This is a genomic window from Pelistega europaea (assembly GCF_013133775.1).
GTDB classification, from domain to species: domain Bacteria; phylum Pseudomonadota; class Gammaproteobacteria; order Burkholderiales; family Burkholderiaceae_B; genus Taylorella; species Taylorella europaea.
Genome location: NZ_JABGBO010000013.1, coordinates 1 through 42,448, shown reverse-complemented (window position 1 = coordinate 42,448; position 42,448 = coordinate 1). Strand labels below are relative to the sequence as shown.

Here is a 42,448-nt window from a genome sequence, read left to right as displayed (position 1 = left end):
CTGTTAGCTTATAACCATCATGACTATTTAGATAGTGCAATACGGCATCTATCTTCTGTTGAACACTATATTTTTTGCTCATATTTAACCCCCATAGTTGGTGTCCAACTTATGGGGGTCAGTTCATACGGGGATTGAGACACAGAAGGTTTTTTCACTAGCAGTAGTAAAATTACTCAGCCACAGGGGTTTGAAAAAGGATGGGTACGATTTATAATTAAAGGGAAAACAGGCAAAGTGATTGAAAAACTGTCTAAATACCCTAAACAAAAAGAAGTGTTATTTAAGTCTGGGACCCGATTTAAAGTAAAAAGCAGACAAATAATTGGTGACGTCCTAGTGATATGTCTAGTTGAAGAGTGATGAGATGGATAACGAAGAAGCATTTAAAAGCGAATTGGATATGCCTTTGGAGTACCAAGCACATCAAGCCAAGAAATGGGGCATGACCCTTGAAGAGTGGCAAGAAGATATGCGTGCTACAGAGGAGATTGTACGTCGTGATTTTGAAATGATTCGCAATCCTCCTCCGCCTGACCGTGCAGAGATAGAAGAGCTTATCCATGATTTACGCACTAAGCCTGGCTACTTTAACTTTTACAGTCGCTTGCAGGGAGACCCTAACCTAACGGTTGAGCAATACATTGCCATGCTTGAAGCGGATTTAGCTGAGTTAGAATAACCCACAGCCACTCTTTTGAGTGGTTTTTTTATCTCAAGACCATGATTGATATTTACCTAGAAATCCCGACCGAAGACTTAAACACTGTTGTTGAGAAGCTCAAGCATACTGCACCGCTTATGCAAGAGATTTCCAGTCAGAAAAAACTACCCCACCATACGGGGATTGAGACAAAAATAAACATTTTTGTTTATAATGAAACTATCTTAACAACTTAAGGATTTCTTAATGAAACAAAGTGAGTTTTTAAGATGGCTGAAAGCTCAAGGGGTAGAAACAAAAGAAGGTGCTAACCATCTTAAGCTTTACCTAAACGGCAAACAATCAGTATTACCTCGCCATCCTAGCAAAGAGATAGCAAAAGGAACTGAAATTGCCATAAAAAAGCAACTAGGTCTTAAATAAAAATCCTCTCCTGTAATTGGGGAGGTACCCTTACAACGGAGAACAATACTATGTACTATCCAGCAACCTTCGTAAAAGAAGATAATGGTTTATACAGCGTTACGTTTAGAGATATACCAGAGGCAATTACCTGCGGCGACAACTACGAAGACGCAGTTGCTATGGCACACGATGCCTTAATCACTGCATTAGATTTTTACTTCGAAGATCGCCGTACAGTGCCACTTCCAAGCAAAGCTAAAAAAGGCGATGTCTTAGTGGAATTACCTGCCAGCGTTTATGCCAAGGTTCTTTTGCTAAATGAGATGATTAAACAAAATATCTCAAACGTTGAGTTGGCTAAACGTATTCATGTTAAACCGCAAGAAGTGCAACGCATAACCAATCTCGAGCACTCTACCAAGATTGATACGATAGCAAAATCACTTGCAGCGCTAGGCAAACACTTAATGCTATCAGTTGTCTGATCACATAATTACCGACCTCCTTGCGGTCTTTCAAAAAAATCCCTGCTCATCAAAGGCAGGGATTTGTCAATAAAAAACTTAAAAACTAAGAAATGAAATTTAAGTTGGATAACTTTTTATCTCCACTTGCTGTCGCTAGTTTTATTTTTTCTTGTAAAGCTAGGCATTTTTCTTCGAGCTTTTTAATACTATTTGATGTTCTGATATTACGCTTATTTGCTTTTCGCAAGCTATCGCCTAACTGTTTGATTAGCTTATCTGTTCGAGTAAAAGTAGTTGTAAAACCACTCTGTAGGGTTGATCCAATTGCTAATCTGATAAGTAACTTTTTGCCGTTTGATTTTCCTACATTTTGATTTATACTGAACGTTCAAGCAAGAGAGATTTCACATGGATTTAGCGGAAAAAATCACGACAAGCATCGCGGCGATAGTGATAGCAGTACCTACAGTTGCCTTTGCTTATTATTTCTTTAGCTTTCTATGGCCTTTTATTACCAGTGGAGGCACATTTACAACGCTGATACTCTTTTGCTTATCTACCGTAGTATTCTCATTCATCGTGTTTGCGGCTAGCATTCTGCTAGCCCTACCACTAACAATCCTCGGGTATATTGTTGGTTTTTTCATTTTGATTGGGCAGTATCTCTGTCATCAAAAAAAAACGTCAGGAAAAACTACCCCACCATACGGGGTGAGACTTAGCTGCTGAGGGCAAGATTGACCCGCTTATCGGTCAGGAAAAATTACCCCACCGCATGAGTGTTGAGACCAAAGGTAGTCAATCTTTCACAGAAAGTTAGTGAGCTAACTCTTAGTCTTTTAATTATTTTTTAACCTTATGAATAGTATCCACTCTGGTGGCAGGTATGCCAGATGCCCAACGGATTGTAGTATTGCTAGATATGTTATATCCTTTAAAAGTGGTTAATCTATGAAAGGTGAGAAATGCTTGCTCGCTTAAAACTATCCATTATTTATGAGTGGCCTGCTATTAGTTTTATAGTAGCCGTTGGATTTGTGGCTCATTTAATTGCACCTATCCATGATGATTTACTGGTGTGGGTGTTGATTAATTTGTTACTTCTTACCATCATTACTCCTGCGCTTTATATATTGTGGTACTTGCGTATTGGTAGACCTTTAGTTTTTTTGTGGATATTTCCTTTTTATCTGCTGTACTATCTGATTACATCCCCTGATGAAAGGGAGTCTATATAAAATCTCTTGTAGGGCGGTTCTGCTATATCTCGGTTTAAACTGACGATTAATTTATTGCAGCCAAATACTGAGCCAGAAAGGACTACCCTGCCATACGAGGATTGAGCCTTAAAAGATTTTACTGGGATTGAATGCCTGAAAGTATATGGGGGAACACTCAAATGATGGGTGGGACTCGAACCCACAAACATATCCAGACAAGACCAAAAGAACAGTTCCCTATTTGCTCATTTAGATTTAACGCCTGACTGCTTAGCCACCTTGTTAAAGCCCCTACATCATTTGAGTTGGGATGTAGTGTATACGGAAATTGCGTTATGGTCAAAATAGAGCTAGAAAAAACTACCCCACCATACGGGGACTGAAATTTTTCACGTATTGTTCTAGACTATAGGCGGAGTCTGGTGGGCGGGTGTGACCCGGCGTTTGTGACTCGTTTGCAAAGGTCTCGTTCACTCATGAGGCACTAGACTCTTCATTACTCCCCCTCCTGCCTTTGACAGCACAGGGTGAAATTAGCAAAGCTATCCCTCTAACCTATTCCTTATATTGTGCAAGAGTTGGCTGAAATTCTTAGAATTCTAAGTTTTTAGCTAGAGTGCTACCTTATCTGTGATGATAGAGTGTAGGTTTCCAGAAAGTGTAAAATTTACAGTTTTCTTGGTTAGGAAAATCACCTTATCATCGAGAATTGAGGGTGGTGTATAATGAAAGTGTACGCAGGAGGCAGCTATGTTTGACACTTACTATACCCCCGAAGAATTAGAAAGAAAGCGCAGGCGTGATGCTATTCTTAAAAAGGATATGGCTGATATGACTGATGCTGACTGGGATGAGTTTGTTCGTATGGTAAAAGCAGATGAGGATGATAAGCGCTTGAAGAAACGTGTTTTGTTGGGGTTTATCATTGCCATTGGACTCGCTGCAGCTTATCCCTTACAGGCTCTTATTGTATTCCCTGTTTTTTTAGCAATTTTCTTTGTTGTATTCATACTGGTTTTCTTCAGTATTTTCTAACTGATTGTTTTCAAGGATATTCTCCATGACCTAAATTCCCCTCTTGGTTTGAGACGCTCAATACCAAGGTGGGGAATATAGCTAATGCTAATGCAGAAACATTGTAGGGCGAACCCGTGGCTACCCCTGATAACAGGTAAGTATTAAGTCACTGTTAGTTGTCTAACCTTTAATGGCAAGATTAGGCGCATTTATTTCAATACACAATTAGCAATCAACTTATCAAATTGTCGAACATCAATTCCTTTTAATAATTCTATTTTGATATGGCCAGCACGTGTCCATAGTTCGACTTCTGCGGTGAAGTCAAGAAAGCCACCTGCGTTTTCAGTGGACCACATATTGATGTTTGCATAGGGTAATGAATATATTTCTACTTTTTTGCCACGAATTCCCTGTACGTCTCTGACAATTAGGCGACGGTCAGTAAAAATTGCACTATCGCGTACTGTTTTATAGGCCTTTAGTGCAACCTCCCCCTCGACCAATAAATCAGTTACGTCATCAGGAATAGCAACTTCTTCGTGAAATACCCATGTAAGCATAGGACTTAATTCTGCTGTCATAACACCTCCTACAACCCCAACTCTTGCCAAATACTATCCACTTTTGCTTTAACGCTATCATCCATCACAATAGGTCGTCCCCATTCACGAGTGGTTTCACCAGGCCATTTGTTGGTGGCATCCATGCCCATTTTTCCTCCTAATCCAGAAATAGGGGAAGCGAAGTCAAGATAATCAATGGGGGTATTTTCCACCAAGACGGTATCCCGCACAGGATCCATGCGTGTAGTCATCGCCCAGACGACTTCTTTCCAATCACGGATATTAATGTCGTCATCTACGACCACGATAAATTTGGTATACATGAATTGGCGTAGGATACTCCATACTCCAAACATCACGCGTTTGGCGTGTCCTGCGTATTGTTTTTTAATCGATACCACCGCAAGACGATAGCTACATCCCTCGGGAGGTAAGTAGAAATCCACAATTTCCGGGAGTTGCTTGCGCAGTAATGGGACAAACACCTCATTCAGTGCTACCCCTAACACAGCAGGCTCATCAGGTGGTTTGCCTGTATAGGTACTGTGGTAGATAGGATTCTTACGCATGGTAATGCGTTCTACTGTGAATACAGGAAACCAATCTTGCTCGTTGTAATACCCAGTATGGTCGCCATAAGGTCCTTCTAAAGCCATTTCATAGCCAGTATCGCGTGGTTCAGGAGCACCCTCAGGCACTGTAGGAGCAATAGCATCAGGGTGATTGGCAGGTAGAATATGTCCCTCTAGCACAATCTCTGCGGAAGCGGGCACGGATAATTCATTGCCAATAGATTTCACCAATTCAGTACGAGAGCCACGTAATAAGCCTGCGAATTGGTATTCAGATAAGCTATCAGGGACGGGAGTCACAGCACCAAGAATGGTTGCAGGGTCTGCCCCCAAAGCGACAGAAATAGGAAAAGGTTTACCGGGGTTGGCAAGTGTATGGTCTCTAAAATCCAATGCCCCACCACGGTGGGAAAGCCAACGCATAATGAGTTTATTTTTGCCAATCAACTGTTGGCGGTAAATGCCTAGATTCTGACGTTTTGCATTAGGACCTTTGGTAATTACCAACCCCCAGGTTACTAAGGGTGCTATATCACCTGGCCAGCATTTTTGGATAGGGAGCCTATTCAAATCAACTTGCTCACCCTCTAACACAATCTCTTGGCAAGGGGCTGTACGCACCATCTTGGGTTGCATATCCCACAAGGCAGATTTCAGCATAGAGACTTTACCAAAGGCATCTTTAAGATTACGAGGAGGCTCGGGTTCTTTAAGACTAGCGAGTAATTCACCTACATCTTTTAAGGCTGAAATATCTTCTGCACCCATACCCCAAGCGACACGATTAGGTGTCCCAAAAAGATTGGTTAGCACAGGCATATCGCTACGTTGCCCATTGTGTTGAACATTGGTAAACAGTAATGCTGGACCCTCTTTGCGAAGAACTCGATTGCTAATTTCTGTCATTTCTAAATGAGTAGAAATAGGCAATTCAACCTTTTTAAAATCATTCTTTTTTTCGAGTTGGGTAATAAAATCGCGCAGGTCTTTGTATTTCATGCCGTCGCTCCAGATAAATAAAGAATAAATTGTACCTGTTTTAATATCAGAATAATGGCGTAGCGGAGATAAAGTGATTTGTTTACCTCAGCTACGCCGTTATTAATCAATAAGAATATGTCTTATAAAAGAACGTTCTGTTTTTTTAATGTGAGTAGAGGTCTTATAAAAGAACGTTCTGTTTTTTAAGGTGAGTAGAAGTCTTATAAAAGAACATTAGGTTCTTAATGTAGGTAGAAACTTCTCTAGCCGTGCAATAGCTTCAACAAGTCTATCCATTGCTGTTGCGTAGGAAATACGTGCCATTTTATGTGCCCATGCTGGTCCGAAGTCGACACCAGGGGTCATGGCAATACCTACTTCCTTAAGTAAAAGCTGGCAAAAGGCGACACTATCATTACTGTAATGTGTCACATCAATGTAGATGTAAAATGCCCCATCAGGTTTAACAGGAACGGGTAAATTTAAACGGGGTAATTCTTTGAGTAAGTAATCTCGACGCTCTTTAAAGGCTTGTTTGCGTTGCTCGTATAAAGCCATGGCTTCATCGCTAAAGCAGGCAATCGCGGCATGTTGAGCGAGTGTAGGGGCACAAATATTTAAGCTAGATGTTAGTTTTTCGATATGGGGTACAAAATATTTAGGGGCGATAATCCATCCTAGACGCCAGCCAGTCATATTAAAGAATTTAGAAAAGCTATTGATGACAATAATATCTTTATCATAAACCAGACCTGATTGTACATCTCCCTCGTAATGTAATCCTAAATAAATTTCATCGAGGATAACAAATCCATTTTTTGATTTAACAAAAGCGAGAATTTTTTGCAATTCTTCTGCAGGAATTGAAGTGCCTGTAGGATTGCTAGGTGATGCAATTAAAATGCCACGAGTATGCTCACCCCAATGTGCTGCAATTTTATCAGCGCTGAGTTGAAAATTTTCTTCAGGTGAACTAGTAATCAAGCGTGTTGTAGCACCTGCACAGAGGATAAAATTAAAGTTTGCAGGATAATAGGGGTCTGGCATAAGCACCTCATCCCCTGGATTTAGCAAACTAAGACAAGCTAATGATAATGCACCTGAACCACCAGTAGTCACAATTACCTGATCGTAGGAAATGTGGGTACCAAAATTCTTATTGTAGTATTCAGCAATTTCCATGCGTAGCGGTGTTAATCCCAACGCCGGACTATATCCACTTAAACCTGCCTCAGCAGCTTGTGCCATGGTTTTAACAACGATGGGTGGAGCGGTAAAATCAGGTTCACCAATACCTAAGCTGATGATGTCATGCCCTTGTTCACGTAATGCTTGGGCTTGTTTCGTAATTTCGACAGCTTGAAATGTCACTGCCTTACTGATGCGAGAAGCTGCTGTTAACATAATAAACGTGGTAAGTAAAAGATAGAATTTTCTAATTGTAGACTGTCAATATGGTCATGTCATATATTATTCTTAAAATAATTGAAAAACTTTAAAATATATTAAGAATACACATAAAAAACATCGTTACTTGGTTATATGGACTGGGTATAGTAGCCCTTATGGATAACTGACAAGCACAAAAAAGTTTTCTTCTTAAACAGTGATTTTGGATGGTTAACGAATTGGAATATTGTGCAAATCGTATATTACTACCCAATAAAAGCGTTGAATTTATAGGTTGACTTTTGACTTACCAACGGTGTCAAGGGTTCTGTAGTTTATCGTAAAATAGCTGTATTGATGATGCTAGAATAGCAATCTTCTTTGGCAGCATTAACTTACTGTATGTGGATTATTTCAAGACATGGATCGCCGTTCTTTTTTTAATTTTGGACGCTCAGGGGTATTACCACAAACACCTTGGGATGCTTTTTGTCATCGTGTGCAGCGTGTTGTACGAGGACGTTTTCAGGATATTTCCTTATCTCATTATTCAACTAAAGCTGCCGAGATTGTGATTGAGCGATTGGAGGATATTCAACACCTTTATGTTTGTTGCCAAGAGTATGGGGTCGTAATGGCTTTGTCGGGTTTAACCATGGCAGAGCAGATGCATTCGCGTCATGTATTGATTATTCGTTTTTCTTCTCAATTAAATCAACTAGAGCCCATGGGGGACTATGCATGCCTTGTACAGCCAAGTGTATTGGTAGGTGATTTATACCAGCAAGGATACCAACAATTTGCCCGCGTTCCCAAGCATTGGACTATTGCCCAGTGGTTTGCCAGTCCTTTGTATCATGATTGTCGCCCCTATCATAGTTTTTTATCTGGTGTTGAGCGGATTAGTGTGCTTTTTGCTGATGGCTCTCAAGCAGTATTAGGGGGATTTGGGGTCAATGACCGTTCCGCCTTATCGGTTCCAATTTTGAATCGATGTATTCCTAATTTGTTTGAGTTATTACGAGAAGATTTGGTTGAGCAACAATTAGCGATGTCTTACTGGCCTTATGCCTATCGTATTGATGCATTGAAAAAGCATTTTGTAGATATTAATTTAGCAAGAGTATTTCAAGGGCATCAAGGTAAGTTGGCATGGATTCAGCAATGGGTGATTCGTAAAATTCCGGAGGATGTATTGCTATTCCCTGGTGATAAGGGGGGACGCTCGGTTGTACAGTCAGGGATTATTGATAATACAGACATTCAAGAGCAATACGCCATAGAACAAAGCGTTGTACGGGTGAATCAACGAGTCAAAGATCTTTTTGATGCCGAAGGGGTATTTCTCAATGATGATGAGGTTATAAATGATGATGAGGGGATGAATGATGGAGAGTGTGGTGTAGAAATATACGAGTGATGTATAGAGATGCATAGAAAGAGGCTTTCAGGTAGAGGTTATCTAAAAAGAATTTTTGTTCATCGACTATACACGTATTATCAGATAATCGGGTATGATTAAGGCATCTATTAAGTCTAACTGAGTTAGGGATTGAGTATGAAAGAAACATTACGTCAAGCCGCTTTGGAATATCACAAAGCAGGTCGTCCAGGCAAAATTACTGTGATGCCAACCAAGCAATTATCCAATCAACGGGATCTTGCCTTGGCTTATTCTCCAGGGGTGGCTGCTGCCTGTGAAGAAATTGTGGCAGATCCAGCCAATGCTGTGCAATACACTGGTAGAGGGAATTTGGTTGGTGTGATTACCAATGGTTCTGCTGTATTGGGATTAGGGAACATTGGTGCATTAGCTTCTAAGCCAGTGATGGAAGGTAAGGCTGTTCTATTTAAAAAATTTGCTGGTATTGATGTTTTTGATATTGAAATCAATGAAAGTGATCCGGAAAAACTTGTGCAGATTATTGCTGGTTTAGAGCCAACCTTTGGTGGTATTAATTTGGAGGACATCAAGGCACCAGAGTGTTTTTATGTCGAGCGAGAGTTGCGTAAACGCATGAATATTCCAGTTTTCCATGATGATCAACATGGTACGGCGATTTGTGTGACTTCAGCTTTTATTAATGGGTTGTCTGTTGTCGGCAAAGAAATTGACAAGGTTAAGGTTGTTGTGTCAGGAGCAGGAGCGGCCGCTTTGGCTTGTCTGGATTTAATGGTTGATATGGGACTGCCTATTGAAAATATTTGGGTGACAGATATTGAAGGGGTAGTATATAAGGGACGTACTACTTTGATGGATCCAGATAAAGAGCGTTTTGCTCAAGAGACTGACAAGCGTACGTTAGCAGATGTTATTCCGGATGCAGATGTTTTCCTTGGTTTGTCAGCGGGTAATGTCTTAAAACCAGAAATGGTCAAACAGATGGCTAATACCCCACTGATTCTCGCTTTAGCTAACCCTAATCCTGAAATTCTTCCTGAAGATGCAATGGCGGTACGTGATGATGTTGTTATGGCAACGGGTCGTTCTGATTACCCTAACCAGGTGAATAATGTCTTATGCTTCCCTTATATTTTCCGTGGGGCCTTGGATGTTGGAGCAACGACAATCACACGTAATATGGAAAAGGCTGCTGTTCTTGCAATTTGTGCTTTGGCCAAAGAAGAGCAAAATGAGGTGGTAGCAGCAGCCTATGGTACTATCGGTTTGTCCTTTGGTTCAGAATACTTTATTCCTAAGCCATTTGATCCCCGTTTAATTGTACGGATTGCCCCAGCTGTTGCTAAAGCGGCGATGGAAGAGGGAGTGGCGACACGTCCTATTGATGATTTAGAAGCCTATGCCGAGCAATTACAGCAATTTGTCTACCATTCTGGTTCATTTATGAAACCATTATTCTCCATGGCGAGACGTTTTAGAAAAGAGGGTGGAAAATCGCGAATTGTCTTTACTGAGGGAGAAGATGAGCGTGTGCTACGTGCAGTGCAGGTGCTTATTGATGAAAAGGTATGTACCCCTATTTTGGTAGGTCGTCCAGCGGTGCTACGTACACGTATTCAACGTTATGGCCTGCGTTTTGATTTAGACAAAGATGTAGAGGTATGTGATAGTGAGCATGATGAACGCTTTAATCGCTATTGGACAACATACTGGGAAATGATGCGTCGTCGTGGTGTGACTAAAGAATATGCACGGTTAGAGTTGCGACGTCGCACTACACTGATTGGTGCGTTGATGGTGCATTTTGGTGAAGCAGACGGTATGATTTGTGGCACGATTGGTCGTTATACTAATCATTTAGAGCTAATTGATCAGGTCATTGGTAAAGCGCCAGGTGTAAGCACCTATGCTGCAATGAATATTATTTTGACTGCAGAGTCGATGATTGCTGTTGCTGATACTCATGTCAATGCTCAACCCAATGCTCAAGAATTAGCTGATATTGCTATCATGGCTGCACAGGAAATGCGCCACTTGCGCTTGGATCCCAAGGTTGCCTTGGTTAGTAGTTCTAATTATGGTACGGATACCCCTGTATCCGGTCGTGTGATGCGAGAGGCTCTAGAGATGGTGCGAGAGCGTGATCCTTCGTTAGAGATTGACGGGGAGATGCATGTGGATACGGCATTAGATGAAACTTTGCGTGCCAAGATGATGCCAGACAGTCCGCTAAAAGGGGCGGCTAACTTACTTATCTGCCCCAATGTTGATGCGAGCAATATCGCGTATAACTTGCTAAAAGTGAGTGCGGGCAGTAATGTGGCGATTGGTCCTTTCTTATTGGGTATCAATGCTCCAATCCATATTCTTACCCCTAGCTCTACTGTCCGCCGTATTGTCAATATGGCAGCATTAGCCGTGGTGGATGCAAATACGCGCAAAGAATAAGAATACAGTTTTATCTTTAATTTATCCATGCCCTTGTTGTTTGTTCAGCAAGGGCTTTTGAAATATTAAGAACAGTATTATGAGGATATTTTCTTTTTGAAAACATTTTCTTTGTGTTTTAGCATCGTAAGTGTGGTATGAAAAGCAATAAAATCGTTGAATTATGGGTTTGATACATTTTTTCTCTTGACGAAAAATCCAACTCAATATAAATTCTCTGTCAATTTGCATTATCAGATGGTAGTTATTGTTATGAGCAAGAAAATAAATATTGAACAAGAGCTGTCACAAGGGGGAGAGTTACCCAAGGCGTTACTCTCTCGCGAAGAGGAGGTGATGGATCAGGCACGAGCTTTAGGTCTGGCTGTATTTGTTGCAGACTGTTCTAAAGCACGCAATTTATCTGCTTTATTGCGTGCTTTTGCTAAGGCGGTAGATTATCCTGTCTTCTTTGGCAAGGATATGGATGCTTTATTGGACTGTCTTAATGAAACAATGGAAGACCAGCGAGTGGGATATCTGGTGTGGATTAAGGAGCTTCATTCAGGTGATCCTAGCCTTACAGAAGACGCTTATGGTGTTCTGGAAGTACTTAAAGAAGCACAGTCTCATGCTGCAGATAAGAAGAAAATTCTGTCTTATATTGTGGAGCATGTGGGTAAGCATAGCGCTCCAGATTTAGGTCGTCCTCCTAGCTCATATGTGGATATGGGTGAGTAAAATATTAGACTCGATTGTCAGTATCTGGATAATCGAGTCTTTTTAATGAAATGTAATCATCTGCCATTTTTTTAATAAAATATTCATCATGAGAGGTGATTAAAAGTGGTAACTGTAGTTCTTTAAGTAGTTGCATAAGTTTATCGCGATTTCTACTATCTAAACCATTGGTTGGTTCATCAAGTAATAGCACATCTGGTTTCATAGCTAGTGCTCCAGCGATTGCTGTAAAATTCTGTTCACCTCCCGATAGAGTATTAACACTACGGTTTTGTAGTGTTGCTATTCCCAGACGAGCAAGTTGTTCATGGGCTATTTGGTAAGCCTGCTCTTTAGCTAATCCTTGGTTTAGTGGTCCAAATGCTACATCATCTAACACAGTAGGGCCAAACAGTTGTTCTGACGCGTTTTGGAAACAAATTCCCACTTTACTACCACGCAATGTGACAAAATCCTGTTCTTTTTTGTAGGGATTACCAAACCAATAAATTGAACCAGTTGTGATGGGGACAAAGCCTAATAGACTAAGTAATAACGTGGTTTTTCCAGATCCGATTTCTCCTCGTAGGCATAAACACTGTTGTTCATCTAGAGTGAAAGATAGTTGGTGAATAACCGGATGTTGATGGTAATGGATAGAAAGTTGTCGAACGTCTAGAACTGTCATATTGTAATTGACTCAATTAAAGTTTAAATCCCCTAGCCTTCAGTGCAATCTGGCTTTTTTCTATTTTATCCAAGGCATGGATAAGAAGTAAGGCTATTTTCTGAGAAAAAACAGATAAAGTGCGTTTATTACAGGAGGCTTGAAACCCCCGGGCTTTCATCGCTCTATCCATGGCATGATTAAGCTCACTTAATACCACAATATAGCGTATAGTAAGAATAAACAAGCGTTTTAGTTTGAGAGGAATAGGAAGTCGAAGAATACCTTGTAATAACAACAATTCATTGACATTAAATAATAGTATCCATAGGGAAAATAATAGTAGATTCATACGCAGAACGATGATTTTAGCGAGTGCGAATCCTACATCATAAAATTGCACGCCATACGCAGTGATATGCCAGCTAAGCATCGCAAAAATGGCTAAGTAGAATAATGTGAATTTACCCCATCTTTTTGCATAACTCTTTACAGACTTATGGTTAGATTTAAGCAAACCGATAAATACCAGCGTAGCAATAATATTAAGCCAGCATAACCAGGGTATATATGTTATGAAACTTATTCCGAATCCCCATAAGGTTGCGTAGATAAGACGATAATGGACTTGATAAAGACTATTTAACTTCATGAAAAATTTGTGGGCGCATTTTTGCTAAAGCTAACAAAATACCGATACTAATTAATGGATCAATAATGAATACGGGGATATGAGAGATGAGCAAAAGCCAAATCAAATCGAGATAGGTTTTCCCTCCCTCCATGCTTAAAAAAATAGCAGCTATAAGTGCGGATCCAGCTACTCCGATAATACCAGCGAGAGTACCTATGATAATCAGAGAATAACGGGTTTGCTGCCGTTGAATATAGGGGGTCAGCAAAATATGTACCACTATAGCAGGTAGTGCCATAATACATAAATTGACCCCTAGAACTGAAAAACCTCCGAAAGCAAATAGCAATAACTGCAAAATTAAAGCAATTAAAAAGGCTGGGAATACTGACCATCCCAGAAATAGACCTGCTATACCATTGAGTATGAGATGTACACTACTAATCCCTACAGGGATATGAATAGTACTAGCAACAAAAAAACTTGCTGAAAATAGGGCGACAAAAGGTAATTTGGCATTATCCATTTTGCGTAGCCCCACAGTAATACCCATGATAGCCACAGCATAACCGATAACAAGAGTACTTGGGCTTAAAACACCTTCAGATAAGTGCATAACGAAATCTCTGCTAAAGCATAATGATTTTATTTGTTGATACGAGTAGAGGATTTATTTAAACGACGTGCTTGCCATAAAGCCCATAATCCTACAATCCCCAGAATATAACCTACACCACCTAAAATATCGCGAATAAACATTTTATCGCGCAACTGAGCAATATCTTCGCGAACAAGTGCCAATCCTGTGCTTGAATTACTGTCTGGAGTTATTTTATCAGCAATGGTGGATGCTCTATGGCCTTCCTCTCCTTCAACAATGACTTCCACTATATGTCCATCAGTAAGAGTATAAGAGAACTTTCCTTGTTGATCTGTTTTGCCTTCAATGACTGGTTTGTCCTGGTGATTCTTAATAATTTCCAGGTAGGTTTCTGCGGCAGGAGTCATATCAGAGTAGTAAGCTTTGCCTGTCACCGTATTACCATCATATTGGGCAAAGATATGCAAACTATGAGCATATATACTAGAAGAGAAGAGTGAAGCAATGACAAAGATAAAGTAGCGCAACATTATTTCACAGTAAAGGTTAATAGATATTCAATGCTTTTTTTATCATAATTGGGAGATGTCGATTTTTCTTCAAAACCAGCCCATATGCGATTTTCACCCAATTTTACTTGATTAAATAAGGCGACACCCTTGTCATCGCTTAGTTGAGCAGGCATATCTTCTGAGACAGAAACTTTAGCCCCTGATATGGGTTTTCCGTCATGTAATACTAGTACTTGTAAAGGTTCACCTACTTTAGGTTGGGTAAGAGGTATGATTTCATAAGCCTGCTGATGTGGCTTAAAAGCCTGCTCATTCCATTTCAAAATCGCTTTACCGTACTTTATAGGATTGGTACTGCTTACGGCGCTGGGTTCTTGTTGTTTAGTCTTTTCTACATATTTACCGTTAGGAAGTTTAGACCAAATACCGTTATTGAATTCTACAAAAATTATATTGGCATCATTAACAGTAAAATACGCTTCTCCTTTGGAAAAAAACACATTAACCGATTTTAATTCACCTCCTTGATTGAGGTATTGTACTTTTTTGAGTTTATTCTCAGGGTAGCTCTCTGTGGTTTCATGTCCAAACTTCACCACATATTGATTTTGTTGAGAAGGAACACTCTCTACCCAAATGTTGTGGGCAGAAGCTAGGGTTGCTGTACTTAATAATCCCAGAGCAAGAAGATATTTTTTCATCAGTGATGGCACTCCATAACATGAACAGTTTAATTTGATGAGTCCAATAGCGAACAATAAACGTTTATCTAAATAAGTAATTCTTATATGTCAAGTTTTTATAAAGTTGAAAAAACAGCAAATATACGAAATTTACTTGTGTAGAAATGTACGTAAAAAGCTGTTTTTTGTCAAAAAATCCCCTTTTAAGGAGATGCCTTAGATGACAAAATTTTAGGCTTTGCAATTAACGCACTAAAAATAGTCATTTTTTGCACCAAAAATAACATTTCTCAAAAAGTTTGCACCGTTAAAAATAATTCCTGAAATGACTTGGTGCATTGAGCAAACAAGTTTGCGTTATGGAACATTTTTACCATAGAATGATTCCCGTTATGTCATGTTGGTTTTTTAAAAAATGACATATAAATCAAATGGTTATGAATAATCTAGGAGAAAGTTGTGAAAAAGCTATCTTGGTTAAAAACACTTGTTTGTAGTGCATTAATTTCGACATCACTGTCTGCTGTTGCAGCAGAAGATACTATTAAAGTGGGTGTTTTACATTCATTGTCAGGGAGTATGGCAATTTCAGAGTCTGCATTAAAAGATACTGTTTTAATGTTAATTGATGAACAGAATAAAAAAGGGGGATTATTAGGTAAAAAACTTGAACCTGTAGTTGTAGACCCAGCTTCTAACTGGCCTCTTTTTGCGGAAAAAGCTCGTGAATTGTTAGCCAAAGATAAGGTAGCAGTAACTTTTGGTTGTTGGACTTCAGTATCTCGTAAATCAGTGTTACCTGTTTATGAAGAGTTAAATGGGCTACTGTTCTACCCTGTGCAATGGGAAGGTCAAGAGTCTTCCAAAAACATTTTCTATACAGGTGCCACTCCAAACCAACAAGCAATTCCAGCAGTAGATTATCTATTGAAACAAGGGATTCAACGGTTTGCTCTGTTAGGTACAGATTATGTATATCCTCGTACTACTAATAAGTTATTAGAAGCTTATCTCCTTTCCAAGGGAATTAAGAAAGAAGACATTATGGTGAATTACACGCCATTTAGTTTCTCTGACTGGCAGTCTATTGTGGCTGATGTGAAAAAATTCGCAGGAGAGGGTAAGAAAACTGCTATTGTTTCTACTATCAATGGTGATGCCAACGTACCTTTTTACAAAGAGTTAGCTAACCAAAATGTCACTCCAGAACAATTGCCTGTGATTGCTTTCTCTGTTGGTGAGCAAGAGTTGCAAGGGGTGGATACTAAACCGCTTGTTGGGCATTTGGCTGCATGGAACTATTTCCAAAGTGTAGATACTCCAGAAAACCAAAAATTCATCGCAGACTGGAAAGCCTTTAAGAAAGATGATAAGGCGGTGACTAATGACCCAATGGAAGCAACTTATATTGGCTTTAATATGTGGGTAAAAGCAGTTGAAAAGGCAGGTACAACAGAGCCTAACAAAGTTGAAAAAGCTATTATTGGTGTAGAAGTACCAAATCTTAGCGGTGGTGTAGCAAAAATGCTTCCTAGCCATGATATTTCTAAACCTGTGTTAATTGGCGAAATCCAAGATGATGGTCAGTTTGCGATTGTAGAGCAAACAGGTTTGGTAGATGGTGAGGCATGGTCTCCTTATCTACCAGAGTCTAAGAATTTAATTGCAGATTGGACAGACCCGATTAATTGTGGTGCTTACGATAAAGTGGCTAAAAAATGCACTAGCCAAAAATAATTATTAAATAAAAACTCCCATCTACTTATTTGTTGATATATTAGGTAGATGGGATTCCTGCCAACGCATTTGAGGGAAGCATGATGGCAAGTTCCAGTTCTTATTCTGCTTTTCGTAGTTTTTTTCTTTTTGTTTTGGTCTCATTGTGGCTGATAACGATAGGCTTAGCAAAAGCAGATACTATTTCTGAGTCCGACACAAGCTTGACTCAACAAGTTTCTATTCTTCGTGGTAATAATTTTGCTCAGAAAAAACAAGCGGTAGAAAAAATCGCTAATATACAAGATGAAAAAGCACATGATATTTTGCTAGCGTTACTAGATGGTCGTTTATTTGTAGATGAGCAGGACTATTATGTGCGTAGTGCAAGTGAAAGCAATCTATACCAGCAAGTACTTCAACCACAACAGCTTAATAAATTACCCTCGCAAGCGAAAAAGGTGGTCATCAATAATAGTATTCGCTCATGGTTACGTAATTATCAGGCACAGTATCAGTTGACGCATGGAAGTAAAAACCAACGTATAGCAGCCATGCAGCAAATCTTAAGAACTAATGATGTGACACAAATTGATAATGTAAAAAAAGCCCTAACCCAAGAAAAGGATAAGTCCATCCAAGAGTTGATGCATTTGTTTGTTGCTCGTGTTGATCTTAGACAAGATGATAGCAGCCGTCATAGTGCTGCAATTGCAGTGCTAGCGCAAAGTACACTTCCTGAAGATTTAAGTTTATTGCAAGATTATGCACAAAAAGCACCTACAGAAAACTTACAAGATCAGGCGAATCAAGCGATTAGTAGCATTAAGAATAAATTATTGTTTATTGATGGTGTACAAACTTTAAGTTACGGTTTGAGTTTGGGATCTATTCTGATTCTCACAGCTATTGGTTTAGCCATTACTTTCGGTGTGATGGGTGTCATTAATATGGCACATGGAGAGCTGATGATGTTAGGAGCTTATACCACTTATGTGATTCAACAGCTCATGCCCAATGATATTACTGCATCATTATTTGTATCATTGCCAGTTGCTTTCTTAGTGAGTGCTTTTGTAGGCATTTTGATTGAGTCTTTAATTGTGCGTCATTTATATGGACGACCTTTGGAAACTTTGTTAGCTACATTTGGTGTTAGTTTAATTCTCCAACAAGCCGTAAGGACGATTTTTTCTCCTCTCAATCGTCTTGTGCAAACACCAGAGTTTATGCGAGGCGAATGGGTGATTATGCCTAATCTTTCCATTACCCTCAATCGTGTTTATATTTTTGTCTTCTGTTTAGTGTGTTTTTTTGCATTGCTACAAATTATGAAAAGAACGCGTATTGGTTTAGAAGTCAGCGCTATTTCCCAAAACAGAGCCATGGCAAAAGCGATGGGAATTAATGATAGAAAAGTTGATATGCTTACTTTTGGACTAGGTTCAGGTGTGGCAGGATTAGCTGGGGTTGCCTTATCGCAATTAACTAATGTAGGACCTAACTTGGGTCAACAATATATTGTCGATTCTTTTATGGTAGTAGTGACTGGTGGGGTCGGTAATCTATGGGGTACTTTCTTTTCTGGTTTGGGACTAGGAATTATTAATAAATTTATGGAACCTGCATTTGGTGCAGTGCTTGCCAAAGCATTAGTCTTGGTTCTTATCGTACTCTTTATCCAGAAATATTCACGTGGTTTATTCCCACAAAAAGGCAGGGCAGTAGAATGAGTAACTCCATTATCCTTAAGTTTTTTAAAGGCGAACCCCTACTAGGCAAAATTACGCTGGCCTTTATCATCGCCCTGTTGATTTTAGTACCTATAGGAAATCTATTTATCCCTGTATCTAGTAGTTTACATGTTTCTACTTACACAGTGACTTTATTGGGTAAATATTTAGCCTATGCTTTATTGGCTTTATCTATTGATTTGTGCTGGGGATATTTAGGTATTTTAAGTTTGGGTCATGGAGCATTTTTTGCTTTAGGTGGTTATGCTATGGGTATGTATCTCACTCGTGAAATTGGGGCAAGAGGTAGCTATGGCAATAGCCAATTACCTGATTTTATGGTGTTCCTCAATTGGGATCACCTTCCGTGGTTTTGGCAAGGTAGTGATACAGTAGCGTGGCTACTATTTATGCCATTGCTTGTGCCTGGTTTGCTAGCTCTAGTCTTTGGTTGGTTATGCTTCCGTTCACGAGTATCGGGAGTCTACCTTTCAATCATTACTCAGGCAGTAACTTTTGCACTATCACTTGCTTTTTATCGTAATGAAATGGGTTTTGGTGGTAATAACGGTTTGACTGATTTCAAGGATATTTTAGGCTTTTCTTTGCAAGCTGATAGTACCAGAGTAACCCTATTTGTTTTAAGTGGTATTACGGTGTTAGCAACTTATGTTTTCTTGCGCAGCATTCTATATTCACGTCTTGGTAAGTTAGTCGTTGCAGTAAGAGATGCTGAGATGAGAACACGGTTTGTAGGATTTAAAGTTGAGCATATTAAACTCATCATATTTGTGCTTTCAGCGATGATTGCAGGGGTGGCTGGTGCTTTATATGTCCCACAAGTTGGTATTATTAATCCAAGTGAATTTGATCCTATTAACTCGATTGAAATTATTATCTGGGTAGCATTGGGTGGTCGTGCTACTTTATATGGGGCTGTTATTGGTGCTTTTGTGGTGAACTATGCTAAGAGCGTGTTAACAGTGGCATTCCCAGATATTTGGTTGTTTATGTTAGGAGCCTTGTTTATCGTTGTGACGATTTTCTTGAAACAAGGATTGGCTGGTTTAATTCAGTCACGTAAAAACAACAATGCTCAGGGAGAAATGGCATGAGACTGGATAAAAATATGCGCAAATTATTTCATCCTCATCAAGCTAATGAGCAAAAGTTTGCAAATCAAAATATCCCCAAGGACGTGATTTTGTACCTAGATGCTATTTCAGTAAGCTTTGATGGGTTTAAAGCAATCAATAACCTAAGTCTCTATATTGATAAAGGTGAGTTGCGCTGTATTATCGGCCCCAATGGTGCCGGTAAAACCACTATGATGGATATTATTACTGGTAAAACACGTCCTGATGAAGGTTCTGCATACCTAGGGCAGTTTACTAATTTACTGGAAATGACGGAGGCAGAAATTGCTTGTGCAGGTATAGGGCGTAAGTTTCAAAAACCGACGGTATTTGAGTCGTTGACAGTTTATGATAATTTATCGCTGGCAATTTATGGGAGCAAAAGCATTTTTGCCACCTATTTTGGTTCAACTCGCCGATTGAATTCCGAACAAAATGATTTTTTAGACAATGTGTTAAATATTATTGGACTGACACATACCAGAAATTTATTGGCAGGGGTGTTGTCACATGGACAAAAGCAATGGTTAGAAATTGGGATGCTTTTGATGCAGCGTCCACAGTTATTATTAATTGATGAACCTGTTACTGGTATGACGCATGGTGAAATTGAACGTACTGCAGAGCTATTGACTAGTCTAGCTGGAGAGCAGGCTATTGTGGTAGTAGAACATGATATGGGTTTTGTCCGTCAAATTGCACGTAAAGTCACCGTATTGCATCAAGGGTCGGTACTTGCCGAGGGTAGTTTGAGTGAAGTACAAAACAATCAACAAGTCATTGATGTGTATTTAGGTGCAGGGCATTAAGGAGGGGAAATGCTAGTTGTCGAAAATTTAAATCAATTCTATGGGCAAAGTCATATTTTGCACAATATTAGTTTTACTGTGCCAGATAAGGAGTGTACCTGCATTATTGGGCGTAATGGCGTGGGTAAGACGACGTTGTTGAAGTCTATTATGGGACAAGTAGCTATTAAAGCGGATAAATTGACCTATAACAATCAGGACTTGTTATCCATGAGAGCAGAGCAACGTGCTTATGCCGGTATTGCTTATGTTCCTCAAGGACGACAAATATTTCCCTTGTTAACAGTAGAAGAAAATCTGAAGACAGGACTTCCCGTGCATAATGTACGAGAAAAAACAAGTACAAATAAAATTCCTGATTTTATTTATGAATTATTTCCTGTGCTATTTGAGATGCGTCGTCGTCGAGGCGGGGATTTATCCGGAGGGCAGCAACAGCAATTAGCGATTGGACGAGCTCTGGTTATGAACCCTAGCCTATTAATCTTGGACGAGCCTACCGAGGGGATTCAGCCTAATATCGTGGACGATATTACACGTGTGATTCGTCAACTCAATAAAGAATGGGGATTGACTGTACTTATCGTAGAGCAGAAACTGCATCTTATCCATGCACTAGCAGACCATTTTGTGTTAATTGAGCGTGGTAGTTGTGTTGCTAAAGGTTTAGGCAAAGAACTCAGCGAGGATTTAATCAATAAATATTTAAGTGTCTGAATAAAGGTAATTGTTTTGATTATGGACAACTTTCAACGCTTGTTTAGGTGTATAGTTTGGTTTTGTAAATAGGGTAAACGGTGCCTGCGCCTATATGGGCAAGTGTTATTACCGATTGTTGTCATGCAGTGAAGTGGTTATTACCAAGTTATGTAGAAAGGATTAAAAATGCACTTAACATCACGAGAACAAGAAAAGCTGATGCTTTTTTTAGCTGGAGAGCTGGCAGCTAAGCGCAAAGCAAGAGGGCTCAAACTCAATTATCCAGAAGCCATTGCCTATATCGCTAGTCACCTACAAGAGGCAGCTAGGGATGGTATGTCTGTGGCTCAAGTCATGCAATATGGTGCTACTCTACTTAGCAGTGACGATGTGATGGAGGGGGTAGCGGAGATGGTGCATGAGGTGCAGATTGAAGCTACATTCCCTGATGGCACCAAATTGGTTACTGTACACAACCCTATCCGAGGCTAGGAGAAGTCGATGATTCCTGGAGAATATCAACTCGCTCAAGGCGATGTAATTCTTAATGCTCACAGAAAAACTGTCTTACTTGATGTGGTAAATGCAGGGGATAGACCTATTCAAGTGGGTTCTCATTATCATTTCTATGAAACCAATGAGGCGTTGCAATTTGACCGCTCATTGGCTTATGGTATGCGTCTTAATGTTCCTTCTGGCAATGCTGTGCGTTTTGAGCCTGGTGAGGCTAAAACAGTAGAACTAGTAGCCTATTCGGGTAAACGTGTGATTTATGGCTTTCACAATCAGGTAAATGGTAGTTTAGAGGAGAAATAAATGAGTTTAACTATTTCTCGACAACAATATGTGGCAACTTATGGACCTACAGTAGGGGATAAGGTTCGCTTGGGTGATACAAATTTGTGGGCGACGGTAGAGCAGGATTTGCTTAGCAAAGGCGATGAGTGCAAGTTCGGTGGTGGTAAAAGCGTGCGTGATGGAATGGCACAATCTAGCACTGCCACACGAGAGAATCCTAATGTTTTGGATCTAGCGATTACCAACGTTATGATTATTGATGCTAAATTAGGCATTGTCAAAGCAGACATTGGTATTCGTGACGGGCGTATCGTAGGTATTGGGCAGGCAGGAAACCCTGATACGATGGCAGACGTGACACCCAATATGATTATTGGTGCTAGCACTGAAGTGCATAATGGTGCACATCTTATTGCCACAGCAGGCGGTATTGATACACATATCCATTTTATTTGTCCTCAACAAATTCAACATGCGATTGAAAATGGTATCACCACTATGATTGGTGGTGGTACAGGCCCTGCTGATGGAACGCATGCGACAACTTGTACTCCTGGAGCATGGAATATTGAAAGAATGTTAAAAGCTGCAGAAGCGTTTCCTGTGAACCTGGGTTTTTTTGGTAAAGGTAACTGTGCTACTTTAGAACCTTTACGCGAGCAAATTCTGGCTGGGGCATTAGGATTAAAAATCCATGAAGACTGGGGGGCGACACCTGCAGTTATTGATGCATCTTTACGGGTTGCTGATGAGATGGATGTTCAAGTAGCTATTCACACTGATACGTTGAATGAGAGTGGTTTTCTTGAAGACACTATACGTGCGATTGATGGTAGAGTGATTCATACCTTTCATACAGAGGGAGCAGGAGGGGGGCATGCTCCTGATATTATCAAGGCAGCTATGTATCCTAATGTGCTTCCTGCTTCAACAAATCCCACACGTCCTTTCACAGTCAATACAATAGACGAGCATTTAGATATGCTGATGGTATGCCATCACTTAGATAAGCGTGTGCCAGAAGATGTAGCCTTTGCAGATAGCCGTATCCGTCCTGAGACGATTGCAGCGGAGGATATCTTGCATGACATGGGTGTTTTCTCAATTATGAGTTCTGACTCTCAGGCAATGGGAAGAGTGGGCGAAGTTGTGACTAGAACATGGCAAACGGCAGATAAGATGAAAGCTCAACGTGGAGCTTTGCCAGAAGACCCAAGTTCTGATAACTTACGCATCAAACGCTATATTGCTAAATATACGATTAATCCTGCAATTGCACATGGTATCAGTGATTATGTGGGCTCATTAGAGGTGGGTAAGCTAGCAGATATTGTGTTATGGAAACCAGCTTTTTTCGGTGTAAAACCTGAATGCGTAATTAAAAAAGGATTTATTAATTACGCTAAGATGGGGGATCCCAATGCTTCTATTCCTACACCACAGCCTGTTTTTTATCGACCAATGTTTGGAGCTTTTGCTGGTGCTAATGCAGATAGTGCGGTGTTGTTTGTTTCGCAAGCAAGTGTTGATAATCATATCCGTGAGAAATTAGGCTTATCTAAAGAAACACTAGCAGTTAAAGGTTGTCGTACTATTGGCAAAAAAGATTTAGTACATAATAATGCAACACCAGTAATTACTGTTGATCCTGAGCGTTATGAAGTTAGGGTCGATGGTGAACATATCACTTGTGAACCCGCAGATAAATTACCCTTGGCACAACGTTATTTCTTATTCTAGGAGAGGGGATGGAGCAGTTACCTATTATTGAGCATATTGTGGGCAAGCTAGCTGACTTGCAAAAAACAGGAGTGGTTGGCACCAAAACAATAGACTACGTATCTTTGCAATGGTTTGAGTGTGATCGTAATATTCTTCGCAAGCAAAGTCATGCTGGGCGTGAAGTAGCCTTTCGTTTGCTTAAAGAGGGGCAACGACTATCGCATGATGATGTGGTATTTATTGGGGAGGACTGTGTACTTGTAGTCGAAATTCTCCCTTCACAAGTTATTGTTCTATCCCCTAAGACTCTGCCTGAAATGGCACGTGCTTGTTATGAGATAGGAAATAAGCATTCCCCCCTATTTTTGGATGGTAATGAAGTGCTACTACCTTATGATAAGCCTATGTTTGAATGGTTAGAGGCTGCAGGCTTTTATCCTCACGTTGAACAACGCCGTTTAAGTTACGCACTTAGAGCTAACTCGGCTCCCGGTCATGGTGTAGGGCATAGTCACGGACATGGAGAGCATTCACATGGGTATGTTGATCATGTACATACGCACACAGCGCACTCACATGCATCTCACCAGGATGTTAAGAATGAAAATTTCCACTCTCATGATGGTGGTCGTACGTGGCATGCACATGATTAGTTTGGTGAGTGAGTAAATTCGTCAAATACCATTTAAATAAGCAGGGGATAAAATGCAATTATTATTCTCGCAACTTGGTGGTTTGCTGCATCTGGTTGATCCTACCTTACCTATTGGTGGGTTTAATCATTCCAATGGTTTGGAGACTTTTGTGCAACAGGCTAAAGTCAAAGATAAATCTAGTTTGGAACAGTATATTGAGACACAACTCTTGCAAAATTGGATTTATAACGATGGAGCCTATTTGTCATTGGCTTATGATGCTACGCAACAGCAGGACTTGGCACAGTTAGTAACCTTGGATAATGAGTTAGCTGCTAGTAAAATCGCTAGAGAAAGCCGAGAAGGGAGTTTTAAACTTGGGAGTCGATTATTAAAGATTTTTATCCGTTATGAGCAGCAACACCTTCTCATCCAATTCCAACAAGCCATGCAACAACAGCAATGTAAAGGTTTTTATCCTATTGTTTTTGCTATTGTGGCAGCGACAATGGGACTAGATAAGCGAGCAACACTTTATGCGTTTTACTACAATGCGATTGTGGGTGCTGTGACAAATGGAGTGAAATTAATTCCATTAAGCCAGATGGATGGGCAAGATATTTTGGTAGCGATGAAACCATTGATTGAGAGAGCCGTTTTTTTGAGCGAAACTCCTGATGTTGAGTGGCTAGGAGCAGCTACCGTGTTAAATGATATTCGTTCTATGCAGCATGAGCAACTTTATAGCCGACTATATATGTCATGATGTTAAGAGAGAAACTCAGGATGCTTTGATAATTCTTGGCTAACCAGCCTTTTGTATGAGATTTTAGTAGTAAGGAAAAAGATGCGTAACTATATAAAAATTGGTGTAGCAGGTCCTGTAGGATCAGGAAAAACTGCGTTAATTGAACGTTTGACCCGTGAAATGGCTGATAAATATAGCATTGTAGTCATTACCAATGATATTTATACCAAGGAAGATGCTGAGTTTTTGACGAAGAACAGTTTATTACCGCCAGAGCGTATTATGGGTGTAGAGACTGGAGGTTGCCCTCATACAGCGATTCGTGAAGATGCCTCTATGAATCTAGAGGCTGTTGATGAAATGGTGGCACGGTTTCCAGATGCAGAAATCGTTTTTATTGAGTCAGGTGGGGACAATTTATCTGCTACTTTTAGCCCTGATTTGGCAGATGTGACAATTTTTGTTATTGATGTGGCACAAGGGGAAAAAATTCCTCGTAAGGGCGGTCCTGGTATTACACGTTCTGATTTATTGGTGATTAATAAAATTGACCTCGCTCCTTATGTTGGTGCTAATTTATCAGTGATGGAACAAGATGCACGCCGTATGCGTCAAGGACAGCCGTTTATTTTTACCAATTTGATGACTAAACATAATCTTGATGGTGTGATTGGTTGGATTGAGAAATATGCTTTACTTCGCACAAATGAAGAGCCAATTGGGTTGGTGCGATAAATGCAAAGTAGGCTGATACTCTCTACACAATATACTTCATCTGGATGTACGCAGCTTAAAGATTGTTTTGTCTCACCACCTTTTAAATTGATGACGTTGCCCGGTCAGGGTAAGCGATTAGAGGCAATTCAAATGAGTTCGTCTCCTGGATTATTGGCAGGTGACCATTTAACAATGGAGTTGCATTTAGCAGCACAGACGGATTTGCATTTAACTACACAGGCTTTTACACGCGTACAGTCTATGCATGAGGGGCAATTCGCTGAGCAACATAATCGGTTTTATTTACAAAAAAATAGTTGCTTATGCTATTTGCCCCATCCCTTGGTTTTGCATAAGGATAGTGCTTTAAAGCAAACAACTTATGTGGAAATGGAAGAAGGGAGCCGTTTCATTTATGGAGAAACTGTTGCAATTGGGCGCGTGCTAAATGGTGAAGTGTTTGCGTTTCGTCAATTTTCTTCTTATCTACGTATTATGCATCAGAGTATTCCTTTGCTATCTGATCGTATTCAATGGATTCCTGAGCGTTCATCACTAAATGCGTTAAGTCAGATGGAAAATTTCTCACATCAAGGGACTTTTGTGTATATGGACTTGGCAGCGACACCATCGTCGTTGAAAGACAAAGTGGAACAATTACAAGCTCGCTTTGCCGAAGAGGAGTCTTGTGTGTTGGGAGTGTCTTTATTAGATAAAGGTGGGTTCCTGGTACGAGCTGTAGCGTATCGTGCTGATACGATTGAAAAAATCTTTCAGCAATTAGGAGTAGAGCTATACCAATAGCCTACAACCAACCAAGCAAAGCCGCACTAGCACTGCTTAATGCTAGTCCTGCCGTCTCTGTTCGTAGCACTCGCTCTCCAAAACGTACTTTGTGTGCATGATGCTGTGACATCAATCTCATTTCTGTATCTGACCAACCGCCCTCTGGTCCAATAAAAAAACCAATATTATTTAAAGTGGTATTTTGACGTAAATAGTCAGTGAGAGACTGTTCCCCCTCTGGGTCAGCAATAAAAAGCTGTAAGAAAGAGACGGTTTTATGAGTAGTAGTGCTGGTTGTTGATGATAATGAGGATAAGTTTGTTTGTTTCTCTATTGCTGCTTGTGGTGTAGTTGATGAAGTAGTAGTAGTAGTAGTAGTAGTAGTAGTAGTAGTAGGGAGAACACTTTTGCTTAACTGCTCACATACTGTTTTCAAACTTTGCACAGGCCATAATTCCATCAATGTATTGCGCCCACTTTGCTCACTTGCAGACTGTATAATTGCCTGCCAATGTTGCTGGCGTTTTTCTAAGCGATTCCCTGATAATTGTAAGACACTACGCTCTGCCGCCACAGGAATAAAACGAGAGACTCCAAGCTCTACTGCTTTTTCAATAATCCAATCCATTTTATCGCCAGAGGCAAGTGCTTGAATCAAGGTAATTTGACCAGTTAATACCCGGTTATCTTTGATAAATGTATCAATTTCTGCTTGGGCTATGCCTTGATTAAAGCGTAATACTCCTTGATACTCACCACCTTCTCCGTTAAATAAACTGATTCTCACACCCTCGCGCAAGCGCAGGGCACGTCCAGCATGATGGGCAGCTTCGGGAGGAAGGGTAACAGTACTATGATTTTCCAGAGGAATAGGGCAGAAAAAACGAGGTAAAGCCATTGTGCTCAATATCCTAGAGATTTGTGTTAAGCAAACATTTAAATGTTAAAATTATACGTTGAAATTTAGTTTGTTAGACCTTACAGGACCCAAATGAATACCGAATCAACTATTAAGCCTAGCGTATTGGCTAATGCTATCCGTGCTTTATCGATGGACGCTGTTCAGCAAGCTAACTCTGGACACCCTGGTGCACCGATGGGTATGGCAGATATTGCTGTGGCTTTATGGCACCGCCATCTTCGTCATAACCCTGCTAATCCACAATGGTACAACCGTGACCGTTTTGTCTTATCTAATGGGCATGGTTCTATGCTGATTTACTCACTTTTGCATTTGACTGGCTATGATTTGCCTATGAGTGAGTTAAAGAATTTCCGGCAATTACATTCTAAGACGCCAGGACACCCAGAGGTAGGGGTTACAGCTGGAGTGGAAACCACGACAGGACCATTAGGTCAAGGTATTGCAAATGCAGTTGGTTTTGCTTTGGCAGAGGCACTGTTAGCGGCAGAATTTAACCGTGATGGATTACCTCTAGTTGATCACTTTACCTATGCTTTTGCAGGGGATGGTTGCTTGATGGAGGGGGTTTCTCATGAAGCATTTTCTTTGGCTGGAGCTTTAAAACTAAGCAAACTTATTGTGCTTTATGATGATAACGGTATCTCAATTGATGGTCATGTAGAACCTTGGTTTTCTGATGATACGCCTAAGCGTTTTGAGGCTTATGGCTGGAATGTTATCCGTAATGTTGATGGGCATGATATTGATGCGGTAGATGCAGCTATTGCTCAAGCAAAGGTCAATGCGGCTAAACCCAATGCCGGTCCTACCTTAATTTGTTGCAAAACAGTGATTGGTAAGGGTGCTCCTAATATGGCAGGCACAGAGAAAGTGCATGGCTCTCCATTAGGTGCGGCTGAGATTGCTGCAGCACGTGAAGCATTAGGGTGGGAGTCTGAGCCTTTTGTGGTACCTGAAGAAGTTGCCAAGGCGTGGAATCATGCAGTTGAAGGAGCAAAGCAAGAGCAAGCGTGGAATCAAGTATGGGAGGCTTACCAAAAGGCTCACCCTGCATTAGCAGCAGAATTTGAACGTCGTATGCACGGTGATTTGCCCGTGAATTTTGCGAGTAAGTTTCAGGATTTTCTCACTGAAACATTAGCCAAAAAGGAAACTGTTGCTTCCCGTAAGGCTTCTCAATTTGCTATTGGTGCATTAGCAGCAATTATGCCTGAATTTCTCGGTGGTTCGGCTGACTTGACTGGCTCTAATTTCACAGATTGGAAAGGGGTTGTGCCTGTGCGTGCTGCGGAGCAGGGTATTCAAGCTGGTCGTCATATTAACTATGGTGTGCGTGAGTTCGGTATGGCGGCGATTATGAATGGCATTGCCTTACATGGTGGTTTCCTACCTTATGGAGGCACTTTCCTTACCTTCTCCGATTATTCACGTAATGCGATTCGTATGGCTGCCTTGATGAAACAGCGTGTTGTACATGTGTTTACGCATGATTCTATTGGTCTAGGAGAAGACGGTCCTACCCACCAATCTATTGAACACGCGTGGAGCTTACGTCTCATTCCTAATCTTGATGTATGGCGTCCTTGCGATACTTACGAGACAGCTATTGCATGGCAATCAGCTGTAATGCGTCCAGCAAGTCTTGGTCTTAATGTCAAGGCGGGAGGTCCTAGTGCATTATTACTATCTCGTCAAAATCTACCATTTGTAGAGCGTGATGAGGAAACTTGTATTAATGTGGCCAAAGGTGGCTATGTATTGCGTGATGCAGCCGGTGCCAAGGCTGTGATTATTGCCACAGGCTCAGAGGTAGATATTGCATTAAAAGCGCAAGCATTGCTTGCTGATGAGGGTATTGCTGTTCGTGTAGTATCTATGCCAAGTACTAATGTGTTTGATCGTCAGTCAGCAGAATATCAAAACAGTGTATTGCCTGTGGATTTGCCGGCAGTTGCAGTAGAGGCAGGTTGCTCTGGAGCATGGTACAAATATGTTGGTCGCCGTGGTGCAGTAGTGGGTATTGATACCTATGGTGAATCTGCACCAGCTGGTGTATTGTTTAAACACTTTGGTTTAACACCAGAAAATGTGGCTCAAAAGGTCAAAGAAATTTTATAAATCAGGAGAAAAATATGACAATTCGTGTTGCAATTAATGGTTATGGACGTATTGGTCGCATGGTGTTACGTGCCCATTACGAATATGGTAAGAAGCATGATATTGAAATTGTAGCAATTAATGCTTCTGGATCCGCAGAAACTAATGTCCACCTCACTAAGTATGATACGACTCATGGCCGTTTTAATGCGGATGTATCATTAGATGGTGATTACATGGTCGTTAACGGGGATCGTATCCGTATTTTTAGCACACGTGATCCGCTCGAATTGCCATGGAAAGAGCTTGGTGTTGATGTGGTGATGGAGTGTACTGGTGCATTTACTTCTAAAGAAAAGGCCTCATTACACTTGCAAGCGGGAGCTAAGAAAGTGTTGATTTCCGCTCCTGGTGGTAAAGATGTAGATGCAACAGTGGTTTATGGTGTTAACCAAGACGTACTAAAAGCATCTGATACCGTAGTATCTAATGCTTCTTGCACTACAAACTGCTTGGCTCCATTGGTTAAGCCTTTACAAGATGCCATTGGCATTGAGAATGGTTTAATGACGACTATCCATGCCTACACTAATGACCAAGTACTTATTGATGTGCGTCACAAAGATTTACGTCGTGCACGCTCTGCTACGATGAATCTTATTCCTACTAAAACAGGTGCGGCAGCGGCGATTGGTCTAATTCTTCCTGAGTTAAATGGTAAGTTAGATGGTTACGCTATCCGAGTTCCAACGACTAATGTTTCAGTTGTTGATTTTACGTTCCTAGCCAAACGTGATACTTCTGTTGATGAAATTAACCAAATCTTAAAAGCAGCGACAGAGGGATCGCTTAAAGGTATTCTTGCTTTTAATACTGACCCATTAGTGTCTTCCGATTTTAATCACACTTCTGTATCAAGCACTTATGATGCGACCTTGACTAAAGTAAATGGACGTCTTGTTAAAGTATCTGCTTGGTATGATAACGAGTGGGGCTTCTCTTGCCGTATGTTAGATACCACTGTGGCAATGATGCAAGCTAAATAGTTGTAAATGTGGTGTAGACGGCACTCGTAGTGGATATGAGTGCCGTTTGCATAGGTGGCGAATTGATAATTTGAAAGAGTGGCAGGATTACTCTTAATAAGAATAAGTGAGGATAGTTATGCTGAATGTTAAAACATTATCTAGCCTAGCAGCGGCAGGTGAGCTTAAAGGCAAACGCGTTTTTATTCGTTCGGATTTAAATGTGCCTTTTAACGACAAAGGTGAAATCACTGAAGATACACGTATTCGTGCTTCTGTGCCCGCCATCAAAATGGCTTTAGCGGCAGGTGCTGCAGTGATGGTGACATCACACTTAGGGCGTCCTACTGAGGGGGTGTTAAACCCAGAAGATTCTTTGGCTCCAGTGGCTAAGCGTCTTACTGAATTACTGGGACAAGAGGTTAAGCTCGTTCAAAACTGGGTAGATGGTGTTGATGTAAAAGCAGGCGAAGTGGTCTTGCTGGAAAATTGTCGTGTCAATCCTGGGGAGAAAAAAAATAACGAAGAGCTTGCCAAGAAAATGGCAGCACTGTGTGATGTTTATATAAATGATGCGTTTGGTACAGCCCATCGTGCAGAAGCCACCACACATGGTATGGCAAAGTTTGCTCCTATCGCTTGTGCAGGTCCTTTGTTAGAGGCTGAGTTGACTGCTTTGGGTCGTGCCTTGAAAGAACCTAAACGCCCCCTAGTGGCCATTGTGGGGGGGGCTAAAGTATCTACAAAATTATCTATTTTGCAATCATTAGCGACTAAAGTTGATCAATTAGTTGTCGGTGGAGGTATTGCAAATACCTTTATGTTGGCTAAGGGGTTAAATATTGGTAAATCATTGGCTGAGCCAGACCAAGTGGAAGAGGCCAAAGCTGTCATGGAAATGATGGAAAAACGTGGGGCAGGTGTTCCTATCCCTACGGATGTAGTAGTTGCCAAAGAGTTTTCAGCGACAGCAACACCAACGGCTAAAAAAGCCAATGAAGTGGCTGAAGACGAAATGATTTTTGATATTGGTGCAGAGACTGCACAGACTCTGGCTGATATTATTGCTAAAGCAGGCACTATCGTGTGGAATGGTCCTGTAGGTGTATTTGAATTTGACAGCTTTGCCGCAGGCACAGAGAAAGTTTCTCGTGCGATTGCTGATTCAGATGCATTCTCTATTGCCGGCGGTGGAGATACCTTGGCTGCCATTGCAAAGTTTAATATTGCTGATAAAGTGGGTTATATTTCTACTGGTGGTGGTGCTTTCCTTGAGTTCCTAGAAGGTAAAGTACTTCCTGCTGTAGAAATACTAGAGCAACGTAATCAATAATAAATATAAGTACCCTAAAAATACTTAGGTATTTTTAGGGTATCCCCTCCTTTCACGACATAGTGCTTCGTGTTATAAAAATCTACTCATTCACTCCAATCATTCATCAAAAGGGAAATCTGATGTCTCAATGGCGTAGTAACTTGTTGAGTATGGTATTACTCTCATCATTGTGCAGTATGACGATGGCGGCAGAGCCAACTGAACCACCTATATTGAAATATACAGAACCTACTGAAGGCAGTCGTATAGCCGAAGATGGGGTGTTTGCTTTGCTTTTTGATCAAGCAGTGAAACCAGAGTCTTTATTGGAGCATACTTCTTGCTTGGTGTCTGGAGTGGGAGAGAGGATTCCTGTCCGTTTATTGACAGAGGACGAACGTCAACAGTTATTCAAAGCACCGGCATTATCCTGGATAGTGGAATCAGCTGATGAGAGTAATGATTCCCCAGCTATCAAGTCTGGAGATGCTCCTCTTAGAGGAAGTGAGAAAATTGCCTTTGTTCAATGTACACGCCAGCTTCCTACTGATGCTAAGGTGACACTTGCCATCACTTCAGGGTTAGAGGGTGTTAATCATAAAGCGACAGTACAGGCATGGGCATTGGATTATCAGGTCAGAGAACCTTTTAAACTGACTTTTAGTTGTGAGCGTATTAATCCCAAAGCAAATTGTTCGCCATTAGGACATGTATCGTTACTATTTAGTAGTCAAGTCCCAAAAGACCAGGCTCAAAAAGTACAGTTAATGATAGATGGTAAAGAAGTTCAGGCTTCTGATGAGATTCTTGAAGAGGGATCTTTTGTGAGTTATAAGTACTTCCAAGGTCCATTTCCTCCCAAGGCCTCTATCGAAGTGAGAGTCCCAGACAATTTTGTTGACGATATGGGGCGTCCTTTAGTTAATGCAGATAAATTTCCATTTAAGGCAACATTTGATAATTATCCACCTTTATTAAAGTTTGCCACAGGTGATTTTGGTATTATCGAAAGTTATGCGCATGCCCAACCTGGTGTTTCGTTAAAAAAACAACCAGCTTTGATTCCATTGACCGTGCGTAATGTAGAGAAAAAACTAGCCACAAGAGGACTCTATCAAGCAGGCCATGTCAGTGAGTTAGCGACGCAAGATGATGCACAAGTGCGTAAGTGGTTGGAGATTATTCCTCGCTTGAATTATCGTCCTATTAGTCAAGAGAATTTTACACGTCTACTACAGGGAGAAGAAGAACAATATCAAGAGGGTAATCTAGACTCTCGTAATCTTTCTGTATTGGCTACCCAAAAAGGGGCTCGTCAATATGATTTACCAAGTCTTAAAAATGTAAATAATGAGACTGAGGTAATTGGCTTACCTGTGAAAGCACCTGGGTTCTATGTGTTTGAAGCACGTTCTCCTCTATTAGGTGAGCAACTCACAAAAAATGCTCAACCCATGTATGTGCGCACAACAGCACTGGTAACTAATATGGCGGTGCATCTTAAAACCAGTGAGGATGGGGCTTTAGTATGGGTAACTCGCCTAGACGATGCTCAAGTTATTCCTAATGCGAAAGTACGTTTAAGTGCTTGCGATAACCGTGAGATTGCAACAGGCGAGACTGATGACAAAGGTGTATTCCGCTTTGAGGGTAAATTACCTAAACCAGAAAATTGTGATTACGATACCTATATGGCAAGTGCACGTATTGGGCCAACGCATCCTATGGCTTATGGGGTAGCAGATTATGCTTTTGCTTTCAGTACCTGGAATAATGGCATTGAAGATTGGCAATTTAATGTGGGTAATGTCTATCGTTCCTACTATAGCGAAGAGTCTCCTCAATTATTAATACATCCTGTGCTAGGTCGCACCTTATTGCGTGCTGGGGAAACAGTGCATATGAAACACTTTGCTCGCTTGCAGACAAAAGAAGGTATTGCAGCCCCCATGGTGGATACACGTTTGCCTAATAAAGTGGTTTTTAATATTGAGGCATTAGATGAAGAGATTGAGTTACCTTTAAAGTGGGAAAGGGCGCCTAATGGTGGTGTGTATGCAGAAACAGATTGGCATATTCCCCAGACAGCCAAGAATGGAGTTTATTCTGTTAAGTACCGAGAGGGGGATAAGGATTTTGACATTGTTAATCCAAAAACTTCTTTCCAAGTAGAAACTTTCAAAGTGCCTTTTCTTAAAGGGAGTATTCAGGCAACAAGTGATGTACAACAGGGTAATATATTGATTAACCCTAAAACTATTACTGCAACGCTTCAGTTAAATTATATAGCTGGAGGTGTGGCTGCTGAGTTGCCTGTAGAGCTGTCAGCTATGATAGTGTCCAATGGTATAACTGTCAAAGAGGATAACACCGTTTTTGGTGATGCAGCACCCATAGAACCAGGGCGAAATGTGTTTCTCAATAAGAAAAAAATTGCCTTGGATGCCAATGGTCACGCCCAAGTTGTGATTGATAATGTTCCTACAATTAAAGGCAATAGTGACATCATTATTGAAGCAAGTTTTATGGATCCTAATGGGCAGGTACAGACAATTACTCAGACAGTACCTGTAGTTGCTTCCAGCATATTAGTAGGTATTCGAGGTGAGAATCAAGCAGAAGCAGGTAAGTCCTATACCGCAGAAGTGATAGCAGTAGATGCCTTGGGGCATCCAAAACCTGATGCTGAGGTTCTGTTGCAAACTGCTAAAGAACAAACCAAAGTTGTGCGTAAGCGTCTAGTGGGTGGCTTTTATACGTTTGATGTGAATACGGAGAAAGGAGAGCTTACTACACTGTGTCAGGGGAAAACAGATGCGCAAGGTATTTTAAAGTGCACCCTAGATAAAGCTCCCGATAGTGACATAACCCTATTTGCACATGCTCAGGATGAGCATGGTAACCACTATAGTTCACGTCGTTCTTTGTGGATTTATAAAGGTCAGAGCTGGGATGCCGGCAATGATACTGATAGAGTAGATGTGGTGCCAGATAAGCCACTTTACCAAGCTGGTGATGAGGCGGTTTTTGATGTCAAAATCCCATTTCGTGAAGCAACAGCACTGGTGAGTATCGAGCGTGAAAATGTCATGGATTATCAAGTCGTGCATTTTGAGAAAAATAGTTCGACATTTAAACTCAAAATAAAACCTGAATGGGCTCCTAATGTCTTTGTGAATGTACTTTCTATCCGTGGACGAATTCGTGGTGATACGAATGATGCGGGTGTGGCATGGGTGAAAGATGATACACAAGCACAAGGTGCAAGTACATTAATTGATTTAGCCAAACCTTCATTTAGGATGGGTGTGGTTAAGGTGAAAGTGGATAATCCAGATAATCACATGAATATCGATTTATCGCTAGATAAGTCCGTGTATCAGGTGAGAGAGAAGGCTAAATTACATATCTCAGCAAAACGTATGAATGGTGATAAAGTAGCGCAAGCTAATGTTGCTGTCTTTGTGGTGGATAAGGCTTTGTTGGAGTTAGCCAAAAACAATACCTCTGATATTCTGGCAGCAATGTGGCCTGAGCGCCCTTGGTTGGTTAATACAGCGACAGCCCAAGGAGAGGTTGTGGGGCGTCGTCACTATGGGCGTAAAGCTGTTCCTGCAGGAGGAGGGGGTGGTTTGTCACCGACCCGAGAGCTTTTTGATACTTTGGTTTTCTGGAAAGCTAATGTTGTATTAGATAATAATGGGGAAACAGATCTTGAGATACCTCTCAATGATAGTATCTCTCAGTTTGAAATCGTTGCAGTGGCTGACGACGGCAAGGCTGTTTTTGGTACGCAAAAGGTTGATTTTGCGAGTAAGCAGGATTTGCAAATTATTTCTGGTCTACCATTACTTATTCGTGATACAGATAAATTCGATGCGGTAGTCACCTTGCATAATAGCACGGATAAGGATATGTCTGTATTAGTGACAGGCACGGTTAAAAAGGACGGTGTTGAAGTATTGTCCTTGCCTGAGAAACAGGTGATGCTTTACGCAGGTCGCTCTAATAGGGCTGTGTGGCAGGTTGACCCTTTACATTTAAGTGATAATGAGGGTAAGCAAATACTTGATTGGTATTTTGATGCCAAAGAAGTGAAGTCTATGGATGAAGAGGTTTCTACTCTTTCTTCAGATGCTACTCATAAACCCTCTGTTGATGCTGCAACTGTTTCAGCGACTCCAACGACAATGGCTGTTAAATTAGCTCAAGATAAGATTCATGTAACACAGCAACTGATTCCTTATGTTCCAGTAACAGTACGCCAATCTCAATTGCTTCAGGTAGCTGCTAATGCACAAGGAGTGCAGTTGTCTGTTCAACCTCCGACTCGTGCTTTAAGTGTAAATGATGCGATTCGTGGAGGTATTCAGGTACAGATTCAGAAAAGTTTAGGGGCTAGCTTAAATACAGTAAAACGTTATTTTGCTGAATATCCTTATAGTTGTTTTGAACAACGAGCTTCAGTAGCGATGGGATTGCAAAATCATGCAGCATGGGATGCCTTGATGCAAGAGGCGAATAGTTATTTAGATGAACAGGGGCTTATTCGCTATTACCCTTCTGCCGCAGTGGATGGTAGCCCTTTATTAAATGCCTATATTCTTTCTATTGCTGCAGATGCTAAAACTTTAGGTTGGTCATTTGATATTCCAGAGGCGATTCAAGAGCGTATGTTGACCGGTTTATCCAATTTTGTTTTGGGTAAATTAAATTCAGAATATGACTGGATTCCTGTTGCTGATAAGAAAGATTACTATTTGACTTTGTTAGCGGCGTTAGCCCGTTATCATAGAGTCACAGAAAGCATGTTAGAGGCTTATCCTCTTGATGCGGGATATGATGAGGCAGGACTTGTGAATCTTTATATTATTCATCAATCTTTGCATGGGGAAAAACAACATGATGTTTTAGTCGCATTGCGTGAACGTATTCTTGCCAAAATGGCTAACCAAGCGGAGCATCTAGTCTTTAAAAATATGACGGCATTGGATAATCTGTGGTGGTTAATGGATGATAGTAAGAGCATTCAAGCAAAATTATTAATTGCAGTAGCCCGTGATGATATGTGGAAAAAAGAAGTGCCAGCACTTGCACAGGGTCTTATTGCTGCTCAAGTTAAAGGTCAGTGGGGTATGACCACCAATAACTTGTTAGGAAGCCTGGCAGTACATGCCTTTACACAGGCTTTTGAAAAAGTACCAGCAGAAGGTGAGGTGAATGTAAGCCTTTCTGATCAAGATCATGATGCAGCACAGGAGTGGAATGGTTTGAGTTTGAATCAAGCCATCACTATCCCTTGGGTGAATAAAAAATCGGCTGATATGAAGCTAAGTCTTGTGGGTAAAGGGGCTGTATGGGCAACAGTTACCAGCTTGGCAGCAGTTGAGCCAATTGAAAATACTTTTGCTGGGTATCGCGTAGATAAATTAATCGAACCAGTCAGCCGTCGTGTGGCGGGTCAATGGTCTGTTGGTGATGTATATCGTGTTCATTTGCGTATTACAGCTGATGCACCGATGAGTTGGGTTGTTGTCAATGATCCTATTCCAAGTGGTGCAACTGTCTTGGGTAGTGGGTTAGGACGCGATAGTATTTTATCTGGACAGCTAGATGAAAAACTGGCTGAGCATAATGATGAATATAGTACTTATGTCGAACCAAGTTTTGTAGAGCGTAAGTCAGATGTCTATCGTGCTTATTATCGCTTTATGGATAAGGGGGAGATTAACTTAGAATACACAGTGCGTTTAAACAATGTAGGTAAGTTCTCTTTACCAGCAACGCGTGTGGAAGCTATGTATGCTCCCTCCTTATTTGGCGAGGCAGTGAACAATGACATTCAGGTAAAAGCTCCTTAGCCAAGTATGGGTGTAAAATCATCGGTGAGGGTAATGACCTAGTCTCAGCGAGCCTGTCGTCTTTAGGATGACAGGCTTTTTAATGGTGAAAATCATGGTTTAGCGTCATGAGAATGGTGTTTTTAGCAGATGTGTATTGAAAGGAAACATTAAGATAGCATATGAAAAAGTGGTATGGGCATTTTTTTCTTGTGAGTGTATTGTTAGTGTTTCTCACTTATGTGGGGGGGCAGTTGTTTATTTCGACATTAAACGTGCCTTCATTTATACAGATTAGTCAACAAAACCCAAGCTCTTTTATTCAGATTCTAGCCCGTGATGGTTCTCCAATAGAAACAGTGAGAGCCGATTTCCAACAACGACGCTTGGCTTGGCAACCGTTAAAAAATTATTCTGAGCGATTGCAAAGTTTCGTTTTGTTATCAGAAGATAAGCGATTTTATCAGCATAGTGGTGTGGATGGCTTGGCTCTGTTAAGTGCCTTACGAGGTGTGTTGTTAGGCGAAAGAGGGCGTGGGGCTTCCACTATCTCTATGCAGATAGTGGGGATGATAATTCCTGAATTACAGCGTCAAAATGGCTCTCGCACTTACCAACAAAAAATTCTACAAATGTTTTATGCACAGGCGTTGGAGCAGCATTGGAGCAAAGAGCAAATTTTAGAGGCTTATCTTAATTTAGTACCTTTACGTGGGGAAATTGTGGGGATGGCAGCAGGAGCACAAACTTTTTTTCAAAAATATCCTGCTGCTTTAAACGAAAGGGAAAGTGCTGTTTTAGCAGCTATGTTGCGGGCGCCGAATGTAGACAAAGAGACTTTGATTCGCCGCACCTGTGATTTATTATTGTCCCATCATAACCATTGTGATTATTTAGATACTTTTGTGGCAAATATGCTGGGACGTTCTTATAAACAGTTTCTGGATACACCAGCAGATGCTCCTCACTTGGCATCACAGTTAATAAAGGCTTACCAGCAGTCTGGTGTATCAATAAGTCATACACTTTATTCAACCATTGATAAATCTTTACAACGATTTATACAGCAACGTATACAGTCTCGTCTTGTTGATTTATTTCAAGAGAAAGCGAGTGATGCAGCAGTAGTCGTGTTGGATAATCAGACGGGTGAGGTGCTTGCTTATGTAGGTTCATCAGGTCATCTATCCGCAGCCCAGCACGTCGACCATGCGAATGCTCCGCGTCAAGCAGGCTCGACCTTGAAACCTTTTTTATATGCACAAGCTATCGCTCAAAAGCACCTGACAGCAGCTTCTCTATTAAATGATGATGTGTTGAGTCTAGATGCAGGGTCAGGTTTGTATGTACCACAAAATTATGATAGACGGTTTAATGGTTGGGTATCGGTGCGAACAGCATTGGCTTCCTCTTTAAATATTCCTGCTGTAAAAACGCTCACAATGCTTGGTATCGATGATTTTAGAGATAAGTTGGTGGAATTGGGACTGCCTTTGACTGAAACAGGTGAATTTTACGGCTATAGTCTAGCATTGGGAAGTTCCGATGTGACTTTATTGAGTTTAACTAATGCCTACCGTGTATTGGCTAACCTAGGCGTGTATTCCCCAGTGCGATGGATGCCTAAATCTCTCAACAAAATGAACTCTATGGCTCAGGATGAGGATGCTCCACAAAACAACGAGACAACGAATTATTTAAATGAGAAGAAAAGGGTATTTAGTCCTGAAAGTAGTTGGATTATTGGCAATATTCTTTCTGATCGCTATGCTCGTGTGTTGACTTTTGGAGCGGATAGTGCATTAAGTACGCCCTTTTGGGCTGCTGTGAAAACAGGTACCAGTAAAGATATGCGAGATAATTGGGCTATAGGTTGGTCCTCACGCTATACTGTTGGAGTATGGGTAGGCAATAGTGCTGGTGCTAGTATGCGTAATGTGAGTGGTGTTTCTGGTGCAGCTCCTATTTGGCATGATGTGATGGCTTATTTGCATAAAGAGCTTCCCTCTATAGAACCGCCTAAGCCTGAGACTGTTGTAGCAGAGGATATCCATTATCGTCCTGCCGTAGAGCCTACTAGAAAAGAGTATTTCATAGCAGGGACACAAATGCAGGAAGTACACTTATCAGCAACCCGAGGCACATCAGTAGAAGAAGGCACGTTGGCAACACAAAATGTCACTACTGTCATGCAAACTACCTCTGAAAATTTAGCAGAAACAGACATAACGGCCTCTGATACTGTGGCCTCAATATTTATCAGCACCCCGACAAATGGTACTATTATTGCTTGGGATCCTGATATTCCCAAAGATTATCAACAATTAAAAATGGAGGCTAGACAGATTAATCATATACTACCCACACAGGTTTATTGGGTCTTAAATGGAGTCAAAATAGGACGTGGTAATCCTTTTTATTGGCCTTTGAAAGTGGGGCGATACACCTTGGGTTTGTTTGCTCAGGATGGGCGACAATTAGATGAAGTGATGTTTCAAGTGAGGTAATCTTGGTATATGGGATTCTGTTTTTATGGCCTATTTTTTGAGTTCAGGAGACAAGGATAAAAAGTATTTTTAGCCTCCTATGGTTATCATTGAAATAAGTATCTGGGTTGTACCAAATATAATTTGCTTTAGTGCTGAAGGCTGTTATATGATGAGAAAAGAAAATAAATGAATTTTCATGACTGAGGAAAAACAATATGAGTACATTACGAGTCGCCGTAGGGCAATTTCCAGCGAGCAATGATATTGATGAGAATAAGGCCTATATTACCAGTCTTATTCATCAAGCGACTCAGCAACAGGTGAAGCTGTTGGTGTTGCCTGAAGCCTCTATGTGTTCGTTTGCTTCTGAGTTAGAGGTACTACAACGCTTGGCAAAAGAGAGTACGCCAGCTTTTATCCATTTTATGCAGGAACAAGCTAAGCAAAATAATCTGTATATAGTGGTGGGAGTGTTGAGTGATGGTGGTGATAGCCTCGAGCCTCGTGTTCGCAATCAGTTATTAGTGATTCATCCAACAGGGCAGATTTTGACCCAGTACACTAAAATTCATGTCTACGATGCGTTCAAATTTAAAGAGTCTGACAAAGTAAAACCTGCAGATTTAGCCGATGATGGCTCTATGTTCGGTGTGTTTAGTGTGGGCGAATTTACTTTTGGCTTAATTAATTGCTATGACTTGCGTTTCCCAGAGTTAGCACGAGCATTAATTGATCGAGGTGTCAATGTCTTAAGTGTGAGTGCTAATTGGATTCCTGGGGCGTACAAGGAAATGCACTGGGATGTACTATTGCGTGCAAGAGCGATTGAAAATACCTCGTATGTTCTGGCGTGTGGGCAAACTGCACCCAAAGGAGTAGGGCAAAGCATGATTATTGATCCTATGGGCTTTGTGATTGCTGGGGCTGGCGAGCAAGTAGGTATTCGAGTGCATGACCTAGATAGCCAACGTATTGCAGAGGTAAGAGAGTTATTGCCTTGCTTAGCCAACCGACGCTTAGTTTAATGTAGGAAATATAAAAAATATATTGGTTTATATTTAAATATATATAAATTTATGTTTATGTATAATTTTATATAGATTAGTATATTTATATAGTATTTAGTGTGCCTTTGAGCTTTATAGGAGAGTGTTCAGATGGATAGAGTAAAAAATCCATTTACTCCAGAATCGGGGACTCAACCTCCTGCATTGGAAGGGCGTTCGGAAATTCTTGATGAAGCTAGTATCCAAATTAAGCGAGCTTCTATGGCCTGTCTTATTTTTTGGGGCAGGGTTGCCACAAGTAGCGGCAATGTCTGGCGATGCCAAGTCCTATGCAGAGCGCTTGTTTAATTATCCTTATATCGGGGCCTTACCAGATAAAGAGGCAAAAAATGCGATTAAAAATCCTATAACCTCTTTGCATGAGGCTATTAATGTGGATGCATTAGAAAGGATTGTTCAATACACAAAAGGTTATCCTTATTTTTTGCAAGAATGGGGATCAGAGGTATGGAATGTTGCCACGGATGGTCAACCCATATCTTTGTTTGGTGATTTCTTGCGTAGGCAATTTAAAGCCCATCTTTTGTTCTCTCATCAATAAGCAAGTAAAAATTTGCTAAAATAAAGGGTTATCTGTATTTATTGATTATTCTCTAGGAGAAACTTATGGCACTCGTGTCAATGCGCCAATTATTAGACCATGCCGCTGAAAATGGTTATGGTTTGCCAGCATTTAATGTTAATAATCTTGAACAAGTTCAAGCCATTATGGAAGCAGCTAAGGAAACTAACAGTCCTGTGATTATGCAGGCCTCTGCTGGTGCTCGCAAGTATGCTGGAGAGACTTTCTTAAAGTACTTGATCCAAGCGGCTGTTGAGTCTTATCCAGAGATTCCAGTGGTGATGCACCAAGACCATGGTCAATCTCCAGCGATTTGTAAAGGAGCCATTGACTTAGGTTTTTCTAGCGTGATGATGGATGGCTCCTTAATGTCTGACGGTAAGACCGTGGCAAGCTATGAGTACAATGTTGAAACCACTCGTGAAGTCGTTCAAATGGCGCATAAATTAGGGGTTTCTGTAGAGGGGGAGCTGGGAGTATTAGGCTCTCTTGAAACCATGAAAGGTGACAAAGAAGACGGTCATGGCGCAGACGGTACTTTAACACGTGAACAATTATTAACTGACCCAGAACAAGCGGCAGATTTTGTTCGCCAAACTCAAGTAGATGCTTTGGCGATTGCGATTGGTACTAGCCATGGTGCGTACAAGTTTACTCGTAAACCTACAGGGGATATTCTTTCTATCCAACGCATCAAGGAAA

37 protein-coding genes and 1 pseudogene are annotated in these 42,448 nt (G+C 40.8%); 29 read left to right on the top strand and 9 right to left on the bottom strand.

What is annotated here, in order from left to right:
- Nucleotides 1-159: 159 nt before the first annotated feature.
- The 6 genes and pseudogenes from HKX40_RS10920 to HKX40_RS10370 all read left to right on the top strand — a co-directional run.
- Nucleotides 160-363 (top strand): annotated as a pseudogene (locus HKX40_RS10920) (ADP-ribosyltransferase); the annotation flags it as partial.
- Between the two features lie 4 nt (nt 364-367).
- Nucleotides 368-682, top strand: a complete 315-nt coding sequence (locus HKX40_RS10390; protein ID WP_171589514.1) for a hypothetical protein — start codon at nt 368-370, stop codon at nt 680-682.
- A 228-nt stretch (nt 683-910) separates the two neighbouring features.
- Complete coding sequence (locus HKX40_RS10385; RefSeq protein ID WP_171589513.1) at nt 911-1,087, top strand: type II toxin-antitoxin system HicA family toxin; 177 nt, start codon at nt 911-913, stop codon at nt 1,085-1,087.
- Nucleotides 1,088-1,137: 50 nt separating this feature from the next.
- Nucleotides 1,138-1,554 carry a type II toxin-antitoxin system HicB family antitoxin gene (locus HKX40_RS10380; RefSeq protein WP_171589512.1) on the top strand — a complete coding sequence of 139 codons (417 nt, stop codon included), beginning with the start codon at nt 1,138-1,140 and terminating at the stop codon, nt 1,552-1,554.
- A gap of 947 nt (nt 1,555-2,501) precedes the next feature.
- Nucleotides 2,502-2,774: a hypothetical protein gene (locus HKX40_RS10375; RefSeq protein WP_171589511.1), complete on the top strand. Its 273-nt coding sequence runs from the start codon at nt 2,502-2,504 to the stop codon at nt 2,772-2,774.
- Between the two features lie 732 nt (nt 2,775-3,506).
- The gene (locus HKX40_RS10370) at nt 3,507-3,791 is read left to right on the top strand and encodes a hypothetical protein (protein ID WP_171589510.1); all 285 of its coding nucleotides are present in this window, start codon (nt 3,507-3,509) and stop codon (nt 3,789-3,791) included.
- Between the two features lie 191 nt (nt 3,792-3,982).
- On the opposite strand, the gene HKX40_RS10365 is transcribed toward HKX40_RS10370, so the two are convergent.
- The 3 genes from HKX40_RS10365 to HKX40_RS10355 form a co-directional block, all read right to left on the bottom strand.
- Nucleotides 3,983-4,357: a PH domain-containing protein gene (locus HKX40_RS10365; RefSeq protein WP_216605236.1), complete on the bottom strand. Its 375-nt coding sequence runs from the start codon at nt 4,355-4,357 to the stop codon at nt 3,983-3,985.
- A gap of 8 nt (nt 4,358-4,365) precedes the next feature.
- On the bottom strand, nt 4,366-5,910 hold the full coding sequence (gene ubiD / locus HKX40_RS10360; RefSeq protein WP_171589509.1) for a 4-hydroxy-3-polyprenylbenzoate decarboxylase: 1,545 nt from the start codon (nt 5,908-5,910) through the stop codon (nt 4,366-4,368).
- A gap of 216 nt (nt 5,911-6,126) precedes the next feature.
- Nucleotides 6,127-7,296, bottom strand: coding sequence for a pyridoxal phosphate-dependent aminotransferase (locus HKX40_RS10355; protein WP_171589508.1), 1,170 nt, complete (start codon nt 7,294-7,296; stop codon nt 6,127-6,129).
- Between the two features lie 406 nt (nt 7,297-7,702).
- Between HKX40_RS10355 and HKX40_RS10350 the strand changes: the two genes are divergently transcribed.
- From HKX40_RS10350 to HKX40_RS10340, 3 genes are all read left to right on the top strand, one after another.
- Entirely contained in the window at nt 7,703-8,701 is a 999-nt protein-coding gene (locus tag HKX40_RS10350; RefSeq protein ID WP_171589507.1) for a hypothetical protein, read from the top strand.
- A 138-nt stretch (nt 8,702-8,839) separates the two neighbouring features.
- Entirely contained in the window at nt 8,840-11,131 is a 2,292-nt protein-coding gene (locus tag HKX40_RS10345; protein WP_171589506.1) for an NADP-dependent malic enzyme, read from the top strand.
- A gap of 252 nt (nt 11,132-11,383) precedes the next feature.
- Entirely contained in the window at nt 11,384-11,851 is a 468-nt protein-coding gene (locus HKX40_RS10340; RefSeq protein WP_171589505.1) for a barstar family protein, read from the top strand.
- Between the two features lie 4 nt (nt 11,852-11,855).
- Here HKX40_RS10340 and HKX40_RS10335 read toward each other — a convergent pair whose 3' ends face one another.
- Genes HKX40_RS10335 through HKX40_RS10315 form a run of 5 tightly spaced genes read right to left on the bottom strand, consistent with a single transcriptional unit; the run spans nt 11,856 to nt 14,945 of the window.
- Entirely contained in the window at nt 11,856-12,518 is a 663-nt protein-coding gene (locus HKX40_RS10335; protein WP_171589504.1) for an energy-coupling factor ABC transporter ATP-binding protein, read from the bottom strand.
- 16 nt (nt 12,519-12,534) lie between these two features.
- Nucleotides 12,535-13,149 (bottom strand): CbiQ family ECF transporter T component, encoded by a 615-nt coding sequence (locus HKX40_RS10330; protein WP_171589503.1) that lies wholly within the window; start codon nt 13,147-13,149, stop codon nt 12,535-12,537.
- Entirely contained in the window at nt 13,136-13,747 is a 612-nt protein-coding gene (gene cbiM / locus HKX40_RS10325) for a cobalt transporter CbiM (protein ID WP_171589502.1), read from the bottom strand. Before cbiM ends, HKX40_RS10330 begins: the two co-directional genes overlap by 14 nt.
- Nucleotides 13,748-13,776: 29 nt before the next feature.
- The gene (locus HKX40_RS10320) at nt 13,777-14,262 is read right to left on the bottom strand and encodes a carboxypeptidase regulatory-like domain-containing protein (RefSeq protein WP_171589501.1); all 486 of its coding nucleotides are present in this window, start codon (nt 14,260-14,262) and stop codon (nt 13,777-13,779) included.
- Nucleotides 14,262-14,945 (bottom strand): DUF4198 domain-containing protein, encoded by a 684-nt coding sequence (locus HKX40_RS10315; RefSeq protein ID WP_171589500.1) that lies wholly within the window; start codon nt 14,943-14,945, stop codon nt 14,262-14,264. Before HKX40_RS10315 ends, HKX40_RS10320 begins: the two co-directional genes overlap by 1 nt.
- 441 nt (nt 14,946-15,386) lie before the next feature.
- Between HKX40_RS10315 and urtA the strand changes: the two genes are divergently transcribed.
- The 12 genes from urtA (at nt 15,387) to HKX40_RS10255 (ending at nt 26,444) form a co-directional block, all read left to right on the top strand.
- Nucleotides 15,387-16,664 carry an urea ABC transporter substrate-binding protein gene (urtA, locus tag HKX40_RS10310; RefSeq protein ID WP_171589499.1) on the top strand — a complete coding sequence of 426 codons (1,278 nt, stop codon included), beginning with the start codon at nt 15,387-15,389 and terminating at the stop codon, nt 16,662-16,664.
- 80 nt (nt 16,665-16,744) lie between these two features.
- Nucleotides 16,745-18,376 carry an urea ABC transporter permease subunit UrtB gene (gene urtB / locus HKX40_RS10305; RefSeq protein ID WP_171589498.1) on the top strand — a complete coding sequence of 544 codons (1,632 nt, stop codon included), beginning with the start codon at nt 16,745-16,747 and terminating at the stop codon, nt 18,374-18,376.
- Nucleotides 18,373-19,491, top strand: a complete 1,119-nt coding sequence (urtC, locus tag HKX40_RS10300) for an urea ABC transporter permease subunit UrtC (RefSeq protein ID WP_171589497.1) — start codon at nt 18,373-18,375, stop codon at nt 19,489-19,491. Before urtB ends, urtC begins: the two co-directional genes overlap by 4 nt.
- Nucleotides 19,488-20,321 carry an urea ABC transporter ATP-binding protein UrtD gene (gene urtD / locus HKX40_RS10295; protein ID WP_216605235.1) on the top strand — a complete coding sequence of 278 codons (834 nt, stop codon included), beginning with the start codon at nt 19,488-19,490 and terminating at the stop codon, nt 20,319-20,321. The genes urtC and urtD overlap by 4 nt, the downstream gene beginning before the upstream one ends.
- Nucleotides 20,322-20,330: 9 nt before the next feature.
- Entirely contained in the window at nt 20,331-21,038 is a 708-nt protein-coding gene (urtE, locus tag HKX40_RS10290) for an urea ABC transporter ATP-binding subunit UrtE (protein ID WP_171589496.1), read from the top strand.
- A 168-nt stretch (nt 21,039-21,206) separates the two neighbouring features.
- Nucleotides 21,207-21,512 carry an urease subunit gamma gene (gene ureA / locus HKX40_RS10285; RefSeq protein ID WP_171589495.1) on the top strand — a complete coding sequence of 102 codons (306 nt, stop codon included), beginning with the start codon at nt 21,207-21,209 and terminating at the stop codon, nt 21,510-21,512.
- Nucleotides 21,513-21,521: 9 nt separating this feature from the next.
- Nucleotides 21,522-21,836, top strand: a complete 315-nt coding sequence (gene ureB / locus HKX40_RS10765; RefSeq protein WP_171589494.1) for an urease subunit beta — start codon at nt 21,522-21,524, stop codon at nt 21,834-21,836.
- Nucleotides 21,837-23,558: an urease subunit alpha gene (gene ureC / locus HKX40_RS10275; protein WP_171589493.1), complete on the top strand. Its 1,722-nt coding sequence runs from the start codon at nt 21,837-21,839 to the stop codon at nt 23,556-23,558. It begins immediately after the preceding gene.
- 8 nt (nt 23,559-23,566) lie between these two features.
- A complete protein-coding gene (gene ureE / locus HKX40_RS10270) occupies nt 23,567-24,193 on the top strand; it encodes an urease accessory protein UreE (RefSeq protein ID WP_171589492.1) in 627 nt (208 codons plus the stop codon).
- A 52-nt stretch (nt 24,194-24,245) separates the two neighbouring features.
- The gene (locus HKX40_RS10265) at nt 24,246-24,941 is read left to right on the top strand and encodes an urease accessory protein UreF (RefSeq protein WP_171589491.1); all 696 of its coding nucleotides are present in this window, start codon (nt 24,246-24,248) and stop codon (nt 24,939-24,941) included.
- Between the two features lie 81 nt (nt 24,942-25,022).
- Nucleotides 25,023-25,658, top strand: a complete 636-nt coding sequence (gene ureG / locus HKX40_RS10260; protein ID WP_171589490.1) for an urease accessory protein UreG — start codon at nt 25,023-25,025, stop codon at nt 25,656-25,658.
- A complete protein-coding gene (locus HKX40_RS10255) occupies nt 25,659-26,444 on the top strand; it encodes an urease accessory protein UreD (protein ID WP_171589489.1) in 786 nt (261 codons plus the stop codon). It begins immediately after the preceding gene.
- 1 nt (nt 26,445) lies between these two features.
- Here the strand turns inward: HKX40_RS10255 and HKX40_RS10250 are convergent, their stop codons facing one another.
- The gene (locus HKX40_RS10250; RefSeq protein WP_171589488.1) at nt 26,446-27,324 is read right to left on the bottom strand and encodes a 16S rRNA (uracil(1498)-N(3))-methyltransferase; all 879 of its coding nucleotides are present in this window, start codon (nt 27,322-27,324) and stop codon (nt 26,446-26,448) included.
- 93 nt (nt 27,325-27,417) lie between these two features.
- Between HKX40_RS10250 and tkt the strand changes: the two genes are divergently transcribed.
- The 8 genes from tkt to HKX40_RS10210 form a co-directional block, all read left to right on the top strand.
- On the top strand, nt 27,418-29,469 hold the full coding sequence (tkt, locus tag HKX40_RS10245; protein ID WP_171589487.1) for a transketolase: 2,052 nt from the start codon (nt 27,418-27,420) through the stop codon (nt 29,467-29,469).
- 14 nt (nt 29,470-29,483) lie between these two features.
- The gene (gap, locus tag HKX40_RS10240) at nt 29,484-30,494 is read left to right on the top strand and encodes a type I glyceraldehyde-3-phosphate dehydrogenase (protein WP_171589486.1); all 1,011 of its coding nucleotides are present in this window, start codon (nt 29,484-29,486) and stop codon (nt 30,492-30,494) included.
- Nucleotides 30,495-30,612: 118 nt separating this feature from the next.
- A complete protein-coding gene (locus HKX40_RS10235; protein WP_171589485.1) occupies nt 30,613-31,806 on the top strand; it encodes a phosphoglycerate kinase in 1,194 nt (397 codons plus the stop codon).
- Nucleotides 31,807-31,928: 122 nt separating this feature from the next.
- Complete coding sequence (locus tag HKX40_RS10230) at nt 31,929-37,649, top strand: alpha-2-macroglobulin family protein (RefSeq protein WP_171589484.1); 5,721 nt, start codon at nt 31,929-31,931, stop codon at nt 37,647-37,649.
- A gap of 161 nt (nt 37,650-37,810) precedes the next feature.
- A complete protein-coding gene (gene pbpC, locus HKX40_RS10225; protein ID WP_171589483.1) occupies nt 37,811-40,135 on the top strand; it encodes a penicillin-binding protein 1C in 2,325 nt (774 codons plus the stop codon).
- A gap of 197 nt (nt 40,136-40,332) precedes the next feature.
- Nucleotides 40,333-41,142 (top strand): carbon-nitrogen hydrolase family protein, encoded by an 810-nt coding sequence (locus HKX40_RS10220; protein ID WP_171589482.1) that lies wholly within the window; start codon nt 40,333-40,335, stop codon nt 41,140-41,142.
- 211 nt (nt 41,143-41,353) lie between these two features.
- Nucleotides 41,354-41,725 (top strand): hypothetical protein, encoded by a 372-nt coding sequence (locus HKX40_RS10215; protein ID WP_216605234.1) that lies wholly within the window; start codon nt 41,354-41,356, stop codon nt 41,723-41,725.
- Between the two features lie 65 nt (nt 41,726-41,790).
- A partial coding sequence (locus tag HKX40_RS10210) for a ketose-bisphosphate aldolase (protein ID WP_171589481.1) occupies nt 41,791-42,448 on the top strand: 658 nt, incomplete at its 3' end.

Bases quoted from the DNA above. Each gene is read 5' to 3' on its own strand.
- ureE (WP_171589492.1), top strand. From the start codon at position 23,567: ATGGAGCAGTTACCTATTATTGAGCATATTGTGGGCAAGCTAGCTGAC.
- HKX40_RS10350 (WP_171589507.1), top strand. From the start codon at position 7,703: ATGGATCGCCGTTCTTTTTTTAATTTTGGACGCTCAGGGGTATTACCA.
- ureC (WP_171589493.1), top strand. From the start codon at position 21,837: ATGAGTTTAACTATTTCTCGACAACAATATGTGGCAACTTATGGACCT.
- HKX40_RS10340 (WP_171589505.1), top strand. From the start codon at position 11,384: ATGAGCAAGAAAATAAATATTGAACAAGAGCTGTCACAAGGGGGAGAG.
- HKX40_RS10255 (WP_171589489.1), top strand. From the start codon at position 25,659: ATGCAAAGTAGGCTGATACTCTCTACACAATATACTTCATCTGGATGT.
- HKX40_RS10250 (WP_171589488.1), bottom strand. From the start codon at position 27,324: ATGGCTTTACCTCGTTTTTTCTGCCCTATTCCTCTGGAAAATCATAGT.
- urtB (WP_171589498.1), top strand. From the start codon at position 16,745: ATGATGGCAAGTTCCAGTTCTTATTCTGCTTTTCGTAGTTTTTTTCTT.
- HKX40_RS10230 (WP_171589484.1), top strand. From the start codon at position 31,929: ATGTCTCAATGGCGTAGTAACTTGTTGAGTATGGTATTACTCTCATCA.
- urtC (WP_171589497.1), top strand. From the start codon at position 18,373: ATGAGTAACTCCATTATCCTTAAGTTTTTTAAAGGCGAACCCCTACTA.
- HKX40_RS10370 (WP_171589510.1), top strand. From the start codon at position 3,507: ATGTTTGACACTTACTATACCCCCGAAGAATTAGAAAGAAAGCGCAGG.
- HKX40_RS10390 (WP_171589514.1), top strand. From the start codon at position 368: ATGGATAACGAAGAAGCATTTAAAAGCGAATTGGATATGCCTTTGGAG.
- ureG (WP_171589490.1), top strand. From the start codon at position 25,023: ATGCGTAACTATATAAAAATTGGTGTAGCAGGTCCTGTAGGATCAGGA.
- cbiM (WP_171589502.1), bottom strand. From the start codon at position 13,747: ATGCACTTATCTGAAGGTGTTTTAAGCCCAAGTACTCTTGTTATCGGT.
- pbpC (WP_171589483.1), top strand. From the start codon at position 37,811: ATGAAAAAGTGGTATGGGCATTTTTTTCTTGTGAGTGTATTGTTAGTG.
- HKX40_RS10365 (WP_216605236.1), bottom strand. From the start codon at position 4,357: ATGACAGCAGAATTAAGTCCTATGCTTACATGGGTATTTCACGAAGAA.
- HKX40_RS10345 (WP_171589506.1), top strand. From the start codon at position 8,840: ATGAAAGAAACATTACGTCAAGCCGCTTTGGAATATCACAAAGCAGGT.
- HKX40_RS10315 (WP_171589500.1), bottom strand. From the start codon at position 14,945: ATGAAAAAATATCTTCTTGCTCTGGGATTATTAAGTACAGCAACCCTA.
- HKX40_RS10355 (WP_171589508.1), bottom strand. From the start codon at position 7,296: ATGTTAACAGCAGCTTCTCGCATCAGTAAGGCAGTGACATTTCAAGCT.
- HKX40_RS10380 (WP_171589512.1), top strand. From the start codon at position 1,138: ATGTACTATCCAGCAACCTTCGTAAAAGAAGATAATGGTTTATACAGC.
- urtD (WP_216605235.1), top strand. From the start codon at position 19,488: ATGAGACTGGATAAAAATATGCGCAAATTATTTCATCCTCATCAAGCT.
- gap (WP_171589486.1), top strand. From the start codon at position 29,484: ATGACAATTCGTGTTGCAATTAATGGTTATGGACGTATTGGTCGCATG.
- tkt (WP_171589487.1), top strand. From the start codon at position 27,418: ATGAATACCGAATCAACTATTAAGCCTAGCGTATTGGCTAATGCTATC.
- HKX40_RS10215 (WP_216605234.1), top strand. From the start codon at position 41,354: ATGAAGCTAGTATCCAAATTAAGCGAGCTTCTATGGCCTGTCTTATTT.
- HKX40_RS10330 (WP_171589503.1), bottom strand. From the start codon at position 13,149: ATGAAGTTAAATAGTCTTTATCAAGTCCATTATCGTCTTATCTACGCA.
- ureA (WP_171589495.1), top strand. From the start codon at position 21,207: ATGCACTTAACATCACGAGAACAAGAAAAGCTGATGCTTTTTTTAGCT.
- HKX40_RS10385 (WP_171589513.1), top strand. From the start codon at position 911: ATGAAACAAAGTGAGTTTTTAAGATGGCTGAAAGCTCAAGGGGTAGAA.
- HKX40_RS10335 (WP_171589504.1), bottom strand. From the start codon at position 12,518: ATGACAGTTCTAGACGTTCGACAACTTTCTATCCATTACCATCAACAT.
- HKX40_RS10375 (WP_171589511.1), top strand. From the start codon at position 2,502: ATGCTTGCTCGCTTAAAACTATCCATTATTTATGAGTGGCCTGCTATT.
- HKX40_RS10265 (WP_171589491.1), top strand. From the start codon at position 24,246: ATGCAATTATTATTCTCGCAACTTGGTGGTTTGCTGCATCTGGTTGAT.
- urtE (WP_171589496.1), top strand. From the start codon at position 20,331: ATGCTAGTTGTCGAAAATTTAAATCAATTCTATGGGCAAAGTCATATT.
- HKX40_RS10320 (WP_171589501.1), bottom strand. From the start codon at position 14,262: ATGTTGCGCTACTTTATCTTTGTCATTGCTTCACTCTTCTCTTCTAGT.
- HKX40_RS10235 (WP_171589485.1), top strand. From the start codon at position 30,613: ATGCTGAATGTTAAAACATTATCTAGCCTAGCAGCGGCAGGTGAGCTT.
- ureB (WP_171589494.1), top strand. From the start codon at position 21,522: ATGATTCCTGGAGAATATCAACTCGCTCAAGGCGATGTAATTCTTAAT.
- ubiD (WP_171589509.1), bottom strand. From the start codon at position 5,910: ATGAAATACAAAGACCTGCGCGATTTTATTACCCAACTCGAAAAAAAG.
- HKX40_RS10220 (WP_171589482.1), top strand. From the start codon at position 40,333: ATGAGTACATTACGAGTCGCCGTAGGGCAATTTCCAGCGAGCAATGAT.